General features: G+C 57.1%; 57 protein-coding genes (1 of these 57 only partly in view). 23 read left to right on the top strand and 34 right to left on the bottom strand.

The genetic code is table 11. The annotated features are described in order from the left end of the window. A protein-coding gene (locus ACGS9J_RS23615) for a TonB-dependent siderophore receptor (RefSeq protein ID WP_442233097.1) crosses the window boundary here: on the top strand, positions 1-513 show its final stretch. Its footprint begins 1,767 nt before the window's first position; 513 of the gene's 2,280 nt are visible here — the last part of the coding sequence; the start codon falls outside the window, past its left edge; the stop codon is at positions 511-513. An 85-nt stretch (positions 514-598) separates the two neighbouring features. Here the strand turns inward: ACGS9J_RS23615 and ACGS9J_RS23610 are convergent, their stop codons facing one another. The 3 genes from ACGS9J_RS23610 to budA all read right to left on the bottom strand — a co-directional run bounded on the left by ACGS9J_RS23610 (position 599) and on the right by budA (position 4,837). Further along, positions 599-2,194, bottom strand: coding sequence for an ABC transporter substrate-binding protein (locus tag ACGS9J_RS23610; protein ID WP_442233096.1), 1,596 nt, complete (start codon positions 2,192-2,194; stop codon positions 599-601). A gap of 138 nt (positions 2,195-2,332) precedes the next feature. Next, entirely contained in the window at positions 2,333-4,018 is a 1,686-nt protein-coding gene (alsS, locus tag ACGS9J_RS23605; protein ID WP_442233095.1) for an acetolactate synthase AlsS, read from the bottom strand. Positions 4,019-4,057: 39 nt separating this feature from the next. Further along, on the bottom strand, positions 4,058-4,837 hold the full coding sequence (budA, locus tag ACGS9J_RS23600) for an acetolactate decarboxylase (RefSeq protein WP_442233094.1): 780 nt from the start codon (positions 4,835-4,837) through the stop codon (positions 4,058-4,060). Positions 4,838-5,217: 380 nt separating this feature from the next. On the opposite strand from budA, the gene ACGS9J_RS23595 reads away from it, so the two are divergent. Beyond that, a complete protein-coding gene (locus ACGS9J_RS23595; RefSeq protein ID WP_442233093.1) occupies positions 5,218-6,177 on the top strand; it encodes a LysR family transcriptional regulator in 960 nt (319 codons plus the stop codon). Here ACGS9J_RS23595 and eutC read toward each other — a convergent pair. Beyond that, positions 6,156-6,947, bottom strand: a complete 792-nt coding sequence (gene eutC / locus ACGS9J_RS23590) for an ethanolamine ammonia-lyase subunit EutC (protein ID WP_442233092.1) — start codon at positions 6,945-6,947, stop codon at positions 6,156-6,158. The genes ACGS9J_RS23595 and eutC overlap by 22 nt on opposite strands. Then, a complete protein-coding gene (locus ACGS9J_RS23585; RefSeq protein ID WP_442233091.1) occupies positions 6,944-8,329 on the bottom strand; it encodes an ethanolamine ammonia-lyase subunit EutB in 1,386 nt (461 codons plus the stop codon). Before ACGS9J_RS23585 ends, eutC begins: the two co-directional genes overlap by 4 nt. A gap of 212 nt (positions 8,330-8,541) precedes the next feature. On the opposite strand from ACGS9J_RS23585, the gene ACGS9J_RS23580 reads away from it, so the two are divergent. Continuing rightward, positions 8,542-9,090 (top strand): nucleotidyltransferase family protein, encoded by a 549-nt coding sequence (locus tag ACGS9J_RS23580; RefSeq protein WP_442233090.1) that lies wholly within the window; start codon positions 8,542-8,544, stop codon positions 9,088-9,090. A gap of 59 nt (positions 9,091-9,149) precedes the next feature. Continuing rightward, positions 9,150-9,623 carry a FlxA-like family protein gene (locus ACGS9J_RS23575; protein WP_442233089.1) on the top strand — a complete coding sequence of 158 codons (474 nt, stop codon included), beginning with the start codon at positions 9,150-9,152 and terminating at the stop codon, positions 9,621-9,623. A 1-nt stretch (position 9,624) separates the two neighbouring features. Here the strand turns inward: ACGS9J_RS23575 and ACGS9J_RS23570 are convergent, their stop codons facing one another. After that, complete coding sequence (locus tag ACGS9J_RS23570; RefSeq protein ID WP_442233088.1) at positions 9,625-10,545, bottom strand: LysR family transcriptional regulator; 921 nt, start codon at positions 10,543-10,545, stop codon at positions 9,625-9,627. Positions 10,546-10,641: 96 nt separating this feature from the next. Between ACGS9J_RS23570 and ACGS9J_RS23565 the strand changes: the two genes are divergently transcribed. Beyond that, positions 10,642-11,634, top strand: a complete 993-nt coding sequence (locus tag ACGS9J_RS23565) for a bile acid:sodium symporter family protein (RefSeq protein WP_442233087.1) — start codon at positions 10,642-10,644, stop codon at positions 11,632-11,634. 34 nt (positions 11,635-11,668) lie between these two features. Here ACGS9J_RS23565 and ACGS9J_RS23560 read toward each other — a convergent pair whose 3' ends face one another. From ACGS9J_RS23560 to zipA, 3 genes are all read right to left on the bottom strand, one after another. After that, positions 11,669-11,884 (bottom strand): DUF3820 family protein, encoded by a 216-nt coding sequence (locus ACGS9J_RS23560; RefSeq protein WP_442233086.1) that lies wholly within the window; start codon positions 11,882-11,884, stop codon positions 11,669-11,671. After that, positions 11,884-13,905 (bottom strand): NAD-dependent DNA ligase LigA, encoded by a 2,022-nt coding sequence (gene ligA / locus ACGS9J_RS23555; RefSeq protein ID WP_442233085.1) that lies wholly within the window; start codon positions 13,903-13,905, stop codon positions 11,884-11,886. The genes ACGS9J_RS23560 and ligA overlap by 1 nt, the downstream gene beginning before the upstream one ends. A 78-nt stretch (positions 13,906-13,983) precedes the next feature. After that, positions 13,984-14,982, bottom strand: a complete 999-nt coding sequence (gene zipA, locus ACGS9J_RS23550) for a cell division protein ZipA (protein WP_442233084.1) — start codon at positions 14,980-14,982, stop codon at positions 13,984-13,986. 221 nt (positions 14,983-15,203) lie between these two features. On the opposite strand from zipA, the gene cysZ reads away from it, so the two are divergent. Beyond that, positions 15,204-15,965, top strand: a complete 762-nt coding sequence (gene cysZ, locus ACGS9J_RS23545; RefSeq protein ID WP_442233083.1) for a sulfate transporter CysZ — start codon at positions 15,204-15,206, stop codon at positions 15,963-15,965. Between the two features lie 183 nt (positions 15,966-16,148). Then, positions 16,149-17,117, top strand: a complete 969-nt coding sequence (cysK, locus tag ACGS9J_RS23540; protein ID WP_044552772.1) for a cysteine synthase A — start codon at positions 16,149-16,151, stop codon at positions 17,115-17,117. Positions 17,118-17,255: 138 nt separating this feature from the next. On the opposite strand, the gene ACGS9J_RS23535 is transcribed toward cysK, so the two are convergent. Beyond that, positions 17,256-17,405 (bottom strand): hypothetical protein, encoded by a 150-nt coding sequence (locus tag ACGS9J_RS23535; protein WP_442233082.1) that lies wholly within the window; start codon positions 17,403-17,405, stop codon positions 17,256-17,258. Between the two features lie 107 nt (positions 17,406-17,512). Between ACGS9J_RS23535 and ptsH the strand changes: the two genes are divergently transcribed. From ptsH to crr, 3 genes are read left to right on the top strand one after another with little or no spacing between them, the layout of a single operon-like run. Next, positions 17,513-17,770 (top strand): phosphocarrier protein Hpr, encoded by a 258-nt coding sequence (gene ptsH / locus ACGS9J_RS23530; protein WP_004936458.1) that lies wholly within the window; start codon positions 17,513-17,515, stop codon positions 17,768-17,770. A 46-nt stretch (positions 17,771-17,816) separates the two neighbouring features. After that, on the top strand, positions 17,817-19,544 hold the full coding sequence (ptsI, locus tag ACGS9J_RS23525) for a phosphoenolpyruvate-protein phosphotransferase PtsI (RefSeq protein WP_442233081.1): 1,728 nt from the start codon (positions 17,817-17,819) through the stop codon (positions 19,542-19,544). A 49-nt stretch (positions 19,545-19,593) separates the two neighbouring features. Then, positions 19,594-20,103 carry a PTS glucose transporter subunit IIA gene (gene crr / locus ACGS9J_RS23520; RefSeq protein ID WP_012146162.1) on the top strand — a complete coding sequence of 170 codons (510 nt, stop codon included), beginning with the start codon at positions 19,594-19,596 and terminating at the stop codon, positions 20,101-20,103. Between the two features lie 94 nt (positions 20,104-20,197). On the opposite strand, the gene ACGS9J_RS23515 is transcribed toward crr, so the two are convergent. Together ACGS9J_RS23515 and ACGS9J_RS23510 are read right to left on the bottom strand one after the other, a co-directional pair. Then, complete coding sequence (locus tag ACGS9J_RS23515; RefSeq protein ID WP_442233080.1) at positions 20,198-21,520, bottom strand: ATP-binding protein; 1,323 nt, start codon at positions 21,518-21,520, stop codon at positions 20,198-20,200. Between the two features lie 5 nt (positions 21,521-21,525). After that, positions 21,526-22,206, bottom strand: coding sequence for a response regulator transcription factor (locus ACGS9J_RS23510; protein WP_020827993.1), 681 nt, complete (start codon positions 22,204-22,206; stop codon positions 21,526-21,528). A 175-nt stretch (positions 22,207-22,381) separates the two neighbouring features. Here ACGS9J_RS23510 and ACGS9J_RS23505 point away from each other — a divergent pair, with 175 nt between their 5' ends. Together ACGS9J_RS23505 and ACGS9J_RS23500 are read left to right on the top strand one after the other, a co-directional pair. Next, complete coding sequence (locus ACGS9J_RS23505; RefSeq protein ID WP_442233079.1) at positions 22,382-23,575, top strand: efflux RND transporter periplasmic adaptor subunit; 1,194 nt, start codon at positions 22,382-22,384, stop codon at positions 23,573-23,575. A gap of 2 nt (positions 23,576-23,577) precedes the next feature. Beyond that, the gene (locus tag ACGS9J_RS23500; RefSeq protein ID WP_442233109.1) at positions 23,578-25,527 is read left to right on the top strand and encodes a MacB family efflux pump subunit; all 1,950 of its coding nucleotides are present in this window, start codon (positions 23,578-23,580) and stop codon (positions 25,525-25,527) included. 3 nt (positions 25,528-25,530) lie between these two features. Here ACGS9J_RS23500 and cysM read toward each other — a convergent pair whose 3' ends face one another. From cysM to ACGS9J_RS23460, 8 genes are all read right to left on the bottom strand, one after another. Beyond that, the gene (gene cysM, locus ACGS9J_RS23495; RefSeq protein WP_442233078.1) at positions 25,531-26,412 is read right to left on the bottom strand and encodes a cysteine synthase CysM; all 882 of its coding nucleotides are present in this window, start codon (positions 26,410-26,412) and stop codon (positions 25,531-25,533) included. An 84-nt stretch (positions 26,413-26,496) separates the two neighbouring features. Next, the gene (gene cysA / locus ACGS9J_RS23490; protein WP_442233077.1) at positions 26,497-27,585 is read right to left on the bottom strand and encodes a sulfate/thiosulfate ABC transporter ATP-binding protein CysA; all 1,089 of its coding nucleotides are present in this window, start codon (positions 27,583-27,585) and stop codon (positions 26,497-26,499) included. Further along, positions 27,575-28,450 (bottom strand): sulfate/thiosulfate ABC transporter permease CysW, encoded by an 876-nt coding sequence (gene cysW / locus ACGS9J_RS23485; RefSeq protein ID WP_442233076.1) that lies wholly within the window; start codon positions 28,448-28,450, stop codon positions 27,575-27,577. Before cysW ends, cysA begins: the two co-directional genes overlap by 11 nt. Further along, positions 28,450-29,280: a sulfate/thiosulfate ABC transporter permease CysT gene (gene cysT, locus ACGS9J_RS23480; protein ID WP_442233075.1), complete on the bottom strand. Its 831-nt coding sequence runs from the start codon at positions 29,278-29,280 to the stop codon at positions 28,450-28,452. Before cysT ends, cysW begins: the two co-directional genes overlap by 1 nt. After that, on the bottom strand, positions 29,280-30,302 hold the full coding sequence (locus ACGS9J_RS23475) for a sulfate ABC transporter substrate-binding protein (RefSeq protein WP_442233074.1): 1,023 nt from the start codon (positions 30,300-30,302) through the stop codon (positions 29,280-29,282). Before ACGS9J_RS23475 ends, cysT begins: the two co-directional genes overlap by 1 nt. 199 nt (positions 30,303-30,501) lie before the next feature. Continuing rightward, positions 30,502-31,401, bottom strand: coding sequence for a Dyp-type peroxidase (locus tag ACGS9J_RS23470; protein WP_442233073.1), 900 nt, complete (start codon positions 31,399-31,401; stop codon positions 30,502-30,504). Between the two features lie 238 nt (positions 31,402-31,639). Then, complete coding sequence (locus ACGS9J_RS23465; RefSeq protein ID WP_442233072.1) at positions 31,640-32,224, bottom strand: RpoE-regulated lipoprotein; 585 nt, start codon at positions 32,222-32,224, stop codon at positions 31,640-31,642. A 156-nt stretch (positions 32,225-32,380) separates the two neighbouring features. Next, on the bottom strand, positions 32,381-32,845 hold the full coding sequence (locus ACGS9J_RS23460) for a DUF2919 domain-containing protein (RefSeq protein WP_442233071.1): 465 nt from the start codon (positions 32,843-32,845) through the stop codon (positions 32,381-32,383). 172 nt (positions 32,846-33,017) lie between these two features. On the opposite strand from ACGS9J_RS23460, the gene ACGS9J_RS23455 reads away from it, so the two are divergent. Then, entirely contained in the window at positions 33,018-33,416 is a 399-nt protein-coding gene (locus ACGS9J_RS23455) for a YgiW/YdeI family stress tolerance OB fold protein (RefSeq protein WP_442233070.1), read from the top strand. Between the two features lie 42 nt (positions 33,417-33,458). On the opposite strand, the gene ACGS9J_RS23450 is transcribed toward ACGS9J_RS23455, so the two are convergent. Further along, entirely contained in the window at positions 33,459-33,884 is a 426-nt protein-coding gene (locus tag ACGS9J_RS23450) for a GNAT family acetyltransferase (RefSeq protein ID WP_442233069.1), read from the bottom strand. Between the two features lie 205 nt (positions 33,885-34,089). On the opposite strand from ACGS9J_RS23450, the gene amiA reads away from it, so the two are divergent. The 3 genes from amiA (at position 34,090) to ACGS9J_RS23435 (ending at position 36,422) form a co-directional block, all read left to right on the top strand. After that, on the top strand, positions 34,090-34,977 hold the full coding sequence (gene amiA / locus ACGS9J_RS23445) for an N-acetylmuramoyl-L-alanine amidase AmiA (protein ID WP_442233068.1): 888 nt from the start codon (positions 34,090-34,092) through the stop codon (positions 34,975-34,977). A 69-nt stretch (positions 34,978-35,046) separates the two neighbouring features. After that, a complete protein-coding gene (gene hemF, locus ACGS9J_RS23440; RefSeq protein ID WP_442233067.1) occupies positions 35,047-35,967 on the top strand; it encodes an oxygen-dependent coproporphyrinogen oxidase in 921 nt (306 codons plus the stop codon). Beyond that, positions 35,967-36,422: a YaiI/YqxD family protein gene (locus ACGS9J_RS23435; protein ID WP_037424104.1), complete on the top strand. Its 456-nt coding sequence runs from the start codon at positions 35,967-35,969 to the stop codon at positions 36,420-36,422. The genes hemF and ACGS9J_RS23435 overlap by 1 nt, the downstream gene beginning before the upstream one ends. Before the next feature lie 188 nt (positions 36,423-36,610). On the opposite strand, the gene ACGS9J_RS23430 is transcribed toward ACGS9J_RS23435, so the two are convergent. Further along, positions 36,611-37,450 carry a ChaN family lipoprotein gene (locus ACGS9J_RS23430; protein ID WP_442233066.1) on the bottom strand — a complete coding sequence of 280 codons (840 nt, stop codon included), beginning with the start codon at positions 37,448-37,450 and terminating at the stop codon, positions 36,611-36,613. A 193-nt stretch (positions 37,451-37,643) separates the two neighbouring features. Here ACGS9J_RS23430 and mmuP point away from each other — a divergent pair, with 193 nt between their 5' ends. Together mmuP and mmuM are read left to right on the top strand one after the other, a co-directional pair. After that, complete coding sequence (gene mmuP, locus ACGS9J_RS23425) at positions 37,644-39,053, top strand: S-methylmethionine permease (protein WP_442233065.1); 1,410 nt, start codon at positions 37,644-37,646, stop codon at positions 39,051-39,053. Then, the gene (gene mmuM, locus ACGS9J_RS23420; protein WP_442233064.1) at positions 39,043-39,981 is read left to right on the top strand and encodes a homocysteine S-methyltransferase; all 939 of its coding nucleotides are present in this window, start codon (positions 39,043-39,045) and stop codon (positions 39,979-39,981) included. The genes mmuP and mmuM overlap by 11 nt, the downstream gene beginning before the upstream one ends. Positions 39,982-40,032: 51 nt before the next feature. Here the strand turns inward: mmuM and maeB are convergent, their stop codons facing one another. From maeB to ACGS9J_RS23395, 5 genes are all read right to left on the bottom strand, one after another. Next, positions 40,033-42,312: an NADP-dependent oxaloacetate-decarboxylating malate dehydrogenase gene (maeB, locus tag ACGS9J_RS23415; RefSeq protein WP_442233063.1), complete on the bottom strand. Its 2,280-nt coding sequence runs from the start codon at positions 42,310-42,312 to the stop codon at positions 40,033-40,035. Positions 42,313-42,488: 176 nt separating this feature from the next. Next, positions 42,489-42,653 (bottom strand): Rz1-like lysis system protein LysC, encoded by a 165-nt coding sequence (lysC, locus tag ACGS9J_RS23410; protein ID WP_442233062.1) that lies wholly within the window; start codon positions 42,651-42,653, stop codon positions 42,489-42,491. Next, a complete protein-coding gene (locus ACGS9J_RS23405; RefSeq protein ID WP_442233061.1) occupies positions 42,643-43,026 on the bottom strand; it encodes a hypothetical protein in 384 nt (127 codons plus the stop codon). Before ACGS9J_RS23405 ends, lysC begins: the two co-directional genes overlap by 11 nt. After that, a complete protein-coding gene (locus ACGS9J_RS23400) occupies positions 43,023-43,424 on the bottom strand; it encodes a M15 family metallopeptidase (protein WP_442233060.1) in 402 nt (133 codons plus the stop codon). The genes ACGS9J_RS23405 and ACGS9J_RS23400 overlap by 4 nt, the downstream gene beginning before the upstream one ends. Beyond that, positions 43,414-43,740 carry a phage holin, lambda family gene (locus ACGS9J_RS23395; RefSeq protein ID WP_442233059.1) on the bottom strand — a complete coding sequence of 109 codons (327 nt, stop codon included), beginning with the start codon at positions 43,738-43,740 and terminating at the stop codon, positions 43,414-43,416. Before ACGS9J_RS23395 ends, ACGS9J_RS23400 begins: the two co-directional genes overlap by 11 nt. Positions 43,741-44,035: 295 nt before the next feature. On the opposite strand from ACGS9J_RS23395, the gene ACGS9J_RS23390 reads away from it, so the two are divergent. Continuing rightward, positions 44,036-45,535 carry a glycosyl hydrolase family 18 protein gene (locus tag ACGS9J_RS23390; protein ID WP_442233058.1) on the top strand — a complete coding sequence of 500 codons (1,500 nt, stop codon included), beginning with the start codon at positions 44,036-44,038 and terminating at the stop codon, positions 45,533-45,535. Between the two features lie 96 nt (positions 45,536-45,631). Here the strand turns inward: ACGS9J_RS23390 and ACGS9J_RS23385 are convergent, their stop codons facing one another. Continuing rightward, positions 45,632-46,573 carry a LysR family transcriptional regulator gene (locus ACGS9J_RS23385; RefSeq protein ID WP_442233057.1) on the bottom strand — a complete coding sequence of 314 codons (942 nt, stop codon included), beginning with the start codon at positions 46,571-46,573 and terminating at the stop codon, positions 45,632-45,634. Positions 46,574-46,979: 406 nt separating this feature from the next. On the opposite strand from ACGS9J_RS23385, the gene ACGS9J_RS23380 reads away from it, so the two are divergent. Next, entirely contained in the window at positions 46,980-47,573 is a 594-nt protein-coding gene (locus ACGS9J_RS23380) for a lytic polysaccharide monooxygenase (RefSeq protein ID WP_442233056.1), read from the top strand. A 65-nt stretch (positions 47,574-47,638) separates the two neighbouring features. Here the strand turns inward: ACGS9J_RS23380 and ACGS9J_RS23375 are convergent, their stop codons facing one another. The 6 genes from ACGS9J_RS23375 to ACGS9J_RS23350 all read right to left on the bottom strand — a co-directional run bounded on the left by ACGS9J_RS23375 (position 47,639) and on the right by ACGS9J_RS23350 (position 53,651). Beyond that, the gene (locus ACGS9J_RS23375) at positions 47,639-48,601 is read right to left on the bottom strand and encodes a sugar-binding transcriptional regulator (protein WP_442233055.1); all 963 of its coding nucleotides are present in this window, start codon (positions 48,599-48,601) and stop codon (positions 47,639-47,641) included. Between the two features lie 105 nt (positions 48,602-48,706). Continuing rightward, positions 48,707-49,363, bottom strand: coding sequence for a dihydroxyacetone kinase subunit DhaL (dhaL, locus tag ACGS9J_RS23370; protein WP_442233054.1), 657 nt, complete (start codon positions 49,361-49,363; stop codon positions 48,707-48,709). Positions 49,364-49,366: 3 nt separating this feature from the next. Then, the gene (locus ACGS9J_RS23365) at positions 49,367-50,368 is read right to left on the bottom strand and encodes a dihydroxyacetone kinase subunit DhaK (RefSeq protein WP_442233053.1); all 1,002 of its coding nucleotides are present in this window, start codon (positions 50,366-50,368) and stop codon (positions 49,367-49,369) included. 29 nt (positions 50,369-50,397) lie between these two features. After that, positions 50,398-51,168 (bottom strand): SDR family oxidoreductase, encoded by a 771-nt coding sequence (locus tag ACGS9J_RS23360; RefSeq protein WP_442233052.1) that lies wholly within the window; start codon positions 51,166-51,168, stop codon positions 50,398-50,400. Positions 51,169-51,203: 35 nt separating this feature from the next. After that, complete coding sequence (locus ACGS9J_RS23355) at positions 51,204-52,472, bottom strand: MFS transporter (protein WP_442233051.1); 1,269 nt, start codon at positions 52,470-52,472, stop codon at positions 51,204-51,206. A 66-nt stretch (positions 52,473-52,538) separates the two neighbouring features. Further along, on the bottom strand, positions 52,539-53,651 hold the full coding sequence (locus tag ACGS9J_RS23350) for an MDR/zinc-dependent alcohol dehydrogenase-like family protein (RefSeq protein ID WP_442233050.1): 1,113 nt from the start codon (positions 53,649-53,651) through the stop codon (positions 52,539-52,541). A gap of 298 nt (positions 53,652-53,949) precedes the next feature. Between ACGS9J_RS23350 and rpiB the strand changes: the two genes are divergently transcribed. The 3 genes from rpiB to ACGS9J_RS23335 form a co-directional block, all read left to right on the top strand. Beyond that, positions 53,950-54,408 (top strand): ribose 5-phosphate isomerase B, encoded by a 459-nt coding sequence (gene rpiB, locus ACGS9J_RS23345; RefSeq protein ID WP_442233049.1) that lies wholly within the window; start codon positions 53,950-53,952, stop codon positions 54,406-54,408. Between the two features lie 195 nt (positions 54,409-54,603). Next, positions 54,604-55,554 carry a transaldolase gene (tal, locus tag ACGS9J_RS23340; RefSeq protein WP_442233048.1) on the top strand — a complete coding sequence of 317 codons (951 nt, stop codon included), beginning with the start codon at positions 54,604-54,606 and terminating at the stop codon, positions 55,552-55,554. Positions 55,555-55,571: 17 nt separating this feature from the next. Beyond that, the coding region (locus ACGS9J_RS23335) for a hypothetical protein (RefSeq protein WP_374193410.1) at positions 55,572-55,635 on the top strand (64 nt) is incomplete at its 3' end.

The following is a 55,635-nucleotide window of genomic DNA, read 5'->3' as shown; positions in this document are numbered from 1 at the left end:
GAAAACGTGCCGAAGGCAGTAGTGCAAGGTCTGGAAGGGACGTTGAACGTGCCGGTCAGCGAGACCGTCTCCTGGAGCAACAACGCCACCTATATGATTGAGAACAAGAATAAGAGCACCGGTGATTATCTGTCGGTGATCCCTAAGTTCACCATCAACTCGACGTTGAGCTGGCAGGCGACCCAGGATCTGTCGATGCAATCGACCCTGACCTGGTACGGCCGTCAGAAACCGAAGAAGTATAACTACCAGGGTAAGCCGGTTAGCGGTACCGAAACCAAGGAAGTCAGCCCGTATGCCGTAGTCGGCGCCAGCGCGACCTATGATGTAACCAAGAACGTCAGCGTTACCGCCGGTATCGACAACCTGTTCGACAAGCGCCAGTTCCGCGAAGGTAACGCGCAGAACGTCGGCGACCCAACCACCGGCGCCATTAACATTGCCGGTGCGGGTGCAGCCACCTATAACGAACCGGGCCGCACTTACTATATGAGCATCAACACGCATTTCTGATGCCAGGCCACTATGCTATGGGGCGCAGTTCACACGCTGCGCCCCTAACACCCAAAAGGGCTGCCAGGCAGCCCTTTTCTATTTTTTATTTCTCCAGCGACACCTGTTTGAAGATGTGTTTGCCAAAGGGGTCAATCTCGTAGCCTTTCACTTCTTTGCGCACCGGCTCAAAAATGGTCGAGTGAGCAATCATCAGCGCCGGCATCTGGTCATGCATCATCACCTGCGCCTGTTCATACATTGCCACCCGCTTGGCATGGTCGTTCTCTTCACGGGCTTGCAGGATCAGCTTGTCGAACGGCGGATAACACCACTTGGCCGAGTTCGAACCGCCGTTGGCCGAAACGCAGGTAAACAGCGGGCCGAAGAAGTTATCCGGATCGCCGTTGGCGGTCGTCCAGCCCATCAAGGCCGTTTGATGCTCGCCATTTTTTATCCGCTGCAGGTATTCACCCCACTCGAAGGTGACAATCTTGGCCTTCACGCCAATCTTCGCCCAGTCTGACTGGATCATCTCCGCCATGCGCTTGGCGTTCGGGTTATAGGGCCGCTGTACCGGCATCGCCCAGAGATCTATCGCAAAGCCCTGCCCTAACCCCGCCTCTTGCAGTAACTTTTTGGCTTTCTCCGGGGAATACGGGTAATCCTCAATCTTGTCATTGCTGCCCCACTGGGTCGGCGGCAGCAGGTTTTTCGCCGGCTGGCCCGCACCGTGGAACACCGCCTCGAGGATCGCCGGTTTGTTGACTGCCAACGCCAGCGCCTGCCGCACCTTGACGTTATCCAGCGGTTTTTTCTGGGTATTGAACGCTAAAAAACCGATGTTCAGGCCGGATTTCTCCATCACCTGAATATTCGGGTCCTGACGCATACGCGCCAGATCCGCCGGATTGGGGAACGGCATAACCTGACACTCGTTCTTTTGCAGCTTGGCATAGCGCACCGCCGCATCCGGGGTGATGGAGAACACCAGGCGGTCAACCTTGGGTTTGCCTTCCCAATAGTGGTCGAACGCCTTGTAGAGGATCTTCGCGTCCTTCTGGTATTGCACCAACTGGAAAGGACCGGTGCCGATCGGGTCGTTATCCACCCGTTGCGGGGTGCCGGCCTTGAGCATCGCATCGGCATATTCGGCGGAGAGGATGGTGGCGAAATACATGCCAAGATCGGCCACAAATGGCGCTTCGGCACGCGAAAGCTCAAAGCGCACGGTGTTGTCGTCCACTTTGACAATGTGGTTGATCAGCGTGCCGAACTCCATCGACTCAAAATTGGTGTAAGCGCCGTTGGAGACCTTGTGATAAGGATTGTTGGCGTCTTTTTGCCGCATAAAGGAGAAGATGACGTCGTCGGCGTTGAAATCACGGGTGGGAGTAAAGTATTTGTTGCTCTGGAATTTCACCCCTTTGCGCAGATGAAAAGTGTAATTCTTGCCGTCTTCGCTGACCTGCCAGCTTTCCGCCAGGCTGGGTTGCAGCTCAACGGTGCCGGTTTTGAAGTCCACCAGCCGGTTGTAGATCGTCGCCGAACTGGCGTCCACCGTCGGGCCAGAGGTAAACAGCTGCGGATTAAACCCTTCCGGCGAGCTTTCGGAACAATAAACCAGCGTACTGGCGCGAGCGCCGCCCATCACCGTCAAAGCCAATAATCCCAGCGTCATCGTTATTGCTTTTGTTTTCATCCTGCCATCCCCGGTATAGAAAATAGACTCGATGGATACCAATAAATCATGCAGTTAGGGATGTAAAGGACAAATTTTAGCCATGAAAAAAGGGAACGCCGCAGACGGCATTCCCCGTGGTTTTTACGCCTGTTGAAATTAAATCATCTGGCTGAAGTTCATTTGCGCCATCAGTTTGTAGTTGTCGGCGTAATCGACCGGAATGGCCACCACCACCGGCCCCTGAATTTCCATCGCTTGGCGCAGCATCGGCCGCAGGTCATCCACCGACTGCACGGCAAACCCAACCGCCCCGCACGCCTCGGCGTAGGCTTTAAAATCAATCGGCCCGAATTCCACCCCGGATTTACGGCGGTATTTGTTCATCTCCTGCATCTCCACCATGTTGTAGGCGTTATCCACCCAAATCACGTGCACGATGTTATTTTTCAGCCGCACGGCGGTCTCCAGCTCCATGCTCGACTGCATAAAACCGCCGTCGCCGGAAATCGACACCACTTTGTCGCCCGGCCGCACCAGCGCCGCGCCGATGGCCCACGGCAGCGCCACCCCCATGGTTTGCTGGCCGTTGGAAATCAACAGTTGGCGCGCCCGGAAGCTGTAAAGGTAACGCGCAATCCAGATGTGGAAACTGCCCATGTCCACGCACAGCGTCACGTCGTCGCTGACAATATCCTGCAGCTCTTTGACGATACGCAGCGGATGGATCGGCATCCCCCCGCGCCGAGCGGCACGTTCCGCCAGTTCGTTACGCTGACGCCCGAGATCGCTGAGGATCGACTCCACTTCGGCCGGCACGCTCACCACGCTGTTGAAGGCTTCGGTCATCATGTCGAGAGTCGCGCTGATGTTGCCCACCAGCTCGATGTCCGGGCGATAACAGGTATCGATGTCCGCCGGCAACACGTCGATATGCACCAGTTGCAGTCGGCCCTGACTGTTCCACATGCAGGGATCGTATTCGATCGGACCATAACCGACGCTGACCACCAGATCGGCCTTCTGTAACAGTTGGTCGGCGGGTTGGTTGTTGAACAGCCCAACGCGACCGGCAAAGCGCGCAAAGTGATTAACGTCGATCACCCCCGCCGCCTGATAGGTGCCCACTACCGGCATATGAGTGCGATGCAGCAGATGGCGCACGGCTTCGCTGTTTTCCGGGCGGCTGGCCTGCAGGCCCAGCAGCAGCACCGGGCATTTTGCCTGTTGGATCAGTTTTACCGCAGCGCGAATATCCTCGGCGGCGGCAGCGCCCATGCGCGGCAACCGACACCCTGCCAGCACCGGCGCGCTGACCGGCTCATTGACGATGTCCATCGGCAAGCTGATGAAAGACGCCCCCGGGCGGCCAAACTCGGCGTGGCGAAAAGCGTTGGCGATCACTTCGGAAATCGCCGAACCGGCATGCACTTCGGCGCAATACTTGGTCACCGGCCGGAACATGCTGACGGTGTCCATACTCTGGTGGGTTTGCTTGAGGTTGTCGGCGCGCTTCACCGCCCCGCCAAACGCCACCACCGCATCCCCTTCCGAGGTGGCGGTCGCCAGCCCGGTGATCAGGTTGGAGCTGCCTGGCCCGGAGGTCACCAACGCCACCCCGGCCTTGCCGGTCAAGCGCCCGACCGCCGCCGCCATAAACGCCGCGTTGGCTTCATGACGCACCACCACCGTTTCTATCGATGGTGCGTCTTCCAGCGAATCAAATACCCGGTCGATCTTGGCCCCCGGAATACCGAATACGTGTTTGACGCCCTGCGCCTCCAGATTTTTCACCACCAAATCTGCGCCGCATGACCAGTTATGGTCTGTTTTTGCCTTGTTCACGGAATACCTCCTGAAAATACACCCAAGACTGTCGCGGAATTAACCCTCGGCAGAACGAATCGCGCTGTCCAAATCCTCGGGACAGAGGTCGGCGCGCAGAAAATCCGCATCATGCGGCAACTGAAGATTGAGACGGGTGATCACGCCAAATTGCAGGCGACCATGATCAAGTTGGTAATCCAGCACGTGACCGCCACCGCTGCGGTCGTCGGTGACAAAGTGCTCGTGATAACCGGCCACGCCAACGCCCTGCATATAATCGGGCGAACGGAACCCCACCAGGGTGCCCTGGCGTCGATGGAAGGCAAAGGTCGGCTGCTCTTCTATCGCCTCCAGCATCGGGCGATAGGGCCGTTCCTGACGCGGCACGGTGCGGGTTTCCACATGACTGAACTCGCCGTCGACGCGCAGGGCGCAGAACAGATTCGGCGAGGCGACCTGCTCATCGATGCACTGGTGCAACTGCGCCTTGGTGATCGGGCGATCGAAGTGTTGGGTAACGCTTGGTTGGAAAAAGGTGACAACGGCAAACGGGGTTTTCTGCTGCAAACTGGCCGGTCGGGCGCTGCCGTCGGCGCGCAACTGGTGAATTTCCTGGTCGAAGGCGATCAGTTCGCCGTCGAGGTGATTGAAAGTGCCCAGGCCGAAGTTGCCGTGCTTGAGCAATTCGGCAATGGTGACTTCCCCTTCGTAAACGCCGCTGATTAATGCACTCATCAGCGAGATTTGATAGATCTCGCCCTCCCCGACGCTCAGTGACTGCCTGGCAAACCCTTGCGCCAAATGCTGCGCGCAGGAACACCCGTGGTCTTCGTTCATAAAAACTCCTCCACCAGCGCGGAGTGAAATGCCCCGCGCGTTCAAAAATGCTCACCCGAAGGTGAACAAAGATGTCGCCGGCAACGCGTTCAGGTGGAACGATTCAGCCAACGGCGACAAAAAAACCGGCACGGCAGGCCGGCGACGCCCAACGTCAACAACGGTTTAGTTTCACTAATCATTGTTGGTAAACAGGGCATCAATTTGAACGGTTAATCTGGTGTTGAAGTCATCATCAATACCGCAGGCGCACAACCGAGCCTGAGGAAAATACTGTATTTAACGTTCTAAAAACCGCGAGCTTTATGCATTTTCTCTCTGTGCGGCGAGGTTCACGGCATGCCATCGCTTTCCGTAAGCCCGAAAAAAGAGTAGCCGCAATGCGGCAGACGGAGAACCTGGTATTCATAAGAAACGCTTTTGCATATAATGCAAAGATGAATGACGCTCGCTATGTTGAACATCTGCCGATATTTCTCGAGGTGGCCCTGCTGGGCAGCTTCTCCGCTGCCGCCCGCAAACTGGGAAGGGTGCCTTCTTCGCTGGTACGCCACATTGATGCGTTGGAAAACGCGCTGGACGCGACGCTGTTTATTCGTTCCACACGGGGGCTGATGCTGACCGACGCGGGCGAAAGGCTGCAGGCGCGAGCAACCGCGCTGCTGACGGATATCACTGACATCCGCGCCGAACTGGCTTCGTTGAACGATATACCGCAAGGTACGCTGCGTATCAGTTGCCTGCCGACCTTCGGCAAAACCTACATCCTGCCGCTGTTGCCGACGCTGGCTGAAGGCTATCCGCAATTGTTTGTCGACCTGGATTTGACCGAACGCCAGACCGACCCGACGCAGGAGCTGCTGGACGCCGCCATTCGCATCGGCGAGCAGAAAGACAGCGGACTGTACGCCAGCCGCATAGCGACCCAGCGCTGGGTGATGTGCGCCAGCCCCGATTATATTGCCCGCTACGGGCAGCCGGCCGACCTGAACGCATTGCCGGAGCACCGGTTGATCGCCCGCTACCACAAGCAGCAACCGGCCTGCTGGGCGCAAATTCTCAGCGTCCCTCTGATGAGCCGCTGCAGCATGGTGCTGCGCTGTGACGACTTTACCGCTCAACGCCAGGCGGCGCTGCTGGGGTTGGGGCTCACCTTTTTACCCAACTGGGTGGTCGGGCCGGATATTCAGGCCGGTCGCTTATTGCAGGTGCTGGAAGATCCGCGCCAGGAGCAACAGGGCATTTACCTGCTGCGACCGGTGGCGAAGGTCTCCGCGCGGCTGAATCTGTTTATTACTCTGCTTAAACAAAGCATCGGTCAGCCGCCGAGCTGGGAATAAAGCGGGGAGATTCGACCATACAGCGCCGGATTGTCGCTTTCATCTTTCAGTTCCACCCCGGTCAGCCGCCGCTGGAAAGCCTGCTCCAGCAGCCACGCCAGTTTGAACGCCGCCTGCGGATAATCCAGCCCTTCCGGGCGCACGTTGGAGATGCAGTTGCGCTCCGACTCACGCCGCTGGGTGTTCGGCCCCCAGGTCAGGTAGATGCCGAGGCTGTCCGGTGACGACAGGCCCGGCCGCTCGCCGATCAATATCGCCACCGCTCTGGCCCGCAAACACTCGCCAATGTCATCCCCCAGCGCGACCCGCGACTGATGCGCCAACACCACCGGGGCCACCGCCAGCCCCAGCACTTCGAGATACGGCCGCAATGCCTGCAACAACGGCAACGCCTGGCGATGCACCGCCTTGGAGGACAAACCGTCCGCCACCACCAGCAGTAAATCGGCCGGTTTCTCCGGCAGGCCCAGCAGCAGGCTGCGGCTGTCCGGAGCCAACCGGCGTCCGAGATCCGGCCGACTGAGGTAGGCGGTGCGATCGGTGGCCTGGCTGTGTACCGTCAGGGTGTGCCACCCCTGTTCCTGCAATGCCTCGCCCAACGTCTCGCTGTCGAACGGCTGATGAACCGCATCACGCGCCTGCGCATGCGCCAAACCGAATTTAAGCAGCTCCTCGGTAGGCAGGCTGGAGCCGGTGCGCCCCAGCGCAATACGGGCATCGGTAAAGGCACGCAATGCGTCCCAACGGTTAACGTGGACCGGTTTGCTCATCTCCCCTCTCCTTGCAGCGCCAATAACAGGGGATGGTTGGCCGCCGTGTCGCGCAACTGGCCCCGTTCGTCGGTAATGTGCATTTTTATCAGCCAGTCGGCGAACTCCGGCGCGTGTTTCAGCCCCAGCAGTTCGCGGATATACAATGCGTCGTGGAATGAGGTGCTTTGATAATTGAGCATGATGTCGTCCGCGCCCGGCACGCCAATCAGGAAAGTCAGCCCGGCGGTGGCCAACAGCGTCAGCAGCGTGTCCATGTCGTCCTGATCCGCCTCCGCGTGATTGGTGTAACACACGTCGCAACCCAGCGGCAGTCCGAGCAACTTGCCACAGAAGTGATCCTCCAACCCGGCGCGGATTATCTGTTTACCATCGTACAAATACTCCGGGCCGATAAACCCGACCACGGTGTTGATCAGCAAGGGGGAGAAATGACGCGCCACCGCGTAGGCCCGTGCCTCGCAGGTTTGCTGATCCACGCCATGATGTGCGTTGGACGACAAACAGCTGCCCTGCCCGGTTTCGAAATACATGACGTTATTGCCCAGGGTGCCTCGATTGAGGCTCAGTGCCGCCTGCTGCGCTTCCGCCAACAGCGCCAGATTGATACCGAAACCTCGGTTGGCCGCTTCGGTCCCCGCGATCGACTGGAACACCAAATCTACCGGCGCGCCGCGTTCCATCAACCGCAGCGTATTGGTCACGTGCGTCAACACGCAGGATTGGGTAGGAATGGCGAAACGCTGGATCACGTCGTCCAGCATGTAGTTAAGCTTTTCCAGCAGCGGCAGGCTGTCACTGGCCGGATTGATACCGACCACCGCATCGCCGCTGCCATACAGCAAACCGTCGAGCATGCTGGCGGCAATGCCCTGCAGGCTGTCGGTCGGGTGGTTCGGCTGCAACCGCACGCTGAGACGGCCCGGCAGACCGAGGGTATTGCGAAAGCGGGTAACGACCCGGCACTTTTTCGCCACCAGGATCAGATCCTGGTTACGCATCAATTTGCTCACTGCCGCCGCCATTTCCGGCGTAATGCCGGCGGCCACCCGCGCCAACATCGCGCTGTCCGCCTGCTCGCTCAGCAGCCAGTCGCGAAAATCCCCTACCGTCAGGTGCGAAATGGGGGCAAAAGCCAGGGCGTCATGGCTGTCGATAATCAGCCGCGTGACCTCATCCTGTTCATAGGGTACCAACAGCTGCTGGAGAAAGGTTTTCAGCGGTACTTCCGCCAACGCGATACGCGCCGCCATGCGTTCCTCTGCGCTGTCTGCCGCCACTTCCGCCAGATAATCGCCGGAACGCGCCGGTGACGCCTTTGCCATCAACTGGCGTAAATCGCTGAAACGGTAGCTGCGCCGACTAAGCGTGGCCTGATACATAGCGTCCCCTGTGCTGCCCTGAGTGGTCAGTGGAAGTAGCAAACCCTGTACCAAGTGTAGTCAGTCGGCGCGTGAAATTATTTTCTGCCAAAAATCAGCCCGTTAATCTGTTCTGTCGGGCAATCTGCCGTTGGGTAAGCTGCACTAAAATCATGCACGGCATTTCGCCGCTGGGCGCTTCAGGTTACAGTAGCCGCAACAAAGGAGAGGTAATGACCCGGCAGCAGAAAATTATCCAATGGTTACAGCAAGATAGTGAAAGAATGATGGCATTGCGCACCGCACGGCGGCTCGGGCTGAATGACTGGTGCCTGGGGGCCGGTTTTGTGCGCAATCTGGTGTGGGATCAGCGCCACGGTTACGCTACGTCTACGCCGCTCAACGACATCGACGTGATCCATTTCGACCCACAGCGCCCGGAAGCTGAACGTGACCACATGCTGGAAACGCGACTGCAAGAGTGGCTGCCACAGCCCTGGTCGGTGAAAAACCAGGCGCGTATGCATTTGCGTAGCGGTCGAGCCCCTTATCGCAATAGCGAAGACGCCATCAGCTATTGGACCGAGGTGGAAACGGCCGTGGGCGCACGCCTGAATGCAGATGACAGCATTACGCTGGTCGCGCCGTTCGGTCTCGAGGGGCTGTTTGCCGACACTATTACCTTCAATGCCAAAAACGGCGACCTCGATGCCTATGAACAGCGGGTTGTCGGCAAAGGCTGGTTACAACGCTGGCCGCACCTGCGGCAAATCCGCGGGTAAAGTTTTGCCCCAGACTGCCGATACCCTGAGCAGCTACATCCAGTCTCAGGGAGAGAATTATGTCGACCAGCATTAGCATGATTGTTCCGGTGAAAAACACCGTACCCGGCGTCAGCCATGTTTTCAGCGCCCCCGGCAATGAAGGCCAGGTGTTGATGGCCAAACCGCTCAACCCGCAGCCCGAGGGCGGCAAGCCGAAAGAAACTCAGGAAGCCGACGGCAATCAGGTGAAAATTTCCGACAGCGGATCCTCGGCGCGTATCAAGGCGCTGAATAAACAAATTCAGGTGCTGCAACAAAAGCTGGTGGATCTGAAGGACTCGGATGGCGATCCCAAAGAGATAGAAAAGCAGAAACAGCTGATTCAGGCGCAGATCAAAATGCTGCAGGCCGAGATCGCGCGTATTCAAAAAGAAGAAATGGAAAAACAGCAGGCCGCGCAAATGGCCAAAGCCAGCGAGAGCATCGCTCCCGCCAAGGGTGACGGTATTAACCGCCCGACGGCGGCCAATGCCGTGGATGTGTATATCTGACTCAGTAGTCCGCTTGCTCTCGGCGCTGCTGCTGCAACAGCGCCGCCTGCTGCCCCACCACTTGCCAGATGACCTCCGCCGCCGGTGTCAGCGAGCGATTTTTGCGTCGTACCAGCATCAGCGCGCGGTTTATTTCCGGCACCAACCGACGCACCTTCAATTGGCCACCTTCCGGCAAGGGTAATGCCAGCGCCGGAAAAATGCTGATGCCGATCCCCGCCGCCACCATCGGGAACAGCGTCGCCGGGTGGCCAATCTCCTGAACCACCTTCGCTGCCACCCCTTGTTGGCGCAGTGCGCTGTCAATCAGCGGCCGGCTGCCGGAAGCATAATCCTGCAAGACCAAACGGCTGTCGTTCAGCGCCGACCAGTGCACCTCGGCCAGCCCGGCGAAGGGGTGATCGTTACGGCACAGCAGCAGGAAAGGTTCGTGCAAAATGGGTTCGCAGTCCAGATCCACCGCCTGCACCGGATCCACCACGATGCCAAAATCCACCTCGGCGTTGCGAATACTGTGCAGTACCTGCTGCTGTGCCTGGTCGCGCAGCATGATGCGAATATCCGGGTACTGTTTTTCCCCTGCGGCGATGCATTGCGGCATCAGGTGCGCGGAGATGGTTTGGCTCGACGCCACCCGCACCGTGCCGCTCCGCTGTACGCCAAAGCTGCGCGCATCCAACAATGATGACTGCAACTCATCCAGCAAACGTTCGACACGGTTGGCCAGGCGCTGCCCGGCGTCGGTCAGCACCACTTCGCGGGTAGTGCGATCGAGCAGGCGAACGCCGACCTCCGCTTCCAGCTCTTTCACGCTGTGGCTGACCGCCGATTGCGTCAGACCAATGGCCTCGCCGGCGCGGCTGAAACTGCGGTGGCGGGCAATGGCGACAAAAACCTTGAGCTGCTTAATCGAGTAATTCATGTTTTTTATTCATAAATGAATTAAATAAATCAATTTAATTATTATATCCCGCCGCGCAACAATGGGCGCATTGATTTTTTATCCGAGTACGCCGCCATGAGATTTTTGCCCGATCGCTTTACCCTGACGCTGATCGCCACCGTGCTGCTGGCTTCGTTCCTGCCGGCACGCGGCGAGTTCGTCGGCTGGCTGAACGCGCTGACCATCGCCGCCATCGCCTTGCTGTTCTTTATGCACGGCGCCAAGCTGTCGCGCGAAGCCATTCTGGCCGGCAGCAACAACTGGCGGCTGCACCTGTGGGTGATGTTCAGCACCTTCATTATTTTCCCGACGCTCGGCGTGCTGTTTAAATGGTGGTCGCCGGTCAACGTCAGCCCCGAGCTGTATTCCGGCTTTATTTATCTGTGTATTTTGCCCGCTACCGTGCAATCGGCCATCGCCTTTACCTCACTGGCGGGCGGCAACGTCGCCGCGGCGGTATGCAGCGCTTCGGCCTCGAGCCTGCTGGGGATTTTCGTTTCGCCGCTGCTGGTAGGACTGCTGATGAACGTTCACGGCGAAACCGGCAGCCTGCAACAGGTGGGCACCATCGTGCTGCAACTGCTGGTGCCCTTTGTCGTCGGGCACCTGTCACGCCCGCTGATCGGCAAATGGATTGAGCGCAACCGCAAGCTGATTGGCAAAACCGACCAGACCTCGATTCTGTTGGTGGTTTACGCGGCCTTCAGCGAAGCCGTCACGCACGGCATCTGGCATCAGGTGGGGTTGGGCTCGCTGGTATTTATCATCGTCGCCAGCCTGGTGCTGCTGACCATTGTGCTGGTGGTGAACACTTACATGGCACGCTGGCTGGGCTTTAGCAAAGCCGATGAGATCACCATTGTGTTCTGCGGTTCGAAGAAGAGTCTGGCGAACGGTATCCCGATGGCCAATATCCTGTTCCCGGCCGCCACCGTGGGGATTATGGTGCTGCCGCTGATGGTGTTCCATCAGGTACAACTGATGACCTGCGCCGTGCTGGCGCGGCGCTATCAGAAGAAACAGCAGGAAAAACCGGCGGTACCCAAAGCCGAAACGGCGCGAGGATAATCAAACGGGCGCGACGGACGCCGCGCCCGGCAACTCAACTTTTCTTCAGCGGCTTGACCAGGTGGTCGAGCCCTTCGATTTTAATCGCCAGCGTCATTTCCATCAGCATGCCAAGTTTGCCGTTGGGAAACTCCCCTTTGCGAGCAAACCACAGCAGGTACTCTTCGGGCAGGTCAATCAGCACCCGCCCCTGGTACTTGCCAAACGGCATCAGGGTGTTGGCGATTTCCAACAGGTTCTCTTTTTCCATCAGGCACCCAGCAGGCGGATCATTTCCGCTTCGTCGATTACCGCAATGCCCAGTTCCTGCGCCTTCACCAGCTTGGAACCGGCCGCTTCCCCGGCAATCACCAGATCGGTTTTCTTCGAAACGCTGCCGCTGACCTTGGCGCCCAGCGCCGTCAGGCGATCTTTGGCCTCATCGCGTGAAAGCTGACTCAGTGAACCGGTCAGCACCACGGTTTTGCCGGCAAACGGACTGTCGATCTCTTCCGCCACGATCACCACCGGTGCCGGCCAATTGATGCCGATCTCGGCGCTGACCAGTTCATTGATGACCTTCTGGTTGAGCTCTTCGTCGAGGAAATGCCGCGTGTGCTTCGCCACCACTTCACCGACATCCGGCACTTCTTTCAACGCGTCGATATCGGCGGCGAACAGTTTCTCCAGCGTGCCGAAGTGCGCAGCCAGATTGGCGGCCGTCGATTCGCCGACCTCGCGAATGCCCAGCGCATACAGGAAACGGGCGAAAGTAGTCTGCTTGGACTTCTCCAGCGCGTTGACCAGATTCTGCGCCGATTTCGGCCCCATGCGATCCAGCCCGGTCAGAATGCCGGCGGACAGACGGAACAGATCGGCCGGGTTCTTGACGTACTCTTTTTCCACCAGCTGTTCGATGATTTTGTCGCCCATGCCGTCGACGTCCAACGCCCGACGGGAAACGAAATGCTTCAGCGCTTCTTTGCGCTGCGCGGCGCAGATCAACCCACCGGTACAGCGTGCCACCGCTTCGCCTTCCACTCTCTCGACGTCGGAACCGCATACCGGACAATGTTGCGGGAACACAATTTCACGCGCGTCCGCCGGGCGGCGATCGGCCATCACTCCCACCACCTGCGGGATCACGTCACCGGCGCGGCGCACGATCACCGTATCGCCAATGCGCAAGCCCAAACGTTCAATTTCGTCGGCGTTGTGCAACGTGGCGTTGCTGACAATCACCCCGGCCACCAGCACCGGCTCCAGACGCGCCACCGGCGTAATCGCCCCGGTACGACCCACCTGGAATTCCACCTCGCGCACCAGGGTGATTTGCTCCTGCGCCGGGAACTTGAACGCCGTCGCCCAGCGTGGCGCACGCGCCACAAAGCCGAGCGTTTCCTGCAGGTCGATATCGTCGATCTTCACCACCACGCCGTCGATATCAAAACCGAGCTGCGCACGGTCCTGCTCAACCTGACGGTAGAATGCCAAGACTTCGTCGCTGCCGGTGCAACATTTGGCGCGGTCGCTGACCGGTAAACCCCAATCTTTGAACTGCATCAGACGCTGCCAGTGACTGCGCGGCAACTCGCCCCCTTCCAGCAAGCCAACGCCATAGCAGAAGAAGGTCAGCGGGCGCTTGGCGGTAATGCGCGGGTCAAGCTGACGGATCGAACCGGCCGCGGCGTTACGCGGGTTGGCGAAAATCTTGCCGTCTTTGCGGCGCGCTTCTTCGTTCATCTGTTCGAAACCGGCCTGCGGCATAAACACTTCGCCGCGCACTTCCAACCGACGCGGGATATTGTCGCCGGTCAACCGCAACGGAATGGCGCGGATAGTCCGCACGTTGGAGGTAATGTTTTCACCGGTGGTGCCGTCGCCACGCGTGGCCGCGCGCACCAGTTCGCCCTCTTCGTACAGCAGGCTGACCGCCAGGCCATCCAGCTTCAGCTCGCAGCAGAAGCTCAGCGGATCGCTGCTCTTCAGGCGATCCTGCACCCTTTTGTAGAATGCCAGGAAGCTCTCTTCATCGAAAACGTTGTCCAGCGACAACATCGGCACTTCATGGCGCACCTGGTCGAACGCGGCCAAAGGGGCGGCGCCCACACGCTGGGTAGGAGAATCGGCGGTGATCAACTCCGGATGCGCGCTTTCCAGCTCGCGCAGTTCACGCATCAGGCGATCGTATTCCGCATCCGGCACTTCCGGCGCGTCCAGCACATGATATTGGTATTCGTGATGGCGCAGTGAGGTTCGTAGTTGATTGATTTGTTGGATTATCGATTCCATGGCTCACCATCAAAGATAAAAAACCCCCGGCAGGCGGGGGCTTTGTTGTTACGGATGTTCAGTGCGCGTAGCAGCCGTTTAGTCGTTGTTATCCAACACTTCACGAATGCGCGCTTTGTAGGTTTCCAACTTCTGCGGGGTCATCATGCGGCGCTCATCGTCCAGCACCACACCACCCACATCGTCGGCGATCCGCTGTGCCGACTGCAGCATCAGCTTGAAGTTCTGATTAGCGTCGCCATACGACGGCACCATCATGAACATCGATACGCCCGGCGTTGAGAAATCGGACATCATCTCGGGATCAAAGGACCCTGGTTTAACCATATTCGCCAGGCTGAACAGCACAGGACCGCTGCCCGCAGGGCTGATATGGCGATGGAAAATGCCCATTTCGCCAAACTGGAAGCCCGCCTGCAGCACGCTCTGCAGCAGAACTTCGCCGCCGATCACGCCACCCTGATGTGCGGTAACGTGCAGCACCAGTACGGTTTCTTTCAGTTTTGCCGGTTTGACGGCAGCAGGTTCAGGCTGAGGCTCGTGCACCACCGCTGGCTTCTCTTCCGGCTGCGGCTGATGAGCAGGTTCGGCATGGAATGCCGGCTCCGCTGCATGCGCCACTGGCGGCAGATCGTCAACGCGCGGTTCACGGCGCGGCGCAGGCTGCTGCGGCTCGTCGTCTTCGTCCTGCGCGTAGTTGTCCAGCAGGATGTCATCATAATCCGGCCGCTGAGACAGCGGTGGCGGAGACTGATGAGCAGCCGGTTGAACGGCACGCGGTGCTGGCTCAGCCGCCGGAGCAGGCTTGGGCGCAACCACGGGTTCTTCGCGAGCGGCATCAAAATGACCAAAAGACGGCTCATCTTGCGGGTGAGCGGAGCGTACACGCACCTCTCCCACGCCTTCATCGAGATCGTCGATCGGGGATTGTTCACGTTCCTTTTTGGAACGTTTGGCTGGGCGATCGCGAAAAAGCGATGAGCGTTCCTTACGACTGGTCCAAAGACCGTGCAATAACAACGCTATTATGGCGATCGCGCCAACAACGATTAATATCAGACGCAAATCCTGCATCATTGCTATCTCTGTTGTTCCAATACATTGCCACCGCGGCAAACATTCACTCTTTAACTCTATTTGCCCAAGCACACAAGTGCAAGTCCGTGCTGAACTTTATGCCAATAAAGATGATTATACTGCCTTTTTTTGCTGTTTTTTCAGCCAATGTCACCCTAGCCAGTAGAAAATCATCCCGATATGATAGCGATGCCTGTTCAGACAAAGAGATAACTTAAGATATGTCCTATTCGCAGTCACCTTCTCACTCCACCAGCGGCCTTCATTATTTTGCCGAAGGCTGGCGCCTGATTTCGCGCCCGGGGATTAAACGCTATGTCGTATTGCCGTTACTGGTCAACGTGCTGTTGATGGGGTCCGCCTTCTGGTGGCTGTTCAGTCAGCTCGGCGACTGGATCCCAAGCATGATGAGCCATGTCCCCACCTGGCTGCAGTGGCTCAGCTATTTGCTGTGGCCGCTGGCGGTCATTTCCGTCCTGCTGGTGTTCAGCTATCTGTTCAGCACCATCACCAACCTGATTGCCGCGCCGTTTTGCGGCCTGCTGGCCGAACAGTTGGAAGGTAGCCTGACCGGCAAACCACTGCCGGACACCGGCATTTTTGGCATTGTGAAAGATCTGCCGCGCATCATGGCGCGTGAATGGCGCAAACTGGCCTACTACCTGCCGCGCGCGCTGGTGCTACTGATACTCTATTTCATTCCGGGCATCGGCCAGACGGTGGCGCCGGTGCTGTGGTTCCTGTTCAGCGCCTGGATGCTGGCTATCCAGTATTGCGACTACCCGTTCGATAACCACAAGGTGAGCTTTGCCGATATGCGCCGCGCGCTGCGCCAGCATAAAACCGACAACCTGCAGTTTGGCGCGATGGTCAGCCTGTTCACCATGATCCCGATCCTCAACCTGGTGATCCTGCCGGTGGCCGTTTGTGGTGCCACCGCCATGTGGGTCGATCGCTATCGCACACAATTCGTCCGTTCCTGAGCCGTTTTCCTGGCCGCATTACGATTAATTCTTCGACAGGGCGTGCAATTTGCGCCCTTATCCTTGTGCTTAAAACTTATTTCCTAATAACATATAGATATACCAATTCTTTACTTCCCTGCCGGTACTGTTAGCGTATGCTTTCGACGTTCCCCACATTTTCATAGAGTTAAAGGACGGGCTATGAGCAAGATATATGAAGACAACTCATTAACAATCGGCCATACGCCGCTGGTTCGTCTGAACCGTATCGGCAACGGACGCATTCTGGCCAAGGTTGAATCACGCAACCCCAGCTTTAGCGTTAAGTGCCGCATCGGTGCCAATATGATCTGGGACGCAGAAAAGCGTGGCATTTTGGTCGCCGGTAAAGAACTGGTGGAGCCGACCAGCGGCAACACCGGCATCGCTCTGGCATTCGTCGCCGCGGCACGCGGCTATAAGCTGACGCTGACCATGCCGGAAACCATGAGCATTGAACGCCGCAAGCTGCTGAAAGCGCTGGGCGCCAATCTGGTGCTGACCGAAGGCGCAAAAGGCATGAAAGGCGCGATCGCCAAGGCGGAAGAAATCGTCGCCACCGATCCGAACCGCTATATCATCCTGCAGCAGTTCAGCAACCCGGCTAACCCGGCGATCCACGAACAAACTACCGGCCCGGAAATCTGGGACGACACCGATGGCGAAGTCGACGTTTTCATCTCCGGCGTCGGTACCGGCGGCACGCTGACCGGTGTCAGCCGCTATATCAAAAATACCAAAGGCAAAGCGATCACCACCGTGGCGGTAGAGCCAACCGACTCGCCGGTCATCACCCAGGCGCTGGCCGGTGAAGAAATCAAACCGGGCCCGCACAAAATTCAGGGTATCGGCGCCGGCTTTATCCCCGGTAACCTGGATCTCGATCTGGTGGACCGCGTGGAACAAATCACCAACGACGAAGCCATCAGCATGGCACGCCGTCTGATGGATGAAGAAGGCATTCTGGCGGGTATTTCCTCCGGTGCGGCAGTGGCCGCAGCGGTGAAACTGGCCGAAGAACCGGCGTTCGCCGACAAAACCATCGTGGTGATCTTACCGTCCTCCGGCGAACGTTATCTGAGTACCGCCCTGTTCGCCGATTTGTTCACCGAGCAAGAATTGCAACAGTAGTGCCACCCGTGCACGAATCGCTAAAAAAGCACCTTTCGGGGTGCTTTTTTGTGGACTGGATCAAAGTTTATAGCAGTCAAAGATTGATTTTACCCGTCAGCTTTAGTATTTAACGGTGCATTATTTCGATGCGCAAAATTAATCACCCTTCATTTCTTGTTTAGGCTGAATCGATTTACTCATTTGTCGCTGACGCGTTAAACACGGCATAATGAAGCGCGGATTGAAACGACGGCGGAAGCCAAATTTTTTGATCTGAAGTGCCAAACTCGTCGTTTTCTGTTGCATCAATGCTCGCCCCTGTACCATAGTCAGGCGCTAACCAGACAAGCTAAAGTCATACCCTTGGGCTAAACTTTAGCTCCACAACAAACCAATAAGTTGGGGAAACATCAATGTTCCAGCAAGAAGTTACTATTACCGCTCCGAATGGTCTGCACACTCGCCCTGCCGCTCAGTTCGTTAAAGAAGCCAAAGGCTTCACCTCTGACATCACCGTGACCTCTAACGGTAAAAGCGCCAGCGCCAAAAGCCTGTTCAAACTGCAAACTCTGGGGCTGACTCAAGGGACCGTAGTGACCATCTCCGCTGAAGGTGAAGACGAGCAAAAAGCCGTTGAACACTTGGTAAAACTGATGGCAGAGCTTGAGTAATCGGCCCGTCTTCTTAGTTAACACCAGTCAAGAGTAAGGTAGGGTTATGATTTCAGGCATTTTAGTATCACCGGGTATCGCTTTTGGTAAGGCTCTCCTACTGAAAGAAGATGAAATTGTCATCAACCGGAAGAAAATCTCTGCAGATGATGTAGAGCAGGAAGTCTCACGTTTTCTTGCCGGCCGCGCCAAAGCGTCCGAGCAGTTGGAAGCGATCAAGACCAAAGCTGGCGAAACCTTCGGCGAAGAGAAAGAAGCTATCTTCGAAGGCCACATCATGCTGTTGGAAGACGAAGAGCTTGAGCAGGAAATCATAGCCCTAATCAAAGATGAGTTGGCCTCTGCGGACGCAGCTGCCTACACCATCATCGAAGGCCAGGCGAAAGCACTGGAAGAACTCGACGATGAATACCTGAAAGAACGTGCGGCCGACGTACGTGACATCGGTAAACGCCTGCTGCAGAACATTCTGGGCCTGGCTATCGTCGATCTGAGCGCCATCCAGGACGAAGTTATTCTGGTCGCGACCGATTTGACCCCGTCTGAGACCGCACAGTTGAACCTGGACAAAGTGCTGGGCTTCATCACCGATCTCGGCGGCCGGACTTCCCACACCTCCATTATGGCTCGCTCTCTGGAATTGCCGGCAATCGTAGGCACCAGCGACGTGACCAAGCAGGTGAAAAACGACGACTACCTGATTCTGGACGCGGTTAACAATAAAATTTACGTTAACCCAACCGCTGACGTTATCGATCAGCTGAAAGCCGAACAGAACCAGTACGTCACCGAGAAAAACGATCTGGCCAAGCTGAAAGATCTGCCGGCGATCACGCTGGACGGTCATCAGGTTGAAGTCTGCGCCAACATCGGCACCGTGCGCGACGTCGCGGGTGCAGAGCGCAACGGCGCTGAAGGCGTCGGCCTGTATCGTACCGAATTCCTGTTCATGGACCGCGATTCACTGCCAACCGAAGACGAGCAGTTCCAGGCTTATAAAGCCGTTGCGGAAGCCATGGGCTCACAAGCCGTGATCGTCCGTACCATGGACATCGGCGGCGACAAAGACCTGCCGTACATGAACCTGCCGAAAGAAGAGAACCCGTTCCTCGGCTGGCGCGCGATTCGTATCGCCATGGACCGCAGAGAAATCCTGCACGCGCAACTGCGCGCCATCCTGCGCGCTTCCGCGTTCGGTAAATTGCGCATCATGTTCCCGATGATCATTTCCGTGGAAGAAGTCCGCGATTTGAAAGGTGAAATCGAGACGCTGAAGGCGCAGCTGCGTGAAGAAGGCAAGGCGTTTGACGAAACCGTTGAAGTGGGCGTGATGGTGGAAACACCGGCTGCGGCGGTGATTGCTCACCACCTGGCGAAAGAAGTCGACTTCTTTAGTATTGGGACAAACGATCTAACCCAGTATACTCTGGCGGTAGATCGCGGCAATGAGCTGATTTCTCATCTCTATAACCCGATGTCCCCATCAGTGCTTGGCCTGATCAAACAGGTTATTGATGCATCTCATGCAGAAGGCAAGTGGACCGGTATGTGCGGTGAACTGGCTGGCGATGAGCGTGCTACACTGTTGTTATTGGGCATGGGGCTGGATGAGTTCAGCATGAGTGCGATTTCAATCCCGCGCATCAAGAAAATTATTCGTAATACTAATTTCGAAGATGTGAAGGCGTTGGCAGCGCAAGCCTTGGCACAGCCAACGGCGCAAGATCTGATGAATTGCGTGAATAAATTCATCGAAGAAAAGACGCTCTGCTAAACTTCCACGACACTGGAACGCCGCCCAATTTAATGCTTAGGAGAAGATCATGGGTTTGTTCGATAAACTGAAATCTCTGGTTTCTGATGACAAGAAAGACACGGGCACTATCGAGATCGTAGCTCCACTTTCTGGCGAAATCGTTAATATCGAAGATGTGCCTGACGTAGTATTTGCTGAAAAAATCGTTGGCGACGGTATTGCTATCAAACCTACCGGCAACAAAATGGTTGCCCCGGTTGACGGCACTATCGGTAAAATTTTCGAAACCAACCATGCTTTCTCTATCGAATCCGACAGCGGCATCGAGCTGTTTGTCCACTTCGGTATCGACACCGTTGAACTGAAAGGCGAAGGCTTCAAACGCATCGCTGAAGAAGGCCAACGCGTCAAGAAAGGTGATGTCGTTATCGAGTTCAACCTGGCCCTGCTGGAAGAGAAAGCCAAGTCTATCCTGACGCCGGTGGTTATCTCCAACATGGACGAGATCAAAGAGCTGATCAAACTGACCGGTAACGTCACCGTTGGCGAGACCCCGATCATCCGCATCAAGAAATAATTGCGAATGGCAATAAAAACGGCGCCCCTGGCGCCGTTTTTTTATGTCTGTCGTTCAAGCGAACGCCGCATGCGGCGCCCCTATGATCCGTTACTCAACTCCAGCGCGGGATGCGCAGGGTAATGATCAGTCCTTCCTGCTCGCCATTACGTGCCTCGACCTGCCCGCCATGCGCCAGCACCACCTTGCGGGTGATCGCCAACCCCAGCCCATAGCCCTTGCCCGACATCGCCGATTTCACCCTGACGAACGGATCAAAGATGCTGGAGAGCTTCGATTCTTCCACCCCCGGCCCCTGATCGCTGACCTCAATCTGGAACAGTTGGTCGATGCGCCTCAGCACCACCGTCACCCGCTGCCCATGGCTGGAGAAACGTAGCGCGTTACGCACGATATTATCCACCGCGCGCCGCATCAGCTCGGCATTGCCCTTGACGGTGTACTCCACATCCGAACTGGCTTGCAGCACAATTTCCACCCCAGGGATCTGCGCTTCGTAACGCGCGTCGCTCACTACCGCATCCACCAGCCCGTACAGGTCGAAATACTCCTCATCCGGCAGGCTGTTGCTCTCGGCACGCGACAGCGCCAGCAGTTCACCAATCATTTTATCCAGCCGCCCCGCTTCATGCTCAATGCGTTGCAGCGAGTTCTCGACGTTGCCTTCATTCTGCCGCGCCAGACCGATGGCTAACTGCAACCGCGCCAGCGGTGAGCGAAGTTCATGCGAGACGTCATGCAGCAACTGCTCACGAGCGCTGACCAACAGCTCCAGCCGTTCGGCCATGCTGTCAAAATCTCGCGCTACCTCGGACAGCTCATCATGCCGCCGACGCATTGCCGGGAACAGGCGCACCGACAGGTCGCCCTGCGCCACACGGTCAAAACCGTCACGCAGTTTGCGCATCGGCCGGGTCAGGTTCCAGGCCAGCACCGCGCTGAACAACAGGCCGGCCAAACCGCCCACCCAAAGCATCGGCGCGGGAATATTGAAGAAATGCGAACGCTTGTTCGGGCGATACTCTTCCCGCAGGCCGCGCATATCGTAACTTAACAAATAGCCCTTGCCTCCCTCACCCGCTACCCAGGCAGTGATCTCTTTCGGCATCCGACGACCTTCAAACACCGGCGTATCCGGCACCGGTGCCGGCGGCTGTGCCATCGGCGTCACTGACAGCAAACGGCGATCGTCATCCGACCAATCTTTCAACATGGCATCCAGCGCGGGCATCCCCCCGTTGCGCAGTTGCGTGGCGGCCGATGTCAGATGCAGTGTCACCACCCGGCGGGCCATCGCGTTTTCCGGCGGCTCATAGCGATCGCCATACAAAGAAAAAGCGACCCACAGCGCCTGGGTCATGATGATAAAAGTCAGCCAGAAGCCGAGCAGGATTTTCCAGAATAGTCTTCCGCGCATGGGCATTATCGGATGCGGTAGCCGATGCTGCGCACCGTCTCAATGCTGAGCGCGTTGTCCGTCAGCGCCCCCAGCTTCTGGCGGATATTGCTGATATGAACGTCAACGCTGCGGTCATAGGCTTCGCGCGGGCGTCCTAACCCTTTCTCTGACAGCTCGTCTTTTGATACCACACGTTCGGGCGCGCGCAGCAACAGCTCCAGCAGGTTGAACTCGGAAGCGGTCAGATCGAAGGGTTTACCGCGCCATTCGCTGCTGCGGGTCGACGGGTTAAGGGTCAGCTCTCCGAAATTGATGGCGATCTCGTCATCCACTTCCTCCGGACGCTCGTCGAAACGGCGCAGCACCGCACGCAGACGGGCCACCAGTTCGCGGGGATAGCATGGTTTGGGCATGTAGTCGTCGGCGCCCATTTCCAACCCGATAACCCGATCGATATTGTCGCCTTTGGCGGTCAGCATGATGATTGGCATGCGGCTTTTTTTACGTACGTCACGCAACACGTCAATGCCGCTCATGTCCGGCAGCATAATGTCGAGGATCATCGCGGTGTAATCGCCTGACAACGCACCTTCCACGCCCGCCTTGCCGGTCAGCACCAGCGTGGCGTTGAACCCTTCGCCAGTCAGGTATTCACTCAGCATGGTGCCGAGTTCGAGGTCATCATCGACCAATAAAATTTTCATGCCTTACTCCTTCGCGGATTTTCGTCATTTTCACGCCTATTTGTCTGCTTCGCAGCCGGTTTTACTCAATCCTTACATATTCCTGAACGCCACTTAACCGCGGCCCGGCCGACGGCGCGTTAAATTAGTGCCAACAGATTTTCGCCACGCTTTTATGTCAGGGAAGCTTATCCTCATGCCATCGTTTCAACGCTTAAAACGCTATTTGCTGCCCACTGTTATTGTGGCTGCTATCGCCCTATTTCTCTACTTCCGATCCCAAGGCGATACAGAAACGCCCCGTTATATCACTGCGGTGGCGCAAACGCGTGACCTGGAACAAACGGTATTGGCCGACGGCACGATTGAGGCGCAAAAGCAGGTCAGCGTCGGCGCCCAGGTATCGGGCCAGATAAAGGCCCTGTACGTGGCGCTGGGCGACAAAGTGCATAAAGGCCAGCGGGTGGCCGAGATTGACGACTTAACCCAGCAGAACGCCCTGAGGGACGCGGAAGCGGCATTGAAAAACGTTGAGGCGCAGCGTGCCTCCAAAATGGCGGCGTTACACAACAACCAGCTCGCTTATCAGCGCCAGCAGGCCATCGTGGCGCGCGGCGTTGGCGTACGGGCCGATTTGGACAGCGCCCAGGCTACGCTAGTTGCCACCCGCGCCGACATCAATGCTCTGGACGCCCAGATCGTTCAGGCGCAGATCGCGGTCAATACCGCGCAGGTCAACCTCGGTTATACCAAAATCACCTCGCCTATCGACGGCACCATCGTCGCTCTGCCGGTAGAAGAAGGCCAAACGGTGAACGCGGTACAAAGCGCGCCCACCCTCGTCAAAGTCGCCCAACTGGCCACCATGACTGTCGAAGCGCAAATTTCCGAAGCCGATGTGGTCAAGGTGAAAACCGGCATGCCGGTCTATTTCACCATCCTCGGCGAGCCGGGCAAGCGCTACAGCACCCAACTGCGGGCGATAGAGCCGGCGCCGGACTCCATCAATGACGAAACCACCTCGACCAGCACCAGCAGTTCCAGCAGCACCTCCAGCACCAGCACCGCGATTTACTACAACGGCCTGTTCGATGTGGCAAACCCGGACGGGGCACTGCGCATCTCAATGACCGCACAGGTGTATATCGTGTTGGCCAAAGCGGAAAATGCCGTGGTGATCCCCGCAACCGCGTTGCAAGGCGACTGGGTGCAGGTGGTCGATAAACAGGGCAATATCGCCCGCCGCCCGGTCAAGGTCGGTATCAATAACAACGTCGATGCACAGATTATCAGCGGCGTATTGGCCGGCGAGAAAGTGATTGTCAGTCAGATTAATCCCGCGACTCAAAGCCATACCGGGCGCATGGGCCCGCCGCCGATGGGGATGTGATGATGAACCCAGCGCCTCTGCTGCAACTGCGCGGCATCAGCCGCCGTTTTCAGGCCGGTGAGCAAAACGTCACCGTGCTGAACAATATTCATCTCACTATTGCCCAAGGCGAAATGGTGGCCATCGTGGGCGCTTCCGGCTCCGGCAAATCAACGCTGATGAACATTCTCGGCTGTCTTGATCGCCCAAGCGACGGCGATTATCAGGTGGCCGGCCGCAGTACCGGGCAATTGGATCGCGACAGCCTGGCCGAACTGCGCCGCGAACACTTCGGTTTTATTTTTCAGCGTTACCATTTGCTGGGCGATCTTAGTGCACAGGGTAACGTGGAAGTTCCGGCAGTGTATGCCGGCCATTCGCGCAGCGCGCGCCAACAACGCGCCGCCGATCTGCTGCAAAGGCTCGGTCTGGCGCAACGGCTGAATTACCGCCCCAGCCAGCTCTCCGGCGGGCAGCAGCAACGCGTCAGTATCGCCCGCGCACTGATGAACGGCGGTGAGGTGATCCTGGCGGACGAACCAACCGGCGCGCTGGACAGCCACAGCGGGCAAGAGGTGATGAGTATTCTGAAAGACCTGCACGCTCGCGGCCACACGGTAGTGATTGTCACCCACGACATGCAGATCGCCGAACATGCCCAGCGTATCATTGAGCTTAGCGACGGCGAGATTATCGCCGACCGGCAGAAAACGGCCCAAACCGTCGCACGCCTGCCGAAGGCGCCGGATACCGCCGTCGGCCGCTGGCAATCGCAGCGCGATCGCTTGCGCGAGGCATTCAAAATGGCGCTGCTGGCGATGGCCTCCCAGCGCCTGCGCACCCTGTTGACCATGCTCGGCATTATCATCGGCATCGCTTCGGTAGTGTCGGTGGTAGCGCTGGGCAAAGGTTCTCAGCAACAGGTGCTGGCGAACATCAACGCCATGGGCACCAGCACGCTGGAGATTTATCCGGGCAAGGATTTCGGCGATATGCGCTCTGCCGCGGTGCAAACGTTGCGGGCCACCGACGCCGACGCGCTGGCGCAGCAGGGCTACGTGCACAGCGTCACGCCGACCGTTTCCAGTAGCACCACCTTGCGCTATGGCAATCAATCGGTCAGCGGTACGGTCAATGGCGTCGGCGAACAGTATTTTCTGGTGCGCGGCTACCACATCGACAGCGGCATGGCATTTAACCGCCATAGCGTCGATCACCTGATGCAGGAAGCGGTAATCGACGAAAATACCCGCGACAAGCTGTTTCCCCACGGTGCCAACCCGCTTGGCGAGGTGATCCTGCTTGGCTCACTGCCCTGTCGCATCATCGGCGTCGCGGCCAAAAAGCAGAGCGGCTTCGGCAGCGATGAGAATCTGAACGTCTGGATCCCCTACACCACCGCCATGAAACGCATGCTGGGCCAGAGCTACCTGAAAAGCATCACCGTGCGGGTTAACGACGATATCGATCTCACCAGCGCCGAAGACGGCGTCACCCGGCTGCTGAGCCAGCGTCATGGTGGCAAGGACTTCTTCGTGATGAATACCGACAGCATTCGCCAGACCATTGAAAAGACCACCGCCACTCTGACGCTGTTGGTGTCGATGATCGCCTTGATTTCGCTGGTGGTGGGCGGCATTGGGGTAATGAACATCATGCTGGTGTCCGTCACCGAACGTACGCGTGAAATCGGCGTGCGCATGGCGGTTGGCGCCCGCGCCAGCGATATCATGCAGCAGTTTTTAATTGAGGCGGTGCTGGTGTGCCTGCTGGGAGGCGCGCTGGGGGTACTGTTGTCGCTGGGGATTGGCGTACTGTTCAGCCAATTCAGCGACAATTTCACCATGGTTTATTCCACCGAATCAATCGTCGCGGCGTTTATCTGTTCGACGCTGATCGGGGTGATTTTTGGCTTCTTCCCGGCGAAACGCGCCGCCGGGATGGATCCGATCCATGCGTTGGAAAGGGAATGACACTCAGTCAAAAACGCCGGTGGAGAGGTAGCGATCGCCGCGATCGCAGATGATCGCCACAATGACGCTGCCCGGGCTGGCCGCCGCGATCCGCAACGCACCGGCTACGGCACCGCCGGAACTGACGCCGCAGAAAATGCCTTCGCGCTGCGCCAGTTGACGCATGGTTTGCTCGGCATCGATTTGTTCGATGTCCAGCACCTGGTCCACCAGATCCGGGCGGAAGATGCCCGGCAGATAGGCCGGTGCCCAACGGCGAATACCGGGAATATTGCTGCCTTCCGCCGGTTGCAGGCCAATGATCTGCACCTGCGGATTTTGGCTCTTCAGGTAGCCGCCCACCCCGGTAATGGTGCCGGTGGTACCCATGCTGGAGACGAAATGGGTCACCCGCTGATGGCTCTGCTGCCAGATTTCCGGCCCGGTGGTGGTGAAGTGGGCGTAAGGATTGTCCAGATTATTGAACTGATCCAGCACCTTGCCCTGCCCCTGGTTCTGCATCTCCAGCGCCAGGTCGCGCGCACCTTCCATGCCCACTTCACGACTGACCAGGATCAGCTCTGCGCCATAGGCACGCATCGCTGCCTGACGCTCCAGGCTCATGTTTTCCGGCATCAGCAAGGTCAAAGAATAGCCTTTCAACGCCGCGATCATCGCCAGCGCAATGCCGGTGTTCCCACTGGTAGCCTCAATCAGCCGGTCGCCGGGTTTTATCTCGCCGCGCAGTTCCGCCTGCTGGATCATCGCCAGCGCAGCCCGATCCTTCACCGAGCCCGCCGGGTTATTGCCTTCCAGTTTGACCCAAACCTCGCTGCCCAGTCCTGCGGCCAGACGTTGTAATTTTACCAGCGGGGTATTGCCGATGCATTGTTCAAGCGTTGTCACGATCTTTGCCTGTGTGTTGAAGTGCGTAATGTAAAAAGGCAACCCCGGGGTTGCCTTTAAAATGATGTTGGGAGGTAAAAACTATCAGGCGCTTTTAGCTAACGCAACAGGTTGTAGCAGTTGATCGCCGGCGTACAGGCGCGCATTCAGACTGCCAACGTAGTAACGGCCACCGCGTACCGGCGGCTCATTGCCGTCCGGCAATACCACGCTGATAGGTTCCTGATGCCAACCGATCGGCTGGACGGTCATCTGCCAGAAGTGACCGCGCGGGCTGACCTCCAGCACCTGCACCGGCAACGGGCAGCGCTCGCTGCTCTCGGTGCCGACTTCCATTTCCCAAGGCCGCAGGAACAGATCCACGCTGCCCTGATGCATCGGCTGGAACGACAGCGGCCACTGGTGCGCGCCGACGAACAGCTGCGAACCGCGGATTTCGCCGCTCAGGCGGTTCACTTCGCCCATAAATTCCAGCACAAAGCGGCTGGCCGGCTCGCGGACAATCTCTTCCGGCGAACCTACCTGCTCAATATTACCCTGGCTCATCACCACGATGCGGTCGGCCACTTCCATCGCCTCTTCCTGATCGTGGGTAACGAACACGCTGGTAAACTTCAGCTCTTCATGCAACTGACGCAACCAGCGGCGCAGCTCTTTACGTACCTGCGCATCCAACGCGCCGAAAGGTTCGTCCAGCAACAGAATTTGCGGCTCCACCGCCAGTGCACGCGCCAAAGCGACGCGCTGCTTCTGGCCGCCGGAAAGCTGCGACGGGTAGCGGTTGGCCAAATGACCCAGTTGCACCATTTCCAACAGTTGGGTTACTTTTTGTTTGATCGCCGCCGCATTCGGACGCTCACGACGCGGCAGCACGCTCAGGCCAAAAGCGATGTTATCGAACACCGTCATATGGCGAAACAGCGCGTAATGCTGGAACACGAAGCCCACCCGACGATCGCGGGCATGGACATGGCTGACGTCGGTGCCGTGGAAGCCCAGCTTGCCGCCGCTCTGGCTTTCCAGCCCGGCGATAATGCGCAGCAGCGTGGTTTTACCGGAGCCCGACGGCCCCAGCAGCGCCACCATCTCACCAGAGGCAATGTCGAGCGAGATATCGTTCAATACCTTGGTACGACCGAAAAACTTGTTGATGCCGTTAATCTCAATGCTCATGATTTTCCTCCCGCTCGAGACGTGCATTCTGACGTTCCAGACGCCATTGCAGGCCACTCTTCAAAAATAGGGTCACTATCGCCATCAGGGTCAGTAACCCGGCGGCGGTAAAGGAGCCAACAGTGTTGTAATCCTGTTGCAATAACTCGACCTGCAGCGGCAGGCTAAACGTCTCGCCGCGAATAGAACCGGACACTACCGAGACCGCACCGAACTCACCAATGGCGCGCGCGTTGGTCAACACCACGCCGTACAGCAGCGCCCAGCGAATGTTCGGCAGCGTCACCCGGCGGAACATCTGCCAGCCGGAAGCGCCCAACAAAATGGCGGCCTCGTCTTCCTGACTGCCCTGGCTGAGCATCATCGGCACCAGCTCACGCACCACGAACGGGCAGGTAACGAAAATGGTCACCAGCACCATGCCCGGCCAGGAGAACATGACCTGGATATTGTGCGTATCCAGCCAACCGCCCAGCAGGCCATTGCTGCCGTAAAACAGCAGGTAAATCAGCCCCGCCACCACCGGTGAAACGGCGAACGGGATGTCGATCAATGTCAGCAACAGCTGGCGTCCCGGGAAGGTGAAACGCGTCACCAACCATGCCAGCAGGGTACCGAACACCAGATTAAACGGTACGGTAATCAGGGCAATCAGCACCGTCAGCCAGATGGCGTGCAACATGTCGCGATCGACCAGGTTGCCCCACATCGCGCCAACGCCCTTGGAAAAGGCCTCGGCGAAAATCGAAATGATCGGCACCACCAGCAGCAATACCGAAAACAGCACGCCGATACCGATCAGCGTCCACTTGCCCCAATTGACGCGCGGGCGTTCGACGCCGTTGAACTCAGAGATATCCGCCATCAGTGCCCCCCGATGCGTCGGCCAAAGCGGCTTTGCAGAACGTTAATGCTGAACAGCAACAGCAGCGAAGCCGCCAGGATCACCGAGGCAATCGCACTGGCCGCCGGATAATCGAATTCCTGCAAACGCACAAAAATCATCAGCGAGGTCACTTCCGTCTTCCAGGCGATGTTGCCGGCGATAAAAATCACTGCGCCAAACTCGCCCAGGCTGCGGGTAAAAGAGATCGCCGTACCGGCCAGCAGCGCCGGTGCCAACTCCGGCATCACCACGCGGCGAAAACTCTGCCAGCGGGTTGCGCCCAGGGTTTCGGCCGCTTCTTCGTACTCCGGCCCCAGCTCTTCCAATACCGGCTGAACGGTGCGCACCACGAATGGCAGGCTGGTAAAGGCCATCGCCACCGCAATGCCGAGCCAGGTGAACGTCACCTTGATGTCAAAATGCGCCAGCCATTGGCCATACCAACCGGTGGTGGAGAACAACCCCGCCAGCGTCAGACCGGCCACCGCCGTCGGCAGTGCGAACGGCAGATCGATCAGACCGTCCAACAGCGTGCGTCCTGGAAAACGATAGCGAGTCAGGATCCAGGCCATCAGCATGCCGAACACCGCGTTAAACAGGCTGGCGACACCCGCCGCCAGCAGCGTGACCTTATAGGCCGCAACCACCTGCGGGTTGGAAACCACGTCCCAATACTGAGCCAGACTCATCTGCGCCAACTGCATCACCAGCGCGCTGAGCGGCAGCAGCAAGATCAGGCAGGTATAAAACAGGCTGCTTCCCAGGCTGAGGCCAAAACCAGGCAGAACCCGTTTGCTGGTCAACAACATTACTTATGCCCTGCCGCTAACAGTTGATCCAACTCACCACCGGTAGAGAAATGCGTTTTCATCACCTGCGGCCAACCGCCAAACTGATCTTCTACACGGAACAGTTTGGTCTGCGGGAATTGCCCCTTCGCTGCCGCCATCGCCTGCTTGTCGTAAACGCGATAGTAGAAGCTGGTGATCACTTGCTGCGCGGCCGGGCTGTAGAGGTAATTCAGGTAATCTTTGGCGGCCTGTTCAGTGCCATTTCTTTCCACGTTTTTGTCGACCCAGGCCACCGGGAACTCCGCCAGAATATCGACCGGCGGCACGATCACCTGATATTTGTCTTCGCCATACTGCTTGCGGATATTGTTCACTTCCGACTCAAAACTGATCAGCACGTCACCCAGGCCGCGCTCCACGAAAGTGGTGGTCGCGCCGCGACCGCCGGTGTCAAACACCAGCACGTTTTTCAGGAAACGGGTCATAAAGGCGCGAGTTTTGGCCTGATCGTTGCCGTCAGCCTGGCTGGCGGCCCCCCAGGCAGCCAGATAGGTATAACGGCCGTTGCCGGAGGTTTTCGGGTTCGGGAACACCAGCTTCACATCGTCGCGTACCAAATCGTTCCAGCTGTGAATGCCTTTCGGATTGTCCTTGCGCACCAGGAAGGCCATGGTGGAATAGAAAGGTGAGCTGTTGTTCGGTAAGCGGGCCTGCCAGTCAGCCGGGATCAGTTGGCCGCGATCGTGCAGGATCTGCACGTCGGTCACCTGGTTGTAGGTGACTACGTCGGCGCGTAACCCCTGCAAGATAGCCAACGCCTGCTTGGAAGAGCCGGCATGAGATTGCTTGATGGTCAGCTTGTCGCCCGGATGCTGTTGGTTCCACTGCTGTTCAAAACCCGGGTTCAGTGCAGTAAACAATTCACGGGAAACGTCATAAGAGCTGTTCAGCAGTTCAGCGGCCGAAACGGTACCGCCGGCTAACAGCAATGCCGCCAGCCCGCTTTTCAGCATGAAATTTTTAACCCGTGTTTGTTTCATTGTGCACCTTATAACTGAATCAATCCGCCGGGCTTTCGCCCTGATGTTGACCAGTGTATTTATAACTAGGTGCGGAGCTGTAACGCTTTTATATACCGTTTAGTGATTTTCAAGCATCAAACGCTATAAGGCAGGGGCAGAGCGGCATGGCAGAGAGGAGGCTAACCCGGCGCCGGCATGGCCGACCCCGGGGAATAGGTTAAAGCGACAACAGACGCGTCAACGATGGCGCAAAGTAATAGCTGCCGGTCACCGCGCGGCTGAAGCGCAGCATCGCATCGCGTTTACCGTCCAGATCGCCAAACATGCTCAGCAGTTGTTTTTCGATGTTATGCAGGCGCGCGCAATAGGCGATGAAATACAGCCCGTGTTTGCCGCTGGCGGTGCCGTAAGGCAGGCTCTGACGCAGGATTTTCAGGCCTTTGCCGTCTTCTTTCAGATCGACGCGGCTGACATGCGAGGTGTCCGGGCGCTGCTCCGGCGGCAACTCTTCGCTGTCGTGCTTGGTACGGCCGATGATCTGTTCCTGCTGTTCGGTGGTAAAGCGCTGCCACTGGCGCAGGTTGTGTTCGTAACGTTGCACCAGCACGTAGCTGCCGCCTGCGTCTTCTTCTCCCTCGCCGATCACCGCCACTTCAGGACGTTGGTCGCCCTGCGGGTTTTCAGTGCCGTCGATAAAGCCGCTCAGATCGCGCTCTTCCACCCAGCGGAATCCGTGGGTTTCTTCTTCGATTTTGATGGCGTTGCCGAACGCCGCCAGCGCTGCCTGTGCCAGCGTAAAGTTAACGTCATGACGCAGGGATTGAATATGGATCAGCAGGTCGCGCTGAGTGGCCGGAGCCAGCCCTTTACCCAGCGGGGTGAATGGCTTCAGCTCTTTGGCGCCCTGGCCGTTGGACAGGTCGTGCCAAACGTCGTAGCCAAAGGCGATCACCGCGCCCAAATGCGCATCGGGAAACTGCTGTTGCAGCTCGGTCAACGTCTGGCAAAACTGCTTGCAGCCCTGGCGCAAATCGGCAAACTCGCCCTGCACGGTGGCTTCCATAAAAATGGCGAAGCGGCAGTGTTCCAATAAAATACCGCTCTGAACCTGTGTCATTGTCGTTATCCTCAAGACCATCATCGGGTAACAGGTCGCTGTTTACGCAGGGATCTCCTGTTACGAATTCGCAGTATCATACCCGATGAAAACAGGATTGCCTTGTATCAGCGCAAAGAAAATAGGGATACCCGTTACCGGACAACGCCACGCGCGAGTGTCGGTAATGTGGCATTCGGCAGGGATTAAAACCGGATCAATCAGGGGCGCCGCAGAGTGGGCGCCCGGAAAGAAAGGCTTATTGAGGTTTGGCGTGCCAGATGATCTTGCTGACCGTCCAGTCTTTCAGGGTGTCATCCGGTGGGATGATCTCCTGCGAGCCGGCCCACTTGCCATCGAAGATATAAGTGACGTACTTGCTCTGTTGTGCCACGCACTCGACCTTGCCGGCATCGTCGCCGTCGGCCGGTTTACAGGAGCCGAACGCCTTGCTGTACAGGTCACTGAATGGCGTGCCGAGCTTGCTGCCCCACTCGGTCGCGACCTTGCTGTCCATCACGTCCACGCGCTGCACGTGGCCCTTGGGTTCACCGGTGATCACCAGCTTCACGTCGTTGCCGTCCATCGCCTGGTAGTAAGAAACAATCTTGCCCTGGCTGGTAGCCATGCCGCCACGCAGACGGTAATCACCGTTCAGCCCGTCGTTAATGGCGCTTTCCGACATCGGGGTACCGGCATTGAGACCGCCAACGCCCTTGGCGCTGACTTCAGCGCTGCTGCCAAACCAGTTGAGCGGCGACAGGCTGGACCAAGAGAGATTGGACATCGTCGAACAGCCGGTCAGTAACAGCGGAAGCCCTAACAGCAGTGGGCGAATATTCATTTTTAGCTCCTTAACATCAATGGCGGGGCACAGCCTACGCTGCCCTGCCGCACTTGGCGTTTTGCTGCGTGTCAGCCTCTCATAACTGCCCACGCTTCGCCATCGGTTGCGAGCTTGGAGTGCGGAAAATGAGAAAAGTGCCGCACTCTTAGGCAATTAACCCGCCTCATCCTGCACGGTGAAACAGGCCTTCAGGCGCACATTCAGCAACAGGTAGGCCAGCGCCAGCGCATCGAGCAACGCCAGCACGCTATCCAGCGCCGAAGGATTGTCGTCTTGCTGCCACAGGCTGAACAGGGAGCCGCCCAGCGCCGCCAGCAGCGAAGCGCCCAATATCCAGCGCCAGGCGCGCCACAGCCGCGGCCACTGGTGGCGACGCGGGGCAATCAAAAACGCCAGTGCGGCCGGTAACCCCAGCGCGATGCCGTACCAGAACCATTGGGTATCCGGGTAAAACAACGACAGCAGGCCCTCCCCCTGTTGACGCGACACTGCGGCCATCACAAACAGGATCCAGGTGCGGGCCTGTAAAACCAGCACGGCCCAAAACCACAGCGGCAACCGCAGCGCGCCATGATGATCGTAATCATCGGGGGAAAAACGGTGTGGGAGTGGTTTCAACGTCGATTCCTTGCCAATATCATGGTGACTCTTTCAAATGGGAGCCGTATTTCTGGTTTTCAATGCGCAGGCTTAAGAACCCCTTAAGATTTTCATGCTTTACTTAACCCCATCAAACCAGCAGTCCTGTTTGGCAGGGCTTTAATCCTCGATAGAGATAAGGAAGCTAAAGATGAAAAAATATACCCTGGCCGCATTAATTGCTCTGTGCAGCGCCCCCGTTCTGGCACAGCAAGGCGGGTTCCTCGATCCAGCGGCACCGCAAATGCACACCCAAAACACTCAGCAAGGCGGTTTCTCCGGCCCTAGCGCAGCATTGACCACCGTAGACAAGGTCAAATCAATGAGTGATGACACCTGGGTGATGCTGCAGGGCAACATTGAACAGCGCGTCGGCGACGACACCTATACTTTCCGCGACGCCAGCGGCACCCTGACGGTGGAGATCGACAAAAAACGCTGGAACGGTCAGACCATCACCCCGAAAGATAAAGTGCAATTAGAAGGGAAAGTGGATAAAGACTGGAGCAACGTGGAAGTCGACGTGAAAACCATCAAAAAACTGCCTTAACGCGCAGTTTGGGCGGTGAAAACTCACCGCCCAAAACAACACTCAATATTCCTGATCTTCGATCAACCGCTTGCCCAGGCTGGTAATGCCCTGGATCTCGTAACCAAGCTTTTCGTACATCTCGATCACCGTGTCGTTATCTTCACGCACCATCAGCTGGATCTTCGGACAACCGCGCGCGATCAGCTTTTTCTCCAACCGACTGATCAACGCATTGGCGATACCGCGCCCGCGATAATCCGGATGAACCCCGAGATAATAAGCCGAGCCTCGGTGGCCGTCATACCCGCCCATCACCGATCCCACGACTTCCCCGCCCACTTCCGCGACCAGAAACAGCTCCGGATCGTGATTCAGTTTGCGCTCAATATCCATCTCGGGATCGTTCCACGGCCGCAGCAGATCGCAGCGCTCCCACAGGGTAATGACTTCTTCAAAGTCGTCTTGTCGAAATACGCGAATTTCCATCGATGTTCGCCGCTGTTAATTAAGGTGTTTATCTGATTATCGCGTGATTATTCACTTACGCAATATCAAACTGCGATTTCCCCGCCCAATAATGTAGAAATCACCGGTTACCCGCGTAATAAATGGACATAGTTATCCGGTCGATTAATGATTATCAATACGATATAACGTCGCAAAATAGAATTTGTCGATGGAGCGTAGCGTTATGAAAAAGCAGGTTAAACAATTCCTCAATTTTAAACCGCTCTCCGTTTCCCCCACGCGACGCCAATTACTGCTCTCCGGCCTGGCCCTGGTGCTGCTCGGCAGCAAAAGCCAAACGGCCAAAGCCGAGTCCGGCGGCATGCTGCGTCAGCAACACGCCAAACCGGCCCCTAAACCCACCGGCAGCAAAAGACTGGTGATGATCGATCCCGGTCACGGCGGTATCGACTCCGGAGCCGTCGGCAGCGAAGGTTCGCAGGAAAAACACGTGGTGCTGGAGATCGCCAACCACGTACGTCGTATCCTGCACGAACAGGAACACGTCGAAGTGCGCCTGACGCGGGAAGAAGACGAATTTATCCCGCTGTTTCAACGGGTGGAGATTGCCCACCAGCATCAGGCGGACCTGTTTATCTCCATTCATGCCGACGGTTTTACCAGCCCGGAAGCCTCCGGCGCCTCGGTATTCGCCCTGTCCAATCGCGGTGCCAGCAGCGCCATGGCGCGCTATCTGTCCAACCGTGAAAATGCCGCCGACGACGTGGCCGGGGGCAAATACAAAAACCAGGACAACTATCTGCAACAGGTGCTGTTCGATTTGGTGCAGACCGATACCATCAATAACAGCCTGACGCTCGGTCGCCATGTGCTCGGCCAGATCCGCCCGGTGCACCATCTGCACAGCAACAGCACCGAACAGGCGGCCTTTGCGGTGCTGAAATCTCCGTCGATTCCGTCGGTGCTGGTCGAAACGTCCTTCATCACCAACCCGGCGGAAGAGCGCCTGCTTGGCACCACCGCATTTCGCGAGAAAATCGCGCGGGCTATCGCCGACGGCGTGATCAGTTTCTTCAGCTATTACGATGCGCACCAACGAAAACCCGGCTGATACTGCCAGCCGAAGCGAATAAAGGTATACTCTGCGGCTTGTTCAGTCAGACGCTGTGAATTATTCCGTATGAGTTTATCGACCATCGCAGAAGTAAAATCCTTCCTGCTGGCGCTGCAGGACCGCATCTGCACGCAGTTGGCCCTGGCCGACGGCGGCGCCGTTTTCAACGAAGACCGCTGGACGCGTGAAGAAGGCGGCGGTGGCCGCAGCCGGGTATTGACCGACGGCGCGGTGTTCGAACAGGCAGGCGTCAATTTCTCACACGTCTCCGGTGCCACTCTGCCCGCTTCCGCTACCGCGCACCGCCCCGAGTTGGCCGGCCGCAGCTTCCAGGCGATGGGCGTGTCACTGGTGATCCATCCGCGCAGCCCTTACATCCCCACCAGCCACGCCAACGTGCGTTTTTTCATTGCGGAAAAGCCGGGCGAAGAGCCGGTGTGGTGGTTTGGCGGCGGCTTTGATTTGACCCCCTTCTACGGTTTTAAAGAAGACGCCGTCCACTGGCATCGCACCGCAGAGCAGCTTTGCGCGCCCTTCGGTGAGCAGCTCTACCCCAAATACAAAAAGTGGTGTGATGACTATTTCTATATCAAGCACCGCAACGAGGCCCGCGGCATCGGCGGCCTGTTCTTTGACGATCTCAATACCCCGGACTTCGCCACCTGTTTCGCGTTCACCCAAGCGGTAGGCGAAGGTTTCCTCGATGCCTATTTGCCGATCGTGGAAAAACGCAAGGCGCTGAGCTGGGGCGATAACGAACGTCAATTCCAACTGTATCGTCGTGGTCGCTACGTCGAGTTCAATTTGGTGTGGGACCGGGGCACGCTGTTCGGTCTGCAAACCGGGGGCCGTACCGAGTCCATCCTGATGTCGATGCCGCCGCTGGTGCGTTGGGAATACAACTATCAACCGGCGGATGGCAGCCCGGAAGCGGCGCTGTACCGTGATTTCCTGCCGGTACGCGATTGGCTGAAGGAGCCTGAATAATGCAGATTTGGGTCGATGCGGACGCCTGTCCTAACGTGATCAAAGAAGTGCTGTTTCGCGCCGCGGATCGCACTGCCATGTCGGTAACGCTGGTCGCGAACCAACCGCTGCGAACGCCGCCGTCCAAACACATCCACACCCTGCAGGTGGCGGCCGGTTTTGACGTGGCGGATAACGAAATCGTGCGCCGCTGCGAGAAAGGCGATCTGGTGATCACCGCCGATATCCCGCTGGCGGCCGAAGTGATTGAGAAAGGTGCGGTGGCGCTGAACCCGCGCGGTGAACGCTATACGCCGGACACCATTCGCGAGCGCCTGAACATGCGCGACTTTATGGACACCCTGCGCTCCAGCGGTATCCAGACCGGCGGCCCGAATACGCTGAACCAGCGCGACCGTCAGCAGTTCGCCAACGAACTGGACAAATGGCTGCAGCAGGCAAAACGGGCGCAGTAATTGCGCCCGCACGTCGCTTAGAATCTCACCTCCCCGCCGAAGATATAGGTTCGCCCACGGGCGGTGTTGGTCGGCGAGAAATCTCTGGAACAGGTTAGGGTTGAACGGCGCAGTGCTGTTCAGGTCAATATGTTCGGTACCCACTCTTTGAGCAATGGCTCATTTTCGTCGCGCTCCGGCTAACACATTCACTTTACTGCCGGGGTGATCCACAGATAGTCCGCCACCTGTTTATCGACCTGTACACCGGGCTCTGCCAGCATAAGCACCGTCGGCAACGCGGCCGGTTGCAGATCCTGCACGTGCAGCGGCACCCCGACGGACCTGGAGGCGTGATAGCCACCGGCGATCAACAGCGCCGGTGTGGGCGCAGCCAGCAGACGTTCGGCCATACGCCGGTCGCGCTGCTGTTGGATCGCCAACATCGCATGCAGTTGTTGAGGTTCAATCTTGCCGCCGTGAGAAGTGCGGATGGTTTCTTCCAGGGCTTTCTGTACCACCGGACGCACCGACAGTGACCCCTGCGGGAAACGCGGCTGTTGATAAAACGCCATGATTTCATCGCGATCCAGGTTGGCTGACCACAGCGGATACGGGGCACGCATCGCCGCCATCACCACATCACCGTACAGCGACCATTTCCATCCCGGCTGCCAGTTAATCAACTCCGCCACGCGGCCGTCGCGAACGCTGGGATCCCCCTGTAGCCACTGTTTCACCTGGTTTACTTTGGCCTGCTGATTCGGGTTAATCATCTCCATCAGCACGCTGCCCTGTGGCCGCTGCTGCGGCAGGCTTTGCACCAGCCACAGCTCAATTTGATGGTGGTAAGGGTTGTCATGCTTTTCACCAACGATAACCCGTGGTTGAGCCGCCAATTGGGCCAGAAGCTGGTCAGGCGACAGGGTTTTCCCATTGTGCAAATCCGTAATTTTCCCCAAATCACCGAGGGTATTTTTCGGCGAGGAAACCGGGGTTTGACTGCAGGCGCCGAGCGCCAGCGCGGCCAATAAAATCAAAAATTTCATGTTGCTGCCCTGTCATAAAAAGTGGCGACATTATAGATAATAATTATCATTTGCATATAGATAACCCCCTATCCTGAGAACTCGATAACTATTTTTTACTTTATGGTTTCTGGTCACACATTGATTTCATGAAGTATTGCGGGTATAACCAATAGCCATTTGGCTGTTTAGACGTCTATACGGATAGAATATCATGCACTCACCTGTTCCCGCCGAAGGGCAGTTCAAACGCACCATGAAGGCCCGACACCTGGTGATGCTGTCACTGGGCGGCGTGATCGGCACCGGGCTGTTTTTCAATACCGGCTATATCATTTCTACCACCGGCGCCCTGGGGACCCTGCTGGCCTATCTGATTGGCGCATTGGTGGTCTATCTGGTCATGCTGTGCCTGGGCGAGCTGTCGGTGGCGATGCCGGAAACCGGCGCCTTCCACGTCTACGCCTCCCGTTACCTTGGCCCGGCTACCGGTTATACCGTGGCCTGGCTCTACTGGCTCACCTGGACCGTCGCGCTAGGCTCCAGCCTGACCGCCGCCGGTTTCTGCATGCAATATTGGTTCCCGCAATCGCCAGTCTGGCTGTGGTGTTTGATCTTCTGCGTCGCCATTTTCCTGCTCAACGTGGTCACTACTCGCTTCTTCGCGGAAAGCGAATTTTGGTTCTCGTTGATCAAGGTGATCACTATTTTGGCGTTTATCATCCTCGGCGGTGCCGCGATGTTCGGCCTGCTGCCGATGAAAGACGGTACCCCGGCGCCCTTCCTGCATAACCTGACGGCCTCCGGCTGGCTGCCCAACGGCACGCTGCCGATCCTGATGACGATGGTGGCGGTGAACTTCGCTTTCTCCGGCACCGAGCTTATCGGCATTGCCGCAGGCGAAACCGAAAATCCGGAGAAGGTGGTGCCCTGGGCGATACGCACCACGGTGATCCGCCTGATGCTGTTCTTTATCGGCACGGTATTTATTCTGGCGGCGCTGATCCCGATGGATCAGGCCGGGATTGTCAAAAGCCCGTTTGTGTTGGTGTTTGAACGCATCGGCGTGCCCTATGCCGCCGATATCTTCAATTTTGTTATCCTGACCGCCATTCTGTCGGCGGCCAACTCCGGCCTGTACGCTTCGGGCCGTATGCTGTGGTCGCTGGCCAACCAGCGCACCCTGCCGGCCTATTTTTCCCGCGTCAATAAGCGCGGCATCCCGATTAACGCGCTGACCTTCAGCATGCTTGGCGGCGTGCTGGCATTGTTGACCAGCGTGATCGCGCCGGACACGGTGTTTGTCGCGCTGTCGGCGATTTCCGGCTTTGCGGTGGTGGTGGTCTGGTTGAGCATCTGCGCCTCACACTACGCTTTCCGCCGCCATTATCTGCGCAGTGGCCAGCCAATCGACGGCCTGAAATACCGTGCACCGGGTTACCCGTTAACGCCGATCGTCGGTTTTTCCCTGTGCCTGCTGGCCTGCGTCGGGCTGGCGTTCGACCCGGAGCAGCGCATCGCGCTTTACTGCGGGCTGCCGTTTGTCGCGCTGTGCTACGCCGCCTATTATCTGACCCGCCGTGCCGGGCAAAAAACCTCTCTGGGAGAAAATCATGTCGGTTAACAACCCTGTCGCCGCGCTATTGGCCACTCACCGCACGCTGATTATTGACGGCGCGCTGGCAACCGAACTGGAGGCGCGCGGCTGTGATCTCAGCGATCCGTTATGGTCGGCCAAGGTCCTGATTGAGAACCCCGAACTGATTTATCAGGTTCACCTCGACTATTTCAACGCCGGGGCGCAGTGCGCCATCACCGCCAGTTATCAGGCCACGCCGCAGGGCTTTTTGCGTCGCGGGCTGGATCAAACTCAGTCATTGGCGCTGATCGCCAAAAGCGTGCAATTGGCACAGCAAGCGCGCAACGACCATCTGGCGCAGCACCCGCAATCGGCTCCGTTGCTGATTGCCGGCTCGGTGGGCCCCTACGGCGCTTATCTCGCCGACGGGTCTGAATATCGTGGCGATTACGCATTGCCGCAGGAAGAAATGATCGCCTTTCACCGCCCACGGATCCAGGCGTTGGCCGAAGCCGGAGTGGATTTGCTGGCCTGTGAAACCCTCCCCTCGTTCGGCGAGTTGCAGGCATTGCTGACGCTGTTACAAGAATTCCCGACGCTCGGCGCCTGGTTCGCCTTCACCCTGCGCGACAGCCAACACCTCAGCGATGGCACGCCGCTGACCGAGGTTATGCCGCTGTTGAGCGCGAACCCGCAGGTGCTGGCGATAGGCATAAACTGCATTGCGTTGGAAAATGTGGCTCCGGCGCTGCAACAATTCGCCGCATTGGCCGACAAGCCGCTGCTGGTTTATCCAAACTCCGGCGAACATTACGACGCGGTAAGCAAAACCTGGCACGCCTGCGGTGGCGAGCACGGCAGCCTGATTGATCAGGTAGGAGAATGGCAACGTATTGGCGCACGGCTGATTGGCGGTTGCTGCCGGACGACGCCGCAGGACATTCGCCAGATCGCGGTGCTCTGCAAAGCATAAAAAAAAGCCCCCTGCGCCAAGGGCATCAGGGGGCGATTTATCGCTAAAGGCTTATAAAGGTTCGGTCTGGGCTTCCACCACCGCCAGCGCCACCATGTTGACGATGCGGCGCACCGAGGCGATTGGCGTCAGGATGTGCACCGGTTTCGCGACCCCCATCAGTACCGGCCCCACGGTAACCCCTTCGGAAGATGACACACGCAGCAGGTTGTAACTGATGCGCGCCGCTTCCATGTTCGGCATGATCAGCACGTTGGCCGAGCCTTTCAGCGGGCTATCCGGCATCAGATCATTACGAATGCTCTCAACCAGCGCGGCATCACCGTGCATCTCGCCGTCAATTTCCAGCTCCGGAGCCATCTGGTTCACCAGCTCGAGGGTTTTACGCATCTTGCAGGCCGCCGGGTTATCGGAAGAGCCAAAGCTGGAATGGGACAGCAGCGCCACCTTCGGTTCAATGCCGAAACGGCGCACGGTTTCCGCCGCCATCAGGGTGATTTCCGCCAGTTGCTCCGGCGTCGGATCGTCATTGACATAGGTGTCGGCGATAAAGGTATTGCCGCTTGGCAGCAGCAACGCATTCATCGCCCCGGCGACGTGCGCACCCTCACGGAAGCCAAACACTTTTTCGACCACGTCGTAGTGCTCGTGATAGCTGCCGATGGTGCCGCAGATCATCGCATCCGCCTCGCCACGATGCAGCATGATGGCGGCAATCAGCGTCGGGTTACCGATCACCGCACGGCGCGCCTGCTCCTGCGAAACGCCACGGCGCTTCATGATCTGGTAGTACTCGCCCCAGTATTCATTGAAACGCGGATCGGACTCGTTGTTCACCACTTCAAAATCTTTGCCCGCGATCAGTTGCAGGCCGAGTTTTTTCAGTCGCATCTCAATCACGCTCGGGCGCCCTACCAGGATCGGGTAAGCCAACCCCTGCGACACCAGTTCCTGAGTGGCGTGCAGAACCCTTTCCTCTTCACCTTCTGCCATCACCACGCGCTTCATTTCTTTCTTCGCCTGGGCAAAGATCGGTTTCATGAACAGGTTGGTTTTGTAGACGAACTCAGACAGTTTTTCGACGTAGGCGTCGAAGTCTTCAATCGGACGCGTCGCCACGCCAGACTCCATCGCCGCCTTGGCGACCGCCGGGGCGATTTTAACAATCAGACGCGGATCGAAAGGTTTTGGAATGATGTATTCAGGGCCAAATGACAGGTCCTGGTCACCATAGGCCGAAGCCACCACGTCGCTTTGCTCTGCCAACGCCAGATCGGCAATCGCATGCACGCAGGCCAGCTTCATTTCTTCGTTAATGGTGGTCGCCCCCACGTCCAGCGCACCACGGAAGATGAACGGGAAGCACAGCACGTTGTTCACCTGGTTCGGGTAGTCGGAACGGCCGGTACAGATAATCGCGTCCGGGCGCACGGCTTTCGCCAGCGGCGGCAAGATCTCCGGTTCAGGGTTGGCCAATGCCATGATCAGCGGATCTCTGGCCATGGTTTTCACCATGTCCTGGGTCAGCACGCCCGGACCGGAACAGCCGAGGAAGATGTCAGCATCAGGGATCGCGTCCCCCAGCGTACGCTGGCCGTTATCTTCAATCGCGTAAGCCGCCTTGGTCTGCTCCATATTGGCGTCACGGCCCTTGTAGATCACCCCTTTGGAGTCGCAGACGGTAATGTTCTGCTGGCGCAGCCCCAGGGCCACCAGCAGGTTCAAACAGGCGATCGACGCGGCACCGGCGCCGGAAACCACCAGTCGCACGTCGGAAATGTTCTTTTTCACCACCCGCAGGCCATTCAACACGGCGGCGGTGGTAATAATCGCGGTGCCGTGCTGATCGTCATGGAACACCGGGATCTTCATGCGCTCGCGCAGCTTCTGCTCGATGTAGAAACACTCCGGCGCTTTGATGTCTTCCAGGTTAATGCCGCCGAAGGTCGGCTCCAGCGCAGCGATGATGTCGATCAGCTTGTCAGGGTTTAGCTCATCCACTTCGATATCAAACACGTCGATACCGGAAAATTTCTTGAACAGGACGCCTTTCCCTTCCATCACCGGCTTACCGGCCAATGCGCCGATATTGCCCAGTCCCAGCACCGCCGTGCCGTTGGAAATGACCGCCACCAGGTTGCCACGCGCGGTGTACTTGTAGGCCGCCAGCGGGTCGGCAGCAATTTCCAGACAAGGCGCAGCAACGCCCGGCGAATAAGCCAGTGCCAGATCGCGTTGGGTGGCCAGCGGTTTGGTTGGAGATACCTGGATCTTCCCTGGGACCGGATATTGGTGAAAATCAAGCGCACTCTGTTTGAGCTGTTCGTCCATTATGGGTTCCTATGCTTTTTGCTTTTATGTTGAGGTAAGACTTGTAAACCTTTAAGGCTAGACCAGTATAGTGAGAGAAACGTCACAAACTTTGAAGCGGGCCATAACCTTGATCGAAATAGTTTTTTAAAAGTAAAAAAAGAAGTACCACAGGACGAAGAAGAAAAACACTGCCGTCAGAGCGACGGCAGTTGGGCACGCCAGGCGTTGAGCGTTGCCACCCGGCCTGCGCAAATTTGTAACGAGGTTTGTAGTGCCAGGGTGTAACTCAGCGCATCGCCCCAGGTATTGCCCAGCAGCTGCGGCTGCTCACAAGGGATAAACGCCGTCTCAGGGGGCAACAGCACCACCGGCGCTGCCGGCTGCGGCGGTTGGGCGCAAGAGCTCAATAACAGCGCCAGGCATAGGCTGCCCAGCACAGGCGTCATTTTTAATCGCTTCACGGTATTTCCTCTGGTAAACGTCGCTCTGCTGCCGCAACTGCTGCTCCTGCTGTTGCTGGGCCGCCATCAGCGCACGGTTCTGTGCGTCCTGGGTTTGCAGCGTGGCGATCAAACCCGCCTGCTGCGCCAGGGTCTTTTGCTGTTCTCCCGCTTGTTGTCGCACCAACTCCAGTCGGTGCGACAACAGTGAGCTGTAGCCGCCAAGGCAGATGGCGACCAGCAACAGCAGCAGCAATCCCCCCTGCGCCAGCCTGCTCAGCCAGCCGCTCATGCCGGGTAATCCTTGAAGGAAAGCTGGAAATGCGGCCCGTCCTTCAGCGTCTTCCACTCCCCGCCCCACTCGACGCTGACCGTGCACTCCCGTGCAGCGCGACGTACCGCCACCGCGATTTGCGCGTAGTAATCCCACTCCCAGGACACCACGCCCGCCGGCATCGCCACCACGTCCACCGCGTGGCCGGTCAAATGGCGGCTTTTCAGCGTCTGGCTTTGCCCGCCGCGCACCAAATCACGCTGACGCGCCATGCTGCGTCGCCCTTCGGTGATGGAAAACGGCACCAGCGAATAATGCAGCGCCAGCCGCATCACCCGCACCAGATCCGGGTGGACGCCCAGTAAATTCGTCTCGCTACGCGCGGTGAAACTAATGTCTTCAATTTCATTTATCATTTTTGAGCCCCGTCTTTTTGCCGATGAATTTTTTAATTAATACGCTGATATAATCCGCCCCAAGAAAACCAATCAGTACGCTGGCAAGATTCGCCCACTTTAATTCCAGCCCGGTCAGTGCCAATGCATCGCGCACCGTCCAGGCCAATAATGCGCACATAGCGGCATTTAATAAGCGACGCCGCATCCCTACGTTGCGATAAGCCCCGTGTAATAACGCCATGAGGCCTGCCAAAATGGCATTCATCACCGGCTGAAGATATTCACATGCTCGCTGGATAATTAAGCCAACAGCGTCTGGCTCTAAGCTGGACATAGCTACACTCCTATTTTATTTTAATTAAGCGCCAATCACGGCCGGTGAAATATCGGTACCATCAGAATCTAGTTAAGGATGCTATAACAAAGCAAATGAATAAATACAGCCTCTACGGTCAAATTCATTCACGCTCAACGCTGACACAACAGCGCCCAGCCAAATAACGACACAGGCCAATAAAAAATTCATCTTTATTGTGATTTATTTCGACTTCTCTTTATTCGATAAATAAACATTAATAGCGGCGGGAGATTCACTCTCAATAAAAAAACCTCAACCCTGGAGACATACCATGTCCGAACGTAAAGCCGTTATTGGTTATTATTTCATTCCTACCAACCAAATTAATCACTATACCGAGTCCGATACCTCAATCGTACCTTTCCCGGTGTCCAATATTACACCCGCCAAGGCCAGGCAACTGACCCACATTAATTTCTCGTTCCTCGACATTAACAGTAATCTGGAGTGTGCCTGGGATCCGGAAACCAACGACGCCAAAGCGCGCGATGTGGTGAGTCGGTTGACTGCGCTGAAGGCACATAACCCGAATCTGCGCATCATGTTCTCTATTGGTGGCTGGTATTACTCCAACGATCTGGGGGTGTCCCACGCCAACTATGTCAACGCGGTCAAGACCCCGGCGGCGCGCACCAAATTTGCGCAATCTTGCGTCCGTATCATGAAAGACTATGGCTTCGACGGCGTGGACATTGACTGGGAATACCCGCAGAGCAGCGAGGTGGACGGTTTTGTCGCCGCGCTGCAGGAGATCCGTACCCTGCTGAACCAGCAGACCCAGGCCGACGGCCGCCAGGCACTGCCTTACCAACTGACCATTGCCGGTGCCGGCGGTGCGTTTTTCCTGTCGCGTTACTACAGCAAGCTGCCGCAGATCGTGGCCTCACTCGATTACATCAACCTGATGACCTACGATCTGGCCGGTCCGTGGGAGAAGATCACCAACCATCAGGCGGGATTGTTCGGCGACAGCGCCGGGCCGACCTTCTATAACGCGCTGCGTGAAGTCAACCTGGGCTGGAGCTGGGAAGAACTGACCCGCGCCTTTCCCAGCCCGTTCAGCCTGACGGTGGACGCCGCAGTGCAACAACACCTGATGCTGGAAGGCGTGCCAAGCAGCAAAATCGTCATGGGCGTGCCCTTCTATGGCCGGGCATTCAAGGGCGTCAGCGGCAACAACGGTGGCCAGTACAGCAGCCACAGCACGCCGGGGGAAGATCCCTTCCCAGGTACCGATTACTGGTTGGTCGGTTGCGAAGAATGTGTCCGCGACAAGGATCCGCGCATCGCCTCTTACCGTCAGTTGGAGCAAATGCTGGTGGGCAACTACGGCTATCAGCGCCTGTGGAACGACAAAACCAAAACGCCGTATCTGTACCACGCGGCCAATGGCCTGTTCGTCACCTATGACGATGCCGAAAGCTTCAAATACAAGGCGAAGTACATCAAACAGCAACAGTTGGGTGGCGTGATGTTCTGGCATCTGGGCCAGGACAACCGCAACGGCGATCTGTTGGCCTCACTGGACCGTTATTTCAACGCGCCGGACTATGATGACAGCCAGCTGGATATGGGCACCGGCTTGCGTTATACCGGCGTCGGTCCCGGCAATCTGCCGATCATGAGCGCCCCGGCCTACGTGGCCGGCACCACTTATAATCAGGGGGCACTGGTGTCTTATCAGGGCTATGTCTGGCAGACAAAATGGGGTTACATCACCTCCGTGCCCGGCTCCGATACCGCCTGGCTGAAAGTGGGCCGCGTGGCGTAACGGTAAGCGACGACATAAAAAAACCCCGTGGCTGATGGCGACGGGGTTTTCACTGCTTTAAAAGTTTAATTTTCGCATCCCTACGTGGCTATCCCCTCAGTTGTTACGCCAAGGATAACCCCCATCACGTATCACTTCCCGTCCCATCAGACTGAAGACATCGCTTTTGCGCGTCAGCCGCTCGTGCCACCAGGTAAAACCGGCGCCCTTGCTGGCTGGATGCCAGGCCAGCCAAATCATTTCGTCCCCTTTTTGCATATCGACCGGTACCGTAACCAACTCCCCGCTCGCCAGCTCTTTTTCTATCAGCGCCGGCGGCAAGAAGCCATGACCGATACCACGTTTCAACAGCGCCAGTTTGCTCTCGACGTCGCACACCACCAGTTGGCGCTGCAACGGCATGGCGCCGTGGTTACGCTTGGGCAGTTCGTGGCTGCTGTCGGCAATGCCCACCACGATATCGTTCAGCCGCTGGTTTTTATCCACCGGCTTTTTCTGCGCCGCAAAAGGATGGGAGGGTGAAACACACAGGACAAAATTCAGCTTGCCGAGCATCAGCGTCTTGGCCTGCACGCTGTCCGGGATCTGGCCGATGGCGATAATCAAATCCGCCCGGTTGTTCTTCAGCGCATCCCAGGTGCCATTCAGCGCTTCACGCTGCACGGAAATGTTGGCGTTTGGGCTGTGCTGAATATAGTCGCGGATATCCTGGGTGAGCGTTTCCAGCGGAAAGAAATTATCTACCACAATGCGGATATTATTATCGAGCTTCGGAATGTTTCTCACCCTGCTCTCCAGATCCTGCACCGCATTTAAAATCCAGCCCCCTTCCTGCAGCAGGAATTCCCCTTCATCCGTCAGGGTGATCATCGGGCCATTACGATGAAAAAGTTTCACGCAGAGCTTACTTTCAATATTGGAAACCCGGTAGGATATCGCCGAAGGGGTTTTATGCAACGCCTCCGCCGCCATTGAGAATGAACCGGTACTTTTGATGGTGCTGATTATTTTAATCGCATCCAGGGATAATCTAGTCATACAAATTCCTCTTTGACATAAAATAAGAAAAAAATGACACTAAATTCCCAAGTGGTTGGCGCACAAAAGTCGTTCAAGTCACACAAGAGTAAGCAAAACCACAAGCAATATACTCCATATCCAACAGCATCACCTGAAAGACTATTCATCAACCCTTTAAATAAAATTCATCATGACGCCGTTTTTTTAGACAGCAGCGTTTAAATAAATTCAATCAAGAAATAAAAGACAATCATCATCATAATTTTAGTTAATAGCCTATAAAACATTCCACCCTGACCGCCACAACCAAGAGCGAAAATAAAACCAGCCGCGAGAAATGCTGTTTTTAATTTCTTTAATAACCGCTCATTTCGTCGGTGAAAATAAACCCAACTTACAATACAACTTCTGTCAGGAGTGACTTATGAACAAAACCTCTCGTACCCTTATGTCCCTTGGCCTGCTGAGCGCAGCCCTGTTCGGCGTATCGCAACAGGCCAGCGCCCATGGCTACGTCGAAACTCCGGCCAGCCGCTCCTACCAATGCAAACTGCAGCTCAATACCCAGTGCGGCAGCGTGCAATATGAACCGCAGAGCGTTGAAGGCTTGAAAGGCTTCCCGCAGGCCGGTCCGGCGGATGGGCATATCGCCAGTGCCGACAAATCCACTTTCTTCGAGCTGGATCAGCAAACGCCGACCCGTTGGAACAAGATCAATCTGCACACCGGCGCCAACTCCTTCACCTGGACGCTGACCGCACGCCACAGCACCACCAGCTGGCGTTATTTCATCACCAAACCGAACTGGGATGCGTCTCAGCCGCTGACCCGGGCGTCGTTTGATCTGACGCCGTTCTGTCAACAGAACGACGGCGGGGCCATTCCAGCCGCGCAGGTCACCCACCAGTGCAACATACCGGCAGACCGTAGCGGTTCGCACGTCATCCTCGCCGTGTGGGATGTAGCAGACACAGCCAATGCCTTCTATCAGGCGATTGACGTTAACTTGAGCAAATAATCAGGAGGGAAATACCACAGGGTTCAGCCGGGGCTGAACCCTTTTTTATTGCGGATGCCGCGGGGTTACTGCGACATATTGAGGATAGTGCGCACATTGAGCGCACTGGTGGCAATGATATCGATCGCGCCGGTGCGCAACGCCCCCAGGATGGCCAACGCCTTGGTATTTTCAGAAGCAATGGCGATCACGCAGGGAATTTTACGCAGTTCGTCGATGCTCAGACCAATCACCCGATCGTTCATTACGGTGTCTACGTGCTGTCCTTGCGCACTAAAGAAATCGTAACCGGCGATATCGCCAATCACCCCCTGATTCAGGCTGGCGTCGATGATTTCATGCGGGGTAAACCAGCCCAGCTTCACCATGTAGCTGTTTTCGTTCATATCGCCGATCCCCACCAGCGCGATGTCCGCTTTGCGGGCCCGATCGAGGGTTTCCTTGATAGTGCCGTTTTGCATAAAGGCATCTTTCAGCGCGCGGTTCTCCACATAGGCGGGCGCGTACAGCGTTTCGCTGCTGCCGCCGAACTTTTTCGCCAAGCGGCGGCTGATGTGGTCGGCATTGATGGCGTCACCGGGCCGGTGGGTACCGCCGATGCCGCAAATAAACTTGCAGTTCCTTTCCGCTACGCTGCCGACGTGATCGGCGATCGCCGCCACATTGCGCCCTTGCCCTACCGCCACCACCATATCGTCTTTCAACGACATCGCCAGATAGTTGGACACCAGCGCCGCCACTTGACGACGTTGTTCCTCCTCATCCTGGTGGTCGAGGGCGATCAGCGCGCGGCTGATAGGGAAACGTTCCATCATCTGCTGTTCCAGACGGGTACTGAACACCGGGTGATAACGCACGGTGATCTCGACGATGCCCTCTTCTTTGGCGCGTTTCAGCAGGCGGCCGACTTTAATCCTTGAGATGCCGAACTTCTTGGCTATCTCTTCCTGCGTGATTTCATCCTGATAATAAGCAACGGCAATTTCGGTCAGCAGTTCGTTATCCTGGGACACTGTTTGTTTTTCCATCCGTTAAACGTTTCCCCACGGCAGGCCTGGCCTGTTGTAGACGACAATGGGTTCAGCATGCTGAACCCACCCATCAACTCTGAATTGCCTGCCATTATAACGCTTTCATGCGCTAACGGTATTCAAGCGTTGCTCCACTTTGTCGGCTAACTGGCTGAGCAACAAACAGCAAGAGACCGCCCCGGCATCCAGCACCCCGCGCGAACGTTCGCCCAGGCGGCTGGCGCGACCGATTTTCGCAATCAAATCACGCGTGGAATCGCGCCCTTGCTCGGCAGCCCGCTTCATGTGTTCAAGTGCCGCCGCAAAGCTGTCGCCGCGCTGCACCGCGCGGTCAAAAGCCTCCACCGCCGGGATCAGGGTATCCATCAGGCATTTGTCACCGACGCCGGCGCTGCTGATGTCCTGCAGTTCGCTCATCCCATTGCGTAACATGGTTAAAAATGCCTGTTTATCCAACGTCGCTTTATCCCGTACGCTGTCGGCCATGCCCATAAACAGGCTGCCGTACAGCGGCCCCATCGAGCCGCCAATGCCTTCCATCAGGGCGTCAGACACCGCATCAAACGCCTGAGCCAGCGTCAACGACTGGCCTTTGATCGCTTCGCCGCACAGGGTAAAACCTTTCGACATGTTAATGCCATGGTCACCGTCACCGATAGCGCCGTCAATTTCGCTGAGATACTCGCGGTTACTGACAATCGCCTCGATCAGACCCGCCACAATCTCATTGCCATACTGCGTCGAAATATGTTCTGTCATGGTTCACTCCACCTGGGTTAGGCCCAATGATTGCGCAGGCATATCAATCAGGGTTTTCAGTTCATCGTCCAGTTTCATCAGCGTCAGCGTTACGCCCATCATTTCCAGCGAGGTAAAATAGTTGCCGACATAGCGGCGATGTATCTTCACGCCCCGGGCCGTCAGCCGTTTTTCAATTTCGGCGTAATAGATGTATAACTCCATCACCGGGGTGGCACCCAGGCCAGAAATCAGCAGCACCACTTCCTGTCCCTTATCCAGCGGCATATCGTTCAGCACAAAATCCAGCATGGTGCCGGCCATCACTGAGGCTGGCTGAATCGCCGAAATCTCGATGCCCGGTTCGCCATGGTGACCGATACCGATCTCCATTTTGCCGTCTTCGATCTGGAAGTTAGGTTTGCCGACCGCCGGAATGGTGCAAGAGCTGAGACCGACGCCGATGGAGCGACAGTGGCCAATCGCTTTCTGCGCCGCGCCGATCACGCCGTCAAGGTCATAGCCCTTGGCCGCGGCGGCCGCGCCCACTTTCCACATCAGAATTTCGCCGGCCACGCCACGGCGCTTTTCAATTTCACTGGCCGGTGCCGAGGCGACATCATCATTTGCCACCACGGTTTTCACATTGATGCCGGCAGCGGTGGCCTTTTTGATCGCCATTTTGACGTTCATGTTATCGCCGGCGTAGTTACCGTACAGGCAGGCAACCCCTGCGCCACTGTCCGCCGCTTTGAACGCGTCAAGAAATGCCCCGGCCGTCGGTGAAGAAAAAATCTCACCTATCGCCACCGCATCGAGCATGTTTTTACCGACATAACCGAGAAACGCCGGTTCATGGCCGGAACCGCCGCCGGTCACAATACCGACCTTGCCGGCAAAGGGGGCTGCGGGGTACTTCAGCACCCTGGCATTGCCGGTGGCGGCATAATATTCCGGGTGCGCCAACTGGTACCCCTGGATAGCGTCCTCAACTACGTGGTCGGGATCGTTAATGATTCTGTTCATCACGGCCTCTCTTTTCTCTGAGTGTTGAATTATTGGATGGTGTAACCGCCGTCGACCACCAGATTGGCACCGGTAATCATCCCGGCAGCCTCACTTGCCAGGAACAAGGCGCTGGCGGCGATATCCTGCGGTAGTGCAAAGCGCCGCAACGGAATTTTCAACTTCATGGCTTCCGCCACCTCGCCAGACCAGGCTTTTCGCCCCAATTCGGTCAACACCACGGTGGGCGAAATGGCGTTCACCCGCACGTTATGCGGCCCCCATTCCAGCGCCAGCACCTGAGTCAAACCAATCACCCCGGCCTTGCTGGCGCAATAAGCCAGGTGGTTAGGCAAGGCTACGACACCGGCCTGCGAGGCCAGATTGATGATGCTACCGCTACGCTGGCGGATAAAAATTTGGCCTACCGCCTGACTGGTGAGAAAGACCCCTTTCAGATTGACCGCCATGGTGGCGTCCCAAGCCTCTTCCGGCAGTTCTTCGGCAGGGTGCAGCGCGACAATGCCCGCACTGTTGACCAGAATGTCCAGCCGACCGAAGTGCGCTTTAGCCTGCGCGACCGCCTGTTCCACCGAGGCCTTGTCGGTCACATCGGTCACTATGCCCAGCGCGGCGTCGGCATCCCACTGCTGCGCCGTTTGCACGACCTGCGGCGCTCGGTCGAGCAGAGCCACCCGCGCGCCGTTTTTCAGGTAACGCTCGGCAATGGCCAAGCCTATGCCTGCCGCACCACCGGTAATCAGCGCCACTTTGCCCTGCAGAGACAGTTCGCCGCCCGCTGCGCTTTGGTTATTAAACATATGTCGCTCCCTAAAACTGTGAACGTTACGAGTAGTCAGGATATTTTGGCCAAACCCGGATTATTCTCTTTTACCGTTGCCACGCTTTCTTTCGGCAGGGTGACAAACTTCATTAAAATGCCGCTGAACAGGTACATGCCGGTAAAGATCCAAATCACCCCCACGGTGCCGAGACTGCCGATAAACAGCCCCACCACGGCCGGGCCGACAAAGGTGCTTAAACCCGCGCCCAGATTGAGTATCGACATCGCCGCGCCTTTATTTTCCGGTGCCAGAGACGGCATGATGGCCGACAGCGGTACATAGGCTGCCAGACAGGCGCCAAACAGCCCGGCGGCACAAACGGTCAACAAATAATTGGCGCCGAACAGCTGCGGCACGTAATAGAACATCAGCGTGGTCACCGCGCAGCCGACACAGCCGAACCACATCACCACATTGCGCCAGCCGAGGCCGTCGCTGATCACGCCGAAAATCAGGTTGAAAATAATGTTCACGGTCCACAGCGCGGCGTACATCTGCAACCAATGGGTTCGGGTAAACCCCATATCCATCATGTACATCGGCATAAACACCACAAAGCCGTACGCCGCCGAGGTATTGATGGTGCGCACGATACCGCCCAACCCGATCTTCGGGTTTTCAAACGCAATGGTGATACCTTTCAGGACATAGCTCAGCGAGGCTTTTTCCCTGTCACCGGTTGCCGCCGTGCCGTCGTTGCGGTTAAGCATCAGGGCAATCAGCGCGCCCAGTACCACGAAGATCAGTGCACTCCACAGGGTGTGAATTTCCCCCAGATAAGGCAGCATGATGCTGGAGTACAACACCCCCAACACGCTCAACCCGCCGCTGTAGACAAACCAGAAAATGCCCACTGCCGACCCCAACCTTTCCGCCGGCGCCTCATAGGCGACCCACACCAGAAAACCGTAAGCAAACAGCGGATAACCCAGGCCGCGCAGCGCATAGGTCGGCACCATCATCGACAGGTTATTGCTCGGCAAACCCAATGACAGAAAAAGCACTGAGCCGATAAGGAACAGGATCAGCCCTGCCAGCATCACCCGACGGGCGGTGAAAATCTCTGCCAGCACGCCGGAAAACCAGGCGGCGATCGCCGCCGCGAAACCATAAACGCTAAACAACAGCGCCGACTGCTGAATGGTCAGCCCTTTGCCGATCAAATACGGTGAAAGCCAGCCCTGCTCCAATCCTTCGCCCATCATGAAGACCAGCACGCCGGCATAACCGAGCAGTAGTTTTGGCGACAGGCCAATGCGATGAATCACTCCATGCAACATAGAACACCCCAGCACATTTGATTGTGGAGGCGCAGGCTCGCCCGCACCTTGAGAATGATGCAGGCACTACCCGTTAGGATTGAGCACCACTTTGATCGAACCTATACCGCGTTTCATCAACTCGAACCCTTCGGCGAATTGCTCCAGCGGCAGCGTATGGGTCACGACCCCTTCGGTAGGCAGATCGCCGTTGCTGATACCTTCAATCACCAGCGGGTAGCAATAGGGGCCGAGGTGCGAGCCCAGCACGTCCAGCTCTTTGCGATCGCTGATGATGCTCCAGTCCACGGTAACCGGGTCCTTGAACACCGAGAACTCTACAAAGGTGCCGAGCTTGCGGATCAGCCGCAGCCCCTGCTCCACCGACTTTTGCGCTCCGGTAGCTTCGATGTAAATATCGCAGCCGTAGCCTTCGGTCATCTCCCTGACAATCGCCGTGACGTCGTCGCGGGTCGGGTTCAGCACCACGTCGGCACCAAACTTTTTAGCCAGCGCCAATCTGTCATCGGAAAGATCCAGTACCACCAATTTCGCAGGCCCGGATTTTTTGATCGCCCCAATCATGCCCAGCCCCAGCGTGCCGGCACCGGCCAGCACCACCACGTCACCCAGTTTGATATTGGCGCGCTGTACGGCGTGGAATGAACAGGCGTAAGGCTCAATCAGGATGGCTTTTTCAATCGGCAAATCGGCCGGCACGTGGTAGTTGATCGCCTCTTTGGTGAACTTCATGTATTCGGCCATGCCGCCGTTGACGTTTTTTTGGAAACCGTACAGGTCGTGTTTTTCGCACATCCAATACTGTCCGCGGTTACAGAACCGGCATTCCCAACAGGGCACGATCTGTTCGGAGATCACCCGGTCGCCCAGGTTGAAACCTTCCACCCCTTCGCCATAACCGACCACATGGCCGATAAATTCATGGCCGGGGATCATCGGTGCCTTGATGTAGGCCGGTTGTTCTTCATCGCCCCAGAAGCTGGGTGCGCCCTCGAACGCCTTAATATCGCCGGCGCAGATGCCGCAGGCTTCAATCTTCACCAGGATCTCTTTCGGGCCAATCTTCGGTACCGCCACTTCTTCCAGACGGTAATCTTTCGGCGCATAGGCCACGACTGCCTTCATGGTTTCAGGAATGCCGTCCGCCATTTTTGCCGGTGTGATGCAGGTCTGACACATGGTTTTCTCCTCGGGTAGGGTTGGCTATTTTGATCATAAATACACAATGAGAACATATGAACACTAAACTCAACCCGTTCATTTGCCCACAATGAACTTCTCAAAGTGTGATTTCGCTCAAAAAGCCCCTGAAAACCCAAGTTACCGTATATTGCGTGACAGACATCACCTTTAACCCGGTAGCGACGGATAAATCAAATGAACATCTATTGAACATTTGTTTTAATCTGATTATGGTAATCAGCATGACGTACCCCATAGGCTCGTCAGCCTTTCCGCCTTCAACCAGGAGATCTATATGCTGCCCATTGCCATCGGCGCCGATGATGCCGCCATTGAATTGAAGAATGCGATCGTTGCTTATCTGTCGCAGCGAGAGATTCCTTTTCTCGATTACACCGCCGAACGCACGACCGGAGGAGAGATTTACCCGGATATCGCCTATCAGGTCGCACAGGCTATCAAGGCCGAAAAACACCAGCGTGGTATTTTGCTGTGTGGAACGGGCATCGGCATGAGCATCGTGGCCAATAAGGTTCCGGGCATTCGTGCCGCCCAATGCCACGATACCTATTCCGCCCAGCGGGCTCGCAAAAGTAACGATGCGCAGATCATTACCCTGGGTGCGCGCGTGATCGGTGTCGAACTGGCAAAAACCATTGTCGATGCCTGGTTGGCATCTGAGTTTGAAGGGGGAGGATCGGCGCCAAAAGTGGCGAGGATCGGTTATTACGAACAGGCCGGCGGCCCAGGCTGAAATCGCTTTTCCTGAGGCGGTCAGCGGCCGCAAAGCCGCTGCCTGTCTGGTTCAGTTCGGGATCGATTGTTCTTATCCATCGCAACAATCAGAAAAAGCGCATTTTAATCATCGGACTTCTGATGCAGTGTGTTCAGCCTACGATGAAAAACGTTCTCATTTCCCTACATTGACGTTTGGTCAAGGAGCTTATTAATGAACCAATTAGACGCACTCAAGCAGCTAACCACGGTGGTTGCCGACAGCGGCGATATCGAATCCATCCGCCAGTTCGAACCGCAGGACGCCACCACCAACCCCTCTTTGATCCTGAAAGCCGCTGCGCTGCCTCAATATAAGCCACTGATCGTCGAAGCTCTGAGCTATGCCCGCCAACAGGGTGGCAGCAAAGAGACCCAACTGATCAATGCCAGCGATAAACTGGCGGTCAACATCGGCGTCGAAATTCTGAAAAGCGTGCCGGGTCGCATTTCCACCGAAGTGGATGCTCGCCTGTCCTTCGACCGCGGGATGTGCGTGGCCAAGGCGCGTAAGCTGATCGGCCTGTATCAGGAACAGGGAATTGATAAGTCACGTATTCTGATCAAACTGGCTTCCACCTGGGAAGGCATTAAAGCCGCCGAGGAGCTGGAAAAAGAAGGCATCAACACCAACCTGACGCTGCTGTTCTCCTTCGCCCAGGCCCGCGCCTGCGCCGAAGCCGGCGTGTTCCTGATCTCGCCGTTCGTCGGCCGCATCTATGACTGGTATCAGGCCAAACAGCCTGCCGCAGACTATGACGCCGAGCAGGATCCGGGCGTGAAATCAGTGCGCAACATTTATGAATACTACAAGCAGCACCGTTATCAAACCGTGATCATGGGTGCCAGCTTCCGCAAGGTAGAGCAGATCCTGGCCTTGGCCGGTTGCGATCGCCTGACTATCGCGCCGAACCTGCTGGAGCAGCTCAAACAAAGCGAGCAACCGGTAGAACGCAAACTGACGCCATCCACCGAAGCTTTCCACCAGCCTGCCCCATTGGCCGAAGCCGAATTCCGCTGGCAGCATAACCAGGACGCCATGGCCGTTGAAAAACTGGCCGAAGGTATCCGTCTGTTCGCCGTTGACCAGCAGAAGCTGGAAGACATGCTGGCCGCTGAACTGTAATCACCCTGGAGTAAAACATGTCCTCTCGTAAAGAGCTTGCCAACGCCATCCGCGCACTCAGCATGGACGCCGTACAAAAAG

Source organism: Serratia quinivorans (genome assembly GCF_052113645.1).
Lineage (GTDB): Bacteria > Pseudomonadota > Gammaproteobacteria > Enterobacterales > Enterobacteriaceae > Serratia > Serratia quinivorans_B.
Note: the sequence above shows the minus strand (reverse complement) of the source record. Positions and strands in the feature narration are given on the sequence as shown.

Coding starts and splice junctions, on each gene's coding strand:
- crr (WP_012146162.1), top strand. CDS start 19,594: ATGGGTTTGTTCGATAAACTGAAATCTCTGGTTTCTGATGACAAGAAA.
- ACGS9J_RS23350 (WP_442233050.1), bottom strand. CDS start 53,651: ATGTGTCAGACCTGCATCACACCGGCAAAAATGGCGGACGGCATTCCT.
- ACGS9J_RS23560 (WP_442233086.1), bottom strand. CDS start 11,884: ATGGAAAAAGAGAACCTGTTGGAAATCGCCAACACCCTGATGCCGTTT.
- cysA (WP_442233077.1), bottom strand. CDS start 27,585: ATGAGCATTGAGATTAACGGCATCAACAAGTTTTTCGGTCGTACCAAG.
- cysK (WP_044552772.1), top strand. CDS start 16,149: ATGAGCAAGATATATGAAGACAACTCATTAACAATCGGCCATACGCCG.
- rpiB (WP_442233049.1), top strand. CDS start 53,950: ATGCTGCCCATTGCCATCGGCGCCGATGATGCCGCCATTGAATTGAAG.
- ACGS9J_RS23355 (WP_442233051.1), bottom strand. CDS start 52,472: ATGTTGCATGGAGTGATTCATCGCATTGGCCTGTCGCCAAAACTACTG.
- ACGS9J_RS23465 (WP_442233072.1), bottom strand. CDS start 32,224: ATGAATATTCGCCCACTGCTGTTAGGGCTTCCGCTGTTACTGACCGGC.
- budA (WP_442233094.1), bottom strand. CDS start 4,837: ATGAACGAAGACCACGGGTGTTCCTGCGCGCAGCATTTGGCGCAAGGG.
- ACGS9J_RS23610 (WP_442233096.1), bottom strand. CDS start 2,194: ATGAAAACAAAAGCAATAACGATGACGCTGGGATTATTGGCTTTGACG.
- ACGS9J_RS23365 (WP_442233053.1), bottom strand. CDS start 50,368: ATGAACAGAATCATTAACGATCCCGACCACGTAGTTGAGGACGCTATC.
- hemF (WP_442233067.1), top strand. CDS start 35,047: ATGAGTTTATCGACCATCGCAGAAGTAAAATCCTTCCTGCTGGCGCTG.
- ptsI (WP_442233081.1), top strand. CDS start 17,817: ATGATTTCAGGCATTTTAGTATCACCGGGTATCGCTTTTGGTAAGGCT.
- cysW (WP_442233076.1), bottom strand. CDS start 28,450: ATGGCGGATATCTCTGAGTTCAACGGCGTCGAACGCCCGCGCGTCAAT.
- ACGS9J_RS23510 (WP_020827993.1), bottom strand. CDS start 22,206: ATGAAAATTTTATTGGTCGATGATGACCTCGAACTCGGCACCATGCTG.
- ACGS9J_RS23515 (WP_442233080.1), bottom strand. CDS start 21,520: ATGCGCGGAAGACTATTCTGGAAAATCCTGCTCGGCTTCTGGCTGACT.
- maeB (WP_442233063.1), bottom strand. CDS start 42,312: ATGGACGAACAGCTCAAACAGAGTGCGCTTGATTTTCACCAATATCCG.
- ACGS9J_RS23430 (WP_442233066.1), bottom strand. CDS start 37,450: ATGAAATTTTTGATTTTATTGGCCGCGCTGGCGCTCGGCGCCTGCAGT.
- ACGS9J_RS23435 (WP_037424104.1), top strand. CDS start 35,967: ATGCAGATTTGGGTCGATGCGGACGCCTGTCCTAACGTGATCAAAGAA.
- ACGS9J_RS23585 (WP_442233091.1), bottom strand. CDS start 8,329: ATGTATCAGGCCACGCTTAGTCGGCGCAGCTACCGTTTCAGCGATTTA.
- cysZ (WP_442233083.1), top strand. CDS start 15,204: ATGTCCTATTCGCAGTCACCTTCTCACTCCACCAGCGGCCTTCATTAT.
- ACGS9J_RS23400 (WP_442233060.1), bottom strand. CDS start 43,424: ATGATAAATGAAATTGAAGACATTAGTTTCACCGCGCGTAGCGAGACG.
- tal (WP_442233048.1), top strand. CDS start 54,604: ATGAACCAATTAGACGCACTCAAGCAGCTAACCACGGTGGTTGCCGAC.
- zipA (WP_442233084.1), bottom strand. CDS start 14,982: ATGATGCAGGATTTGCGTCTGATATTAATCGTTGTTGGCGCGATCGCC.
- ACGS9J_RS23565 (WP_442233087.1), top strand. CDS start 10,642: ATGAGATTTTTGCCCGATCGCTTTACCCTGACGCTGATCGCCACCGTG.
- ACGS9J_RS23570 (WP_442233088.1), bottom strand. CDS start 10,545: ATGAATTACTCGATTAAGCAGCTCAAGGTTTTTGTCGCCATTGCCCGC.
- ACGS9J_RS23390 (WP_442233058.1), top strand. CDS start 44,036: ATGTCCGAACGTAAAGCCGTTATTGGTTATTATTTCATTCCTACCAAC.
- dhaL (WP_442233054.1), bottom strand. CDS start 49,363: ATGACAGAACATATTTCGACGCAGTATGGCAATGAGATTGTGGCGGGT.
- ACGS9J_RS23500 (WP_442233109.1), top strand. CDS start 23,578: ATGAACCCAGCGCCTCTGCTGCAACTGCGCGGCATCAGCCGCCGTTTT.
- ACGS9J_RS23595 (WP_442233093.1), top strand. CDS start 5,218: ATGCGGCAGACGGAGAACCTGGTATTCATAAGAAACGCTTTTGCATAT.
- ACGS9J_RS23450 (WP_442233069.1), bottom strand. CDS start 33,884: ATGGAAATTCGCGTATTTCGACAAGACGACTTTGAAGAAGTCATTACC.
- eutC (WP_442233092.1), bottom strand. CDS start 6,947: ATGAGCAAACCGGTCCACGTTAACCGTTGGGACGCATTGCGTGCCTTT.
- ACGS9J_RS23535 (WP_442233082.1), bottom strand. CDS start 17,405: ATGCAACAGAAAACGACGAGTTTGGCACTTCAGATCAAAAAATTTGGC.
- ligA (WP_442233085.1), bottom strand. CDS start 13,905: ATGGAATCGATAATCCAACAAATCAATCAACTACGAACCTCACTGCGC.
- mmuM (WP_442233064.1), top strand. CDS start 39,043: ATGTCGGTTAACAACCCTGTCGCCGCGCTATTGGCCACTCACCGCACG.
- ACGS9J_RS23580 (WP_442233090.1), top strand. CDS start 8,542: ATGACCCGGCAGCAGAAAATTATCCAATGGTTACAGCAAGATAGTGAA.
- ACGS9J_RS23505 (WP_442233079.1), top strand. CDS start 22,382: ATGCCATCGTTTCAACGCTTAAAACGCTATTTGCTGCCCACTGTTATT.
- ACGS9J_RS23470 (WP_442233073.1), bottom strand. CDS start 31,401: ATGACACAGGTTCAGAGCGGTATTTTATTGGAACACTGCCGCTTCGCC.
- cysT (WP_442233075.1), bottom strand. CDS start 29,280: ATGTTGTTGACCAGCAAACGGGTTCTGCCTGGTTTTGGCCTCAGCCTG.
- mmuP (WP_442233065.1), top strand. CDS start 37,644: ATGCACTCACCTGTTCCCGCCGAAGGGCAGTTCAAACGCACCATGAAG.
- ACGS9J_RS23395 (WP_442233059.1), bottom strand. CDS start 43,740: ATGTCCAGCTTAGAGCCAGACGCTGTTGGCTTAATTATCCAGCGAGCA.
- ACGS9J_RS23385 (WP_442233057.1), bottom strand. CDS start 46,573: ATGACTAGATTATCCCTGGATGCGATTAAAATAATCAGCACCATCAAA.
- ACGS9J_RS23375 (WP_442233055.1), bottom strand. CDS start 48,601: ATGGAAAAACAAACAGTGTCCCAGGATAACGAACTGCTGACCGAAATT.
- ptsH (WP_004936458.1), top strand. CDS start 17,513: ATGTTCCAGCAAGAAGTTACTATTACCGCTCCGAATGGTCTGCACACT.
- ACGS9J_RS23405 (WP_442233061.1), bottom strand. CDS start 43,026: ATGAGCGGCTGGCTGAGCAGGCTGGCGCAGGGGGGATTGCTGCTGCTG.
- ACGS9J_RS23475 (WP_442233074.1), bottom strand. CDS start 30,302: ATGAAACAAACACGGGTTAAAAATTTCATGCTGAAAAGCGGGCTGGCG.
- amiA (WP_442233068.1), top strand. CDS start 34,090: ATGAAAAAGCAGGTTAAACAATTCCTCAATTTTAAACCGCTCTCCGTT.
- ACGS9J_RS23455 (WP_442233070.1), top strand. CDS start 33,018: ATGAAAAAATATACCCTGGCCGCATTAATTGCTCTGTGCAGCGCCCCC.
- ACGS9J_RS23575 (WP_442233089.1), top strand. CDS start 9,150: ATGTCGACCAGCATTAGCATGATTGTTCCGGTGAAAAACACCGTACCC.
- ACGS9J_RS23380 (WP_442233056.1), top strand. CDS start 46,980: ATGAACAAAACCTCTCGTACCCTTATGTCCCTTGGCCTGCTGAGCGCA.
- ACGS9J_RS23360 (WP_442233052.1), bottom strand. CDS start 51,168: ATGTTTAATAACCAAAGCGCAGCGGGCGGCGAACTGTCTCTGCAGGGC.